The 48,056-nt window shown below is 66.0% G+C and carries 43 protein-coding genes and 1 tRNA gene (1 of these 44 only partly in view); 27 read left to right on the top strand and 17 right to left on the bottom strand.

Annotated elements, in window-relative coordinates; all coding sequences use genetic code 11:
• Positions 1 to 4: 4 nt before the first annotated feature.
• Positions 5 to 81: transfer RNA gene (locus tag BS38_RS0107430), tRNA-Met, on the top strand.
• A 342-nt stretch (positions 82 to 423) separates the two neighbouring features.
• Positions 424 to 1,362 carry a cytochrome b/b6 domain-containing protein gene (locus BS38_RS0107425; RefSeq protein ID WP_028270225.1) on the top strand — a complete coding sequence of 313 codons (939 nt, stop codon included), beginning with the start codon at positions 424 to 426 and terminating at the stop codon, positions 1,360 to 1,362.
• Positions 1,363 to 1,418: 56 nt separating this feature from the next.
• On the opposite strand, the gene BS38_RS0107420 is transcribed toward BS38_RS0107425, so the two are convergent.
• Positions 1,419 to 2,843: a cryptochrome/photolyase family protein gene (locus BS38_RS0107420; RefSeq protein WP_028270224.1), complete on the bottom strand. Its 1,425-nt coding sequence runs from the start codon at positions 2,841 to 2,843 to the stop codon at positions 1,419 to 1,421.
• A gap of 209 nt (positions 2,844 to 3,052) precedes the next feature.
• Here BS38_RS0107420 and BS38_RS0107410 point away from each other — a divergent pair, with 209 nt between their 5' ends.
• Positions 3,053 to 4,312 (top strand): hypothetical protein, encoded by a 1,260-nt coding sequence (locus tag BS38_RS0107410; protein ID WP_043437967.1) that lies wholly within the window; start codon positions 3,053 to 3,055, stop codon positions 4,310 to 4,312.
• Between the two features lie 91 nt (positions 4,313 to 4,403).
• Here the strand turns inward: BS38_RS0107410 and BS38_RS0107405 are convergent, their stop codons facing one another.
• Both BS38_RS0107405 and BS38_RS0107400 read right to left on the bottom strand, forming a co-directional pair.
• Entirely contained in the window at positions 4,404 to 5,195 is a 792-nt protein-coding gene (locus BS38_RS0107405) for a PspA/IM30 family protein (protein ID WP_028270221.1), read from the bottom strand.
• A 111-nt stretch (positions 5,196 to 5,306) separates the two neighbouring features.
• Positions 5,307 to 7,352: a TPM domain-containing protein gene (locus BS38_RS0107400; protein ID WP_028270220.1), complete on the bottom strand. Its 2,046-nt coding sequence runs from the start codon at positions 7,350 to 7,352 to the stop codon at positions 5,307 to 5,309.
• Positions 7,353 to 7,651: 299 nt separating this feature from the next.
• On the opposite strand from BS38_RS0107400, the gene BS38_RS24620 reads away from it, so the two are divergent.
• The 6 genes from BS38_RS24620 (at position 7,652) to BS38_RS0107370 (ending at position 14,271) form a co-directional block, all read left to right on the top strand.
• Positions 7,652 to 9,388 (top strand): trypsin-like peptidase domain-containing protein, encoded by a 1,737-nt coding sequence (locus BS38_RS24620; RefSeq protein WP_043437965.1) that lies wholly within the window; start codon positions 7,652 to 7,654, stop codon positions 9,386 to 9,388.
• A 285-nt stretch (positions 9,389 to 9,673) separates the two neighbouring features.
• Complete coding sequence (locus BS38_RS0107390; protein ID WP_028270219.1) at positions 9,674 to 10,474, top strand: electron transfer flavoprotein subunit beta/FixA family protein; 801 nt, start codon at positions 9,674 to 9,676, stop codon at positions 10,472 to 10,474.
• A 13-nt stretch (positions 10,475 to 10,487) separates the two neighbouring features.
• Positions 10,488 to 11,441, top strand: coding sequence for an electron transfer flavoprotein subunit alpha/FixB family protein (locus BS38_RS0107385; protein WP_028270218.1), 954 nt, complete (start codon positions 10,488 to 10,490; stop codon positions 11,439 to 11,441).
• Positions 11,442 to 11,445: 4 nt separating this feature from the next.
• Entirely contained in the window at positions 11,446 to 12,222 is a 777-nt protein-coding gene (locus BS38_RS0107380; RefSeq protein ID WP_028270217.1) for a PIG-L deacetylase family protein, read from the top strand.
• Between the two features lie 73 nt (positions 12,223 to 12,295).
• Positions 12,296 to 12,829 carry a gluconokinase gene (locus BS38_RS0107375; RefSeq protein WP_028270216.1) on the top strand — a complete coding sequence of 178 codons (534 nt, stop codon included), beginning with the start codon at positions 12,296 to 12,298 and terminating at the stop codon, positions 12,827 to 12,829.
• 47 nt (positions 12,830 to 12,876) lie between these two features.
• Positions 12,877 to 14,271 (top strand): GntT/GntP/DsdX family permease, encoded by a 1,395-nt coding sequence (locus BS38_RS0107370; protein ID WP_028270215.1) that lies wholly within the window; start codon positions 12,877 to 12,879, stop codon positions 14,269 to 14,271.
• 191 nt (positions 14,272 to 14,462) lie between these two features.
• Here the strand turns inward: BS38_RS0107370 and BS38_RS0107365 are convergent, their stop codons facing one another.
• The 4 genes from BS38_RS0107365 to BS38_RS0107350 form a co-directional block, all read right to left on the bottom strand.
• On the bottom strand, positions 14,463 to 15,323 hold the full coding sequence (locus BS38_RS0107365) for an anti-sigma factor (RefSeq protein WP_028270214.1): 861 nt from the start codon (positions 15,321 to 15,323) through the stop codon (positions 14,463 to 14,465).
• 1 nt (position 15,324) lies between these two features.
• Positions 15,325 to 15,930, bottom strand: coding sequence for a sigma-70 family RNA polymerase sigma factor (locus BS38_RS0107360; RefSeq protein ID WP_028270213.1), 606 nt, complete (start codon positions 15,928 to 15,930; stop codon positions 15,325 to 15,327).
• Between the two features lie 257 nt (positions 15,931 to 16,187).
• Entirely contained in the window at positions 16,188 to 16,655 is a 468-nt protein-coding gene (locus tag BS38_RS0107355) for a tRNA (cytidine(34)-2'-O)-methyltransferase (protein ID WP_028270212.1), read from the bottom strand.
• Positions 16,656 to 16,705: 50 nt separating this feature from the next.
• Positions 16,706 to 17,650, bottom strand: a complete 945-nt coding sequence (locus BS38_RS0107350) for a J domain-containing protein (RefSeq protein WP_028270211.1) — start codon at positions 17,648 to 17,650, stop codon at positions 16,706 to 16,708.
• A gap of 124 nt (positions 17,651 to 17,774) precedes the next feature.
• Between BS38_RS0107350 and BS38_RS27590 the strand changes: the two genes are divergently transcribed.
• The 3 genes from BS38_RS27590 to BS38_RS0107340 all read left to right on the top strand — a co-directional run bounded on the left by BS38_RS27590 (position 17,775) and on the right by BS38_RS0107340 (position 19,483).
• Positions 17,775 to 18,155 carry a diacylglycerol/lipid kinase family protein gene (locus BS38_RS27590; protein ID WP_231511113.1) on the top strand — a complete coding sequence of 127 codons (381 nt, stop codon included), beginning with the start codon at positions 17,775 to 17,777 and terminating at the stop codon, positions 18,153 to 18,155.
• Positions 18,156 to 18,205: 50 nt separating this feature from the next.
• Complete coding sequence (locus BS38_RS27585; RefSeq protein WP_231511112.1) at positions 18,206 to 18,682, top strand: hypothetical protein; 477 nt, start codon at positions 18,206 to 18,208, stop codon at positions 18,680 to 18,682.
• Positions 18,683 to 18,772: 90 nt separating this feature from the next.
• Complete coding sequence (locus tag BS38_RS0107340; RefSeq protein WP_051628776.1) at positions 18,773 to 19,483, top strand: hypothetical protein; 711 nt, start codon at positions 18,773 to 18,775, stop codon at positions 19,481 to 19,483.
• 10 nt (positions 19,484 to 19,493) lie between these two features.
• Here BS38_RS0107340 and BS38_RS0107335 read toward each other — a convergent pair whose 3' ends face one another.
• The gene (locus BS38_RS0107335; protein ID WP_028270209.1) at positions 19,494 to 19,913 is read right to left on the bottom strand and encodes a DoxX family membrane protein; all 420 of its coding nucleotides are present in this window, start codon (positions 19,911 to 19,913) and stop codon (positions 19,494 to 19,496) included.
• An 89-nt stretch (positions 19,914 to 20,002) separates the two neighbouring features.
• Between BS38_RS0107335 and BS38_RS0107330 the strand changes: the two genes are divergently transcribed.
• Positions 20,003 to 20,665, top strand: coding sequence for a helix-turn-helix transcriptional regulator (locus BS38_RS0107330; protein ID WP_028270208.1), 663 nt, complete (start codon positions 20,003 to 20,005; stop codon positions 20,663 to 20,665).
• Here BS38_RS0107330 and BS38_RS0107325 read toward each other — a convergent pair.
• On the bottom strand, positions 20,652 to 21,530 hold the full coding sequence (locus BS38_RS0107325) for a DMT family transporter (RefSeq protein ID WP_043437962.1): 879 nt from the start codon (positions 21,528 to 21,530) through the stop codon (positions 20,652 to 20,654). The genes BS38_RS0107330 and BS38_RS0107325 overlap by 14 nt on opposite strands.
• A 57-nt stretch (positions 21,531 to 21,587) precedes the next feature.
• Here BS38_RS0107325 and BS38_RS0107320 point away from each other — a divergent pair, with 57 nt between their 5' ends.
• Positions 21,588 to 22,817 (top strand): cysteine desulfurase family protein, encoded by a 1,230-nt coding sequence (locus BS38_RS0107320; RefSeq protein WP_028270206.1) that lies wholly within the window; start codon positions 21,588 to 21,590, stop codon positions 22,815 to 22,817.
• Here the strand turns inward: BS38_RS0107320 and BS38_RS0107315 are convergent.
• Positions 22,796 to 24,070: an NAD(P)/FAD-dependent oxidoreductase gene (locus BS38_RS0107315; protein WP_043437960.1), complete on the bottom strand. Its 1,275-nt coding sequence runs from the start codon at positions 24,068 to 24,070 to the stop codon at positions 22,796 to 22,798. The two genes, BS38_RS0107320 and BS38_RS0107315, sit on opposite strands and share 22 nt — an antisense overlap.
• A 234-nt stretch (positions 24,071 to 24,304) precedes the next feature.
• On the opposite strand from BS38_RS0107315, the gene mnmA reads away from it, so the two are divergent.
• Together mnmA and BS38_RS0107305 are read left to right on the top strand one after the other, a co-directional pair.
• Positions 24,305 to 25,447: a tRNA 2-thiouridine(34) synthase MnmA gene (mnmA, locus tag BS38_RS0107310; protein WP_028270204.1), complete on the top strand. Its 1,143-nt coding sequence runs from the start codon at positions 24,305 to 24,307 to the stop codon at positions 25,445 to 25,447.
• 129 nt (positions 25,448 to 25,576) lie between these two features.
• On the top strand, positions 25,577 to 27,217 hold the full coding sequence (locus tag BS38_RS0107305; protein ID WP_156037078.1) for a hypothetical protein: 1,641 nt from the start codon (positions 25,577 to 25,579) through the stop codon (positions 27,215 to 27,217).
• Between the two features lie 7 nt (positions 27,218 to 27,224).
• Here the strand turns inward: BS38_RS0107305 and BS38_RS0107300 are convergent, their stop codons facing one another.
• Positions 27,225 to 28,052, bottom strand: coding sequence for a caspase family protein (locus BS38_RS0107300; protein WP_028270202.1), 828 nt, complete (start codon positions 28,050 to 28,052; stop codon positions 27,225 to 27,227).
• A gap of 297 nt (positions 28,053 to 28,349) precedes the next feature.
• Here BS38_RS0107300 and BS38_RS0107295 point away from each other — a divergent pair, with 297 nt between their 5' ends.
• From BS38_RS0107295 to BS38_RS0107270, 6 genes are all read left to right on the top strand, one after another.
• Complete coding sequence (locus tag BS38_RS0107295) at positions 28,350 to 29,984, top strand: ABC transporter substrate-binding protein (RefSeq protein WP_028270201.1); 1,635 nt, start codon at positions 28,350 to 28,352, stop codon at positions 29,982 to 29,984.
• Between the two features lie 128 nt (positions 29,985 to 30,112).
• Positions 30,113 to 31,204, top strand: a complete 1,092-nt coding sequence (locus tag BS38_RS0107290; RefSeq protein WP_028270200.1) for an ABC transporter permease — start codon at positions 30,113 to 30,115, stop codon at positions 31,202 to 31,204.
• Position 31,205: 1 nt separating this feature from the next.
• Positions 31,206 to 32,231 (top strand): ABC transporter permease, encoded by a 1,026-nt coding sequence (locus BS38_RS0107285; protein WP_028270199.1) that lies wholly within the window; start codon positions 31,206 to 31,208, stop codon positions 32,229 to 32,231.
• On the top strand, positions 32,228 to 33,922 hold the full coding sequence (locus BS38_RS0107280; protein ID WP_028270198.1) for an ABC transporter ATP-binding protein: 1,695 nt from the start codon (positions 32,228 to 32,230) through the stop codon (positions 33,920 to 33,922). The genes BS38_RS0107285 and BS38_RS0107280 overlap by 4 nt, the downstream gene beginning before the upstream one ends.
• 134 nt (positions 33,923 to 34,056) lie before the next feature.
• A complete protein-coding gene (locus tag BS38_RS0107275; protein WP_028270197.1) occupies positions 34,057 to 34,485 on the top strand; it encodes a chorismate mutase in 429 nt (142 codons plus the stop codon).
• A gap of 3 nt (positions 34,486 to 34,488) precedes the next feature.
• On the top strand, positions 34,489 to 35,514 hold the full coding sequence (locus BS38_RS0107270) for a hypothetical protein (RefSeq protein ID WP_028270196.1): 1,026 nt from the start codon (positions 34,489 to 34,491) through the stop codon (positions 35,512 to 35,514).
• On the opposite strand, the gene BS38_RS0107265 is transcribed toward BS38_RS0107270, so the two are convergent.
• From BS38_RS0107265 to BS38_RS24605, 6 genes are all read right to left on the bottom strand, one after another.
• Positions 35,511 to 36,224 (bottom strand): DUF4166 domain-containing protein, encoded by a 714-nt coding sequence (locus BS38_RS0107265; protein WP_028270195.1) that lies wholly within the window; start codon positions 36,222 to 36,224, stop codon positions 35,511 to 35,513. The two genes, BS38_RS0107270 and BS38_RS0107265, sit on opposite strands and share 4 nt — an antisense overlap.
• 27 nt (positions 36,225 to 36,251) lie before the next feature.
• Positions 36,252 to 37,544 carry a DUF58 domain-containing protein gene (locus BS38_RS0107260; RefSeq protein WP_028270194.1) on the bottom strand — a complete coding sequence of 431 codons (1,293 nt, stop codon included), beginning with the start codon at positions 37,542 to 37,544 and terminating at the stop codon, positions 36,252 to 36,254.
• Positions 37,545 to 37,548: 4 nt separating this feature from the next.
• The gene (locus BS38_RS0107255; protein ID WP_028270193.1) at positions 37,549 to 38,577 is read right to left on the bottom strand and encodes an AAA family ATPase; all 1,029 of its coding nucleotides are present in this window, start codon (positions 38,575 to 38,577) and stop codon (positions 37,549 to 37,551) included.
• Positions 38,574 to 39,827, bottom strand: a complete 1,254-nt coding sequence (locus BS38_RS24610; RefSeq protein ID WP_081818840.1) for a DUF4350 domain-containing protein — start codon at positions 39,825 to 39,827, stop codon at positions 38,574 to 38,576. Before BS38_RS24610 ends, BS38_RS0107255 begins: the two co-directional genes overlap by 4 nt.
• Complete coding sequence (locus BS38_RS0107245; protein ID WP_231511111.1) at positions 39,824 to 40,462, bottom strand: DUF4129 domain-containing protein; 639 nt, start codon at positions 40,460 to 40,462, stop codon at positions 39,824 to 39,826. The genes BS38_RS24610 and BS38_RS0107245 overlap by 4 nt, the downstream gene beginning before the upstream one ends.
• 104 nt (positions 40,463 to 40,566) lie before the next feature.
• A complete protein-coding gene (locus BS38_RS24605) occupies positions 40,567 to 41,754 on the bottom strand; it encodes a glycerophosphoryl diester phosphodiesterase membrane domain-containing protein (protein WP_051628775.1) in 1,188 nt (395 codons plus the stop codon).
• A 513-nt stretch (positions 41,755 to 42,267) separates the two neighbouring features.
• On the opposite strand from BS38_RS24605, the gene mtrA reads away from it, so the two are divergent.
• The 5 genes from mtrA to hpf all read left to right on the top strand — a co-directional run.
• Positions 42,268 to 42,942, top strand: a complete 675-nt coding sequence (gene mtrA, locus BS38_RS0107235; protein WP_011692552.1) for an MtrAB system response regulator MtrA — start codon at positions 42,268 to 42,270, stop codon at positions 42,940 to 42,942.
• A gap of 97 nt (positions 42,943 to 43,039) precedes the next feature.
• A complete protein-coding gene (gene mtrB, locus BS38_RS24600) occupies positions 43,040 to 44,902 on the top strand; it encodes an MtrAB system histidine kinase MtrB (protein ID WP_231511114.1) in 1,863 nt (620 codons plus the stop codon).
• Entirely contained in the window at positions 44,899 to 46,620 is a 1,722-nt protein-coding gene (locus BS38_RS0107225; protein ID WP_051628774.1) for an LpqB family beta-propeller domain-containing protein, read from the top strand. The genes mtrB and BS38_RS0107225 overlap by 4 nt, the downstream gene beginning before the upstream one ends.
• 90 nt (positions 46,621 to 46,710) lie before the next feature.
• Entirely contained in the window at positions 46,711 to 47,631 is a 921-nt protein-coding gene (locus BS38_RS0107220; protein WP_043437958.1) for a ComF family protein, read from the top strand.
• A 177-nt stretch (positions 47,632 to 47,808) separates the two neighbouring features.
• Positions 47,809 to 48,056: the 5' end (the start) of a ribosome hibernation-promoting factor, HPF/YfiA family gene (gene hpf, locus BS38_RS0107215; protein WP_028270189.1), read on the top strand. It continues 478 nt past the right edge of the window; only the first 248 of its 726 coding nucleotides appear in the window; its start codon is at positions 47,809 to 47,811; the stop codon falls past the right edge of the window.

The following is a 48,056-nucleotide window of genomic DNA, read 5'->3' as shown; positions in this document are numbered from 1 at the left end:
GCGACGCGGGGTGGAGCAGTTCGGTAGCTCGCTGGGCTCATAACCCAGAGGTCACAGGTTCAAATCCTGTCCCCGCAACCATGGAAGAGGCCCTGACCGGCAGATATGCCGGTCAGGGCCTTTTTTCTTTGTCCCCGGGTCACCAACTACTAGCATTTCCTAGTATTCTCGTTCGCGGGGGCTACGTCCTACGGTGCCAGTGGCTGTTCAACGACGATCACCGCATTGGCAGGCCGGCGCCGCCAGGAAACGGATCCTATGTTGCGGGGGATGACCACCGGCCCGTCAGGGTTCGCTCTTCCGCTGTTCATGATTCAAGCTATTAAGGCGCACTTAACCCGGCCGGCGCTCCCGCTGGTGCACCCGGGAGGGGTGGATCCGCCTACGTCACTAGTCGATCATTCTCGAGAGGAATGCTGTTCGATGTCACTACCGACCAAGAAGAAGTCCGGAACTGCGAAGAGCAAATGGGCCAAGCTGTACTGGGCAGTGCCGGCCGCGCTCGTTGCCCTTCTTCTCGTGGTGCTTCTCGCGAAGTGGATCACCGGACTTGCCGGGGTCAAGGACTTCCTGGCGGCCTACCCGGGCCACTCAGAGCTCCCTGCGGGAACTCCTGAGGGCTTCCCGGCCTGGCTGGCGTGGCAACACTTCCTCAACGGCTTCTTCCTGCTGCTGATCATCCGCTCCGGCTGGCAGGTGCGCACGCAGACACGTCCGGCGGCCTACTGGACCCGGAACAACAAGGGCATGATCCGCACCAGGAATGCCCCGACGAAGATCAGCCTCGCGCTGTGGTTCCACCTCGTCCTGGACGCGCTGTGGATCCTCAACGGCATCGTGTTCGCCGTCCTGATTTTCGCAACCGGACAGTGGGCGCGCATCGTGCCCACCAGCTGGGATGTTTTCCCCAACGCGCTCTCGGCGGCGCTGCAGTACGCATCCCTGAACTGGCCCACGGAGAACGGCTGGGTCAACTACAACGCCCTGCAGCTGCTCACGTACTTCATCACGGTCTTTATCGCGGCGCCCCTGGCGTTCATCACGGGCCTCAGGATGTCCTCGGCCTGGCCCAAGAACGCCAAGGCGCTGAACAAGGCCTACCCGATCGAGGCAGCCCGGGCCGTGCACTTCCCGGTGATGATTTACTTTGCCGCTTTCATCGTGGTTCACGTGTTCCTGGTGCTCGCCACCGGTGCGCTCCGGAACCTCAACCACATGTATGGCGGCAGCGATGACGTCAGCTGGGTGGGCTTCGGCATCTTTGCCGCGTCAGTCGCCGTGATGGTCGCTGCGTGGTTCCTGGCCAGGCCGCTCTTCCTGAGTCCCATTGCGTCCCTGATGGGCAAGGTCAGCAGCCGCTGACCGGCCTGCCGGGGCTGGCGCTGGCCGCTGGCCGGGTACGCTATAGGCGGCCCGGCTCAGCTCTCCTTGAGCTTCTGGTAGGTCTCCAGGGCCCGCTCGCGTGACTCCGGCAGGCCCACCACCGGCTCCGGATACCCGGCGGCCTGTTCCGGAGACTTCCAGGGTTCGTGGATCGCCTTGTCATCCATCCCGGCGATTTCCGGAATGAACTCCCGCAGGTAGCGGCCCGCCGCGTCGAACTTCTTGCTTTGCGTCACCGGGTTGAAGATCCGGAAATACGGGGAAGCATCCGCTCCTGATCCGGCCACCCATTGCCAGTTGGCCGGATTGCTGGCTGAATCGGCGTCCACCAGGGTGTCCCAGAACCAGGCCTCGCCCAGCCGCCAGTCAGCGAGCAGGTTCTTCACCAGGAACGATGCGGCGGCCATGCGGACGCGGTTGTGCATCCAGCCCGTCTGCCACAGTTGCCGCATTCCGGCGTCCACCAACGGATAGCCCGTCCGGCCCTGCTGCCACGCTTCCAGCTCAGCGTCCGACGGCGTCTGCCACTCGAAACGGTCGAAATCGGGGCGGTAGTTCCGGGTGGCCAGCTCCGGGTTCTCATAGAGCAGCTGCCAGCAGAACTCGCGCCAGCCCAATTCGGACCGGAAGATCCCGACGTCGGCGGGTGCCTGGTGCGGGAAGCGCTCACGGAGCGCGTGCCAGACGCGGAAGGGACTGATTTCACCAAAACGAAGGTGGGGGGAGAGGCGGCTGGTGCCCTCGAGTCCCGGCCGGTCGCGGCCGGTTCCGTACTCCTCGACAGGGCCGTCAAGGAAATCGTGCAGGCGGCTGTGCGCGCCCGCTTCACCGGGCGTCCAAGCCTCCGCAAGTCCGGCGCTCCAGTCCGGTGACCGGGGGAGCAGCCCCCAGCTGTCCAGGTCGTCGCTGTGGGGGAGCTCCCCGTCGTCGTTCTGCGCCGGGTGAGGAAGCTTGCCGGGAGCGCCGGACGGCATCCGCGGCTCACCGCCGTCGAGGCAGGCGCGCCAGAAGGGCGTGAAAACCTTGTAGGGTCCGCCGGCGCCTGTGCGGATGGTCCAGGGCTCGAACATGAGGCTGGCCTGGAAGCTCGCGGCATCAAGGCCTTCGTCGCCGGCCCAGGCCTTAACGCCGGCATCGATGCTGCGTTCGGGCCCGCCGTACCTGCGGTTCCACCTCAGATGGGTGGCTCCGGTCTCTGCGGCCAGCTCCTGGATGATTCCCGCCGCCTTCCCTCGCCGAAGGACAAGCCGGGAGCCGGCGGCCTCCAGCCCGGCAGCCAGGGACGCCAGCGAATGGTGCAGCCACCACTTGGCTGCACCGCCGAGCGCGCGCACCCCGGGCGATTCTTCATCCAGGACGTAGACGACGGTTACTGGGTGGCCCAGGGCTGCCGCGTCGGCCAGCGCCGGATTGTCATCCAGGCGAAGGTCATCACGAAGCCAGACAATGGTGGAAGGCATGCTTCCACGGTACACGCCGCTCGGTGCTATTTACTGGCCGGTAACTTGGCCGTAGACTCGCTCCTGCCGTCCGTTGCGTTCATTCTCCGCAGGGACGGTTCCGTTCGGATCGGGCCTTTTCCTGTTGACAACGGTATACGGCTGGAGGCGGCCGGATGCCGGCCACCTGTTCGCCGCAAAGATGCCGCGCGCAGGAAAAAGGATGACCAATGAAGCTATTCCTTGCAGCGGCCAAAGATTCAAAAGAGGCCAGGGCGGCCCGAACAGCACGCCGCCGTCTGCCCGCCGCCCGGACACTCCTGGCAGGGCTGGCCGCCGCCGTCTCGGTTTCCGGGTTGATTGCCCCCGTCGCCCATGCTGCGCCCCCGGGCGGCGATGCGTGGGTGGTGAGTGTCGGAGACTCCTACATTTCGGGGGAGGCAGGCCGCTGGGCGGGCAACTCGAGCGACCCGGCCCAGGCGGACGCCCTGGGCGACGCCGCCTACCTTGATGCCGGCCAGTCGGAGCGCACGGGCGGCTGCCACCGTTCCTCGTCAGCGGAAATCAGCATCGGTCAGGCGCAGGCGCTCAACCTGGCCTGTTCCGGCGCCAAAACGGCCACGTCCTGGAACTCGTCAGGGGAGTTCAAACCGGGCCTCGACTTCTACAACGACGCAGCAGGGAACACCGGCCAGGCCCTTGAACTTCAGCGCTTCGCATCATCCCACCGGGTCAGGATGGTAGTGGTCTCGATCGGCGGCAATGACCTGGGTTTTGCCGGCATCATCGCCACGTGTGTCTCCAAGTTCATGACCAGCCCCTGGTGGGCGCCGAGTTACTGCAAGGACTCCACCACGGTGGCCACGAACTTCTCGGCCGCCAACAGGGCGGCTGTGGCGGCCCGGATCGGCACGTCGCTGGCCAACGTTGCCAAGGCAATGGGCAACGCGGGCTACGCGCCCGGTGAGTACAGCCTGGTGGTGCAGAACTACGTCTCGCCCCTGCCGCGGAGTTCCCGCATCGCCTATTCAGAATCAGGTTTCAGCCGGCAGAGCACCTACGGCTGCGGATTCTGGAACGCGGACCTGGACTGGGCGGCGGGGACCGCCGTGCCTGCCATCAACTCCACAATTTCAGCCGGAATCGCTGCTTCCGGTGTGACCGGTGTTCGCACGCTCAACGTGTCCGCGCTCTTCAGCGGCCATGAACTGTGCGCCGATACGACGAAGAAGCTGAACAACACCGCGCTGGCGGACTGGCGGAGCGCGGGCGCAGCGGACCTCAGCGAGTGGATCAACGAGATCCGGACGGCGAGCACTGCCTTCAGCGACTACTACATCCAGGAATCACTGCATCCGAACTACTGGGGCCAGCTGGCCCTGCGCAATTGCCTGCGCCAGGCCTACAACGGCGGCGATGTCCGTTCCGGGAGCTGTACGGCGGGTACCGGGCTGACGTCGGGAGGCGAACCGGCGGTGACCTTGAGCTAGCTGCGGGCGCTGTCGACGAAAACCGAAAGGCCGGGGTTCCCGTCAGGGAACCCCGGCCTTTCCGGTGTCCGGTCCGGAACCGGATCAGCTACTAGAGCTTGTCGAAATCAGCCTCTTCAACCGTGGAATCGGCAGCCGACGAATTGGCCGACGACCCAATGGCAGGCTTCGCGCCGCCGGACTTCAGGGCCGCGAGTCGAGCTTCGATCTCAGTCTGCTCGCCAAGGTCTTCGAGCTGGTTGAACTGTGCGTCGAGGCTGGACGCGGCGAGCTCCTGCTGTCCGCGGACCTTCGCCTCTTCGCGGCGGATCTTCTCTTCGAAGCGGCCCACCTCGCTGGTGGGATCCATGAAATCGATGCTCTTGAGGGCGTCGTGGACCTGGGACTGTGCTGCGGCGGTCTTGGAACGGGCCACCAGCTCATTGCGCTTGCTGGTCAGCTCGTTCAGCTTGCTCTTCATCTGGTCAAGGCCGGTCTTGAGCTTGTCCACAACCTCGGTCTGCGAGGCGATGCTGGGTTCTGCTGCCTTGGCCTCGTTCTCGGCTGCCATCTGGCGCTGGATGGCAACCTTGGCCAGGTTGTCGAACTTCTGGGCGTCCACGGCGTCGCCGCTGCTCCGGTACTCGTCGGCCTTGCGGGACGCTGCCAGGGCCTTGTTGCCCCAGTCCTGGGCATTCTTGACGTCCTCGTTGTAGTCGTCCTGGAGCATCCGCAGATTGCCGATGGTCTGCGCCACAGCAGATTCAGCTTCGGCAATGTTGTTCGTGTAATCCCGGACCATCTGGTCCAGCATCTTCTGCGGATCTTCGGCCTGGTCCAGCAAGGAGTTGATGTTCGCCTTTGCCAGCTGCGCCATACGGCCGAAAATGGACTGCTTAACCATGGTGTTGCCTTTCATCCTGCTCAGTGGTCGCCACTGATTTCAGTGAACAGTTGATATACCGCTTCTATCCGGCGGCCGGGGAAACCGGCCGCCGCCTAGTCTGTGGATCGGCTAGAAGTCGCCGCCGCCTCCGGAGTCGCCGCCCCAGCCACCGCCGGAATCTCCGCCGCCGCCGAAATCGCCGCCGCCCCAGCCGCCGCCGTCACTGTGGCCGCCGCCCCAACCGCCGCCGCTGCCGCCGTTGAGGATGGAGTTGATGAGGATGCCGCCAAGGATGGCACCGCCGAGGCCACCTCCGCCGCCTCCGCCGCCGAACATGCCGCCACGGCCATAGCCCTGGTTTGCGTAGCCGAAGCTGTCCACATCGCCCTGGGCGAGCTGCGCGGCCTGTGCGGCCAGTGCGTGGGCCTGCTGGGCGTACGTCAGTGCCGTGACCGGATCATTGCGGGAGATGGACAAGGCATAATCCAGGTTCCGCTGGGCTTCGGCCAGGCGCGTACGCGCTTCGGTCCCCACTCCGCCGCGGCGCGCCGTGATGTAGTCCGAGGTGGCGCTGATCTGCGCCTGCGCCGACATGATGGTCTGCTGCAGCGACGCCTGCGCGCGGCGGGCCTGTTCCTGCTGGTCCCGGATGCCCGTCAGGGACTGGTCCAGCGACTGATGGGCAGTTTCCACCCGCTCCAGGGTGGCGATCGGATCGATCTTGCCGCCCTGGATTTCCGCCTTGACCTGGGCCAGTGCGGCTTCCACTCCGGCCACCGGCCCGGCAAGTTCAGGATGGGCTCCGGACTGGATCATTGCCTTGGCCTGCGCGAGATCCTGGGATGTGTCCACCACAGCGGCCTCAAGGCTGTTACGGGCCTCGTCCAGGTTCCCGGAGACCTTCGTGATGGCTTCGAGCAGAACCTTCGTCTGGTGCAGGCTTTCCTCCGCGGCACGGACAGCCACGGCAGCCAGGCTGCCTTCTCCGGCTGCCAGCTTGTCCCGGGCCGTTGATGACGCGTTCTGCACGAACGCGAGCCGCTCCTTGGCCTGGCCGATGTTGTCCGAGACCTGGACAAGGGCGCTGTCCGCGTACTTCTCCCGCAGGGTGGTCAGGGTCTGTTCAGCCGTGGCGATCCTGGCGTCAGCTTCCTGGGCCCCGGCGTTCACCGCGGCAAGGGCCTGCGGGGCGTTCTTCTCAAGTTCACGGAGCGAATCAAAGTCGGCCTTTTGTTCCTGGAGTGAGGCCAGGGCAGCCTCGGAACGGCGGATAATTTCGCCAAGCCAGCTCCGTTGCTGTTCCTCGGTGTCCGGGATGTGGTCGTCCAGCTGCTGCTGCAGTTTGAACGATTCGGACATGTGACCCTTGGCTTCCTGCAGGGCCTTGGTGAAATTCCCGACGGCGGCATCGCCGTACTGTGCCTGGGCGAAGCCCAGTTCCTGCTCGCTGGAGTTGATGGCGTTATCGGCTTCAATGAGCAGCGAACCGCTCTTTTTGCGCAGCTCGTCCACGCTCAGGGAGGCCAGCGGGTCAAGCTCTGCGCCTTGCGGTCCGTAGCTGGCGCTGGAAGCGATGGCAGCCTTCTTCCGGCGGTTTCTGAGGTAGAGGTAGGCGCCGACACCGCCGGCAGCCACCACTCCGGTTCCAACCAGGACGGCCGTTCCTGCTCCATCACCTGGCACATTGCCCTGACCGCCGCCGGCGGCATCGCCGATGGCAGCGGCAGCGTCGATGGCGGCTTGCGCGTAGTCTCCATTTCGAAGCTGGGGATCAACGGCCTTGTCGCGGATATTGTCGCGCTGGGCGTTCGTTATTTTGCTGTTTGACGGCTTGCTCAACTGGTACTGACGGGTTTCAGTTGCAACGGTCAGAAGCATGGCGTTGGCGCCCAAACTTGCCTTGTCGGCTACTGCTTTTGCCCAAGCAACCCTGTCGGTGGGGTTCTCGAACTTCTTCACGTAGACAACGTGGAATGTCATGGCGTGATCCGTGCCGAGCTTCTTGATGGCAGCTTCGACGTCGGACTTCTTACCGCCCAAAACGCCAGCGGAGTCGACGATCTTGGTCGTTGGGTCGAGGGTCACCGGATCTTCTGCCCAGGCGGCAGTGGCGGGAACCGCCAGCAGCCCGGCAAGGCCGATCACGGCGAGGAGGCGTTTGAACTTAGACCGCATGTGCAACCCTTCAGCACTTCTGCGACTGATTCGGGCCGAGCCAGTCGTCACAGAATGCAGCAGCGCCCCCACGCATGTGTAAAGCCGCAGGTCGCTGTGGCAATTCCATTTGATTCTATGGTGCACCAAAATACCCGTCCACATCGGGGAATATGCCACCAGCGAAAAGCGCTGCAAGCACTTGCCGGACCCGCCAAAAACGGACTCCGGCGGCGTTCAGCAACCTCCCAGCCAACGGACGCCTTAGCTCCAGTCTGAGGGTCCATAGTTAAAGGCAGACGAGGATGAAAGGAAGTCTAATGACTGAGAACCCAGCACAGGGTGGATCGCCTGAGAACAGGGGTCCGGAAAAGCCCCGCGAGGGCTGGCCGGCGCAGCCTGCTCACGCGGACACGCAACCGCTGGATGCAGGGCACCAGCAGCAGCCCGCGCTGCAGCCGCAGGCTCCGGCGCAACCGGCCGGAGACTCAGTCCAAGGAAACTCCGATACCCAGGGAACCCCAGGCGCCCAAGGGAACCCAGGCGCCCAGGACAACCCGACCGTCCGGCTCGACCGTGCACCGTCCGACGATGGAAGTGCGCCCTTCCGCAACGGTCAGCCACATCCTCACGGAGACGGTGCACCGCAGCCCGTCTATCCGCAGCACCAGCCCTTCTACGGCCAGCAGGCCGGCCCGTCCGCCCAGCATTCCGGCCAGCCTGACGCCCACCAGGGTCACAGCAACTACTCCGGTGCCGGCGCCCCGCAGGGCAGCGGCCCCTATCAGGCCGGCCACCAGCACCCGGGCAGCATGTACGCCTCCGATCCGGCCAGCACCCCGAAGCGGAAAGCGGCCTTTGGCGTGGGAACCCTGGTCGCAAGCATTCTTGCCGCCGGCCTGGTGGGCGGCGGAGTGGTGGCGGCCAGCGACGCCTTCATCAGCAATGGCTCCACGTCAGCCGTGAGCAGCGCCGGCGGACAGCCCAGCACCGTGATCGTCAACAACAAAGATGACGTGAACGTCATTACCGCCGCTTCGTTGAAGGCGTCCCCGAGTGTGGTGACCATCAAAGCGACGAGCGGCAGCGACGGCGGCACCGGTTCAGGAATCATCCTCGACGAGGACGGCCACATCCTGACCAATACCCACGTTGTGACCCTTGACGGCAAGACGGCCAACGCCACCATCGAAATCCGGACGAGTGACGGCCGGGTGCTCACCGCGAAAATCGTTGGCACCGACCCCCTGAGCGACCTTGCCGTGATCAAGGTGGACAACCCGTCCGGGTTGACGCCGGCAACCCTTGGGGACTCCGGCAAGCTGAACGTTGGTGACACCGCCATCGCCATCGGCTCGCCCCTTGGCCTGACGGGAACGGTCACCGACGGTATCGTCTCCACGCTCAACCGGACCATCAGCGTGGCCTCATCGGCAGCGCCCAAGGAAGGCGCGGATGATTCCCAAAGCGACGGCGAAGGCGGCTTCCAGTTTGCTCCGCCGGACGGCGGCCAGACCCAGAACTCCGCGAACCAGGGATCCATCTCCCTTAACGTGATCCAGACGGATGCCGCCATCAACCCTGGCAACTCCGGCGGTGCCCTGGTCAACAGCAAGGGTGAAGTGATCGGTGTGAACGTGGCCATTGCCTCGGCCGGCGGCGAGTCAAGCTCAAGCACCAGCGGCAACATCGGCGTGGGCTTCAGCGTTCCCATCAACAACGCCAAGCGTGTGGCGCAGGAGATCATCGATAACGGCAAGGCCACGCACGGCCAGTTCGGCGTCAGCGTGAAGCCGAAGTCGTCCACGTCCTCAAGCTCGTCCTTCTCGGTGGGCGCGGAAGTGGCCACCGTGGAGTCAGGCTCCGCCGCCGCCAAGGCAGGCCTGAAGGTGGGCGATGTCGTGACGAAATTCAACGACCTCGTCATCAGCGATCCCAACCAGTTGACCGCAGCGGTTCGAGAGCAGCCGGCCGGTGCGACCGTGAAGGTCACATTCCAGCGCGGCGGCCAGCAACAGCAGGTGGACGTGACACTCGGAGCGGCAGCGGAGCAGTAACTGCCGGAGCCGCCTCCGGCGGCGCGGCTAGCACGAATCTACCCGTCAGCGGAGGCGGGGCCGCCGGCATGGTGGCCCCGCCTCCGCTGCTTCGCTGCCGTGGTCCGGCGCCGGCCGGGTGTAAGCCCCGCCTGCCTGACACAGGCCTTAACGGGACGGCGCGGGCACCCCGCTATATGGTTAGCTTGGTTCTACCCGCACCCCGGGGGAGATCCGCGGCCATAACCTCACCCGGCTGGCTATCCACAAGCATGGAAGGCTGCTGTACAGAAAGTGGAAGAGACATTGAAGATCATCGTTCTGGTCAAGCATGTACCAGACGCGCAATTGGACCGTCACCTCAGCGCCGAGGACAACACCACGGACCGCGCCGATAGCATCCTGTCCGAGCTGGACGAATACGCCCTGGAAGCCGCGCTGCAGCTGGTAGAAGCCCGCGGCGGAGCAAAGGCCGGCAACCAGGTCATCGCTCTGAGCATGGGTCCCGCCGGTGCCGTCAATGCCATCAAGAAGTCCCTCCAGATCGGCGCCACCGAAGGCGTCCACCTCCGCGACGACGCGCTGGCCGGATCCGATGCCGCCGCGACGTCCCTGGCGCTGGCTGCAGCCGTCCGCCACCTGGGATCAGACAGCCCCGTTGACCTGGTCCTGACCGGCATGGCGTCCACCGACGGCGAGACCTCCCTCGTTCCTGCGCAACTGGCCGAACGGCTCGGGCTCCCGCAGGTCACGTTCGCCTCCGAACTGGAAGTGGACGGCGGCCGCGTCATCGCCCGCCGCGACAGTGACACGCACTACGACACCATCGAGGCGCCGCTGCCTGCCGTGGTGTCCGTAACCGACCAGATCAACGAGCCGCGCTTCCCGAACTTCAAGGGAATCATCGCTGCCAAGCGCAAGACCATCACCACGCTCTCGCTCGCGGAGATCGGCGTCGACCCCGCACAGGTGGGCAAAGCCGGTTCCTGGACCGCCGTGCAGACGGCAGCCCCCCGCCCGCCGCGCACCGCCGGCACCATCATCACCGACGAAGGCGACGCCGGCATCAAGCTGGTCGAGTTCCTGGCCGCCCAGAAGCTGCTCTAAGAGGATTCCAGACATGGCAAAAGTACTTGTATTCATTGACAACCCCGGGCAGGCCCTCAAGAAGAGCGGCCTCGAACTGCTGACGATCGCCCGTGCGCTCGGTGACACAGCCGTAGCCGTCAACGGACCGCTGAACGACGACGTCGCCGCCGCCTTGGGTGCCCATGGCGCCGCCGCCATCTTCCGGCCCTCGTCCGACGACCTTGACGCATACCTGGTCGGCCCAAAGGCCGCATTCCTGGCCGGGGTCGTGGCGGCCTCGGGTGCCACGACGGTGCTCCTGGAGAACTCGTTTGACGGCAAGGAGATCGCAGCCCGGCTGGGCATCAAGCTTGGCGCCGGCGTCATCACCGACGTCGTGGGAGTGGACCCGGACGGCACGGCCCACAAGTCGGTGCTGGCTGGCTCCTACACCACCACGGCCAGGGCAACCACGGCCGTGTCCGTGCTGACGGTCAAGCCGAACAGCGTCACGCCGGAACCCGCGGGAGCGGCGGCAAGCCCCGAGGTACTCACCGTCGACGTCCCGGAATCCGCCTCGGCCGGCGCTGCCCGGATCACCGGCCGCACGGACAAGCCGGCCAGCGGCCGTCCGGACCTCACCGAGGCGCGGATCGTGGTGGCAGGCGGACGCGGCGTCGACGGCGATTTTGGTCCCGTTGAGGAACTTGCCGATGCCCTCGGTGCCGCCGTTGGTGCGTCCCGCGCGGCAACCGATGCCGGCTGGATCGGCCACGACGCGCAGGTGGGCCAGACCGGCAAGACGGTGTCCCCGCAGCTGTACATTTCCGCCGGCATTTCCGGCGCCATCCAGCAGAAAGCCGGCATGCAGACCGCCAAGGTCATTGTTGCCGTCAACAAGGACGCCGAATCACCGGTGTTCGAGATCGCCGATTTCGGCATCATCGGCGACCTCTTCCAGGTCCTTCCGCAGGCCACCGAAGAGATCAAGAAGCGCAAAGGCTGATGAATTGAGCATCAACGCTACGGCGCAGAGCCCGTTCAACCCGGAGCACCACCGGGTTGAGCGGGTCCTTTGTTTTACCGCCCACCCGGACGACATCGACTTCGGCGCCGCCGGGACGATCGCTGCCTGGACCGCGGCAGGAGTCGAGGTCAGTTACTGCATCATGACCGACGGCGACGCCGGCGGCTTCGACCCGGCGCAGCGCGACGAGATCGTGGCCATGCGGGCGGAGGAACAACGCCGGGCCGCTGCGCTGGTCGGGGTGACCGACATCCACTATCTCCACGAGCGGGACGGCTACCTGGAACCGACGCACGAGGTGATGAGGGGAGTGGTGAAGCTGATCCGGGAGATCCGGCCCGACGTCGTGCTTTCCATGCATCCCGAACGCAACTGGAACCGTATTCAGAAGAGCCACCCGGACCACCTCGCCGTGGGGGAGGCCGTAACGCGCGCTGTCTATCCGGCCCTGGAAAACCCCTTCGCATACCCGGACCTGGCCGAGGCGGGCCTTGAAGCCTACAAGCTTCCGTGGCTCTGGCTGTTTGCCGGGCCCGAGGAACGGGACAACCACTTTGTGGACGTCACGGCACACGTCGAGGAGAAGCTGGCGGCGATCCATGTCCATGCCAGCCAGCACCCGGACCTGGAGGCCATGGACCGCACAGTCCGAGCGCTCACGCTGGATACCGGCGCGCGGGCCGGTCTGGCCGACGGGCGCAGTGCCGAGGCGTTTCATGTCGTCACAATCAACGGTTCCGGAACCATCGCCGGGTTCTAGGGTTGCCCGGGTGTAACCCGTGTCATATGCTGGCCTCTGTTTAAATCATATTTATTCAGGAAGGCAGACTTTGATGGCGAAGACTGCGCAGCAGCCGGTACTGGTGATCATGGGTGTCTCAGGATCCGGTAAATCAACTGTGGCCGGCCTCTTGGCCGGCAGGCTCGGATGGGACCTGGCGGAAGGCGACGACCTGCACCCGGCGTCGAACGTCGCAAAAATGCAGGCCGGTGAGCCGCTGACCGACGAGGACAGATGGCCGTGGCTGGAATCCATCGCCGAATGGATCCGCGCGCACACGCAGGACGGAACCCCCGGCGTCGTCACCTGTTCCGCGCTGAAGAAGCGCTACCGGGACGCCCTGCGCGGTGAAGGCGTGGTGTTCGTCTTCCTGCAGGGAAGCAAGGAAAAGATCTCCGACCGCCTGGCATCGCGCCACGGGCACTTCATGCCCCCCGCGCTGCTCGAATCGCAGTTTGATGCGCTGGAAGAGCCGACGGCGGACGAAGAGCACATTTCCCTGTGCGTATCGGCCACGCCGTCGGAAGAAGCCCAGGAAATCATCGAGCGGCTCAACCTGGGCGCGGCAGACGCCGCGACCCCATAAACCAGCGTTACGCACTTAGGAACCATATTTTGAATTCTCAAATAGCAATGCAGCTGCCTGCTGCCGTCGAGGGCTGGACCGGCCACGACACGCAGCTTCTGGTGGTCGCTGCAATCGGCATCGCGCTCATTGTGGTGCTGATCGCCAAACTCAAGCTGCACCCCTTCCTGGCGCTCGTCCTCGGTTCCGCATTCGTGGGCCTGGCCTCAGGCGTTGAACTTGCCAAGGTCATCTCCAACTTCGAAGACGGCGTGGGCGGCGTCCTGAAGGAGGTCGGCCTGCTGATCGCCCTTGGCGCGATGCTGGGCAAGCTCCTGGCCGATTCCGGCGGTGCCAACCGGGTGGTGGACACCCTGATGGACAAGGCAAGCGGCAACAAGGTTGTCTGGTCCGTCACCCTGGTGGCAGTCATCATCGGCCTGCCGATGTTCTTCGAAATCGGACTTGTGCTGCTGCTCCCGGTGATCGTCCTGGTCACGCAGCGTTCCAGGATGCCACTGATGCGCATCGCCATTCCCGCGCTGGCCGGGCTCTCGGTGCTGCACGGACTGGTGCCGCCGCACCCCGGACCCCTGATTGCGATCAGCGCGGTCAAGGCAGAGCTCGGCACCACCCTGGCCCTGGGCATCCTCGTTGCCATCCCCACGGTCATCATCTGCGGACCGCTGTTCTCGCGCCTCGCCGCAAAATGGGTTCCGGTGGGTGCGCCCGCCGTGGCCGGAGGCATCGATACCCAGCATGGCGCGGACATGGAAGGCGTCAAGCGCCAGCCCACGTTCCTTGTCACCCTGCTGACCATCATCTTCCCGGTGGTGCTGATGCTGCTCAAAGCCGTGGTGGACATCATCTGGCCGGATCCCAAAACCGCACCGCCGGTCCGGATCTTCTTTGACTTCGTTGGCCAGCCCCTGGTTGCCATGACCCTGGCCGTGCTGCTGGCGATCATCACCTTCGGTTACGCCGTGGGATTCACCGGCAGCCGCATCACGTCCAAGGTCGGCGCCAGCCTGGGCCCCATCGCGGCCATTCTGCTGATCGTGGGTGCCGGCGGCGGCTTCAAGCAGACCCTGATCGGGGCCGGCGTCGGTGACGCCGTGAAGAAGTGGGCCGAAGGAACCAACATGTCGGTCCTGGTGCTGGGCTTCATCGTGGCCGTCGCGCTGCGGCTGGCCACCGGCTCCGCCACGGTAGCGACGGTGACGGCAGCAGGCATCGTGGCTCCGCTGGCCAGCTCACTGACCCCGACCCATGCCGCATTGCTGGCACTGGCCATCGGCGCGGGATCGCTTTTCCTCTCCCACGTCAACGACGCCGGCTTCTGGCTGGTCAAGGAGCTCTTCGGACTGACCGTCGGGCAGACGTTCAAGACGTGGTCCGTGATGGAAACGCTGATCTCCGTGGTGGGCTTCGGCTTCGTGATGCTGCTGTCGCTGATAATTTAGCGGCGCGATTGATCGGCCCCCGGCTCAGGTGAGCCGCGCCGCCGCGCAGGCCCTGCTCCCCTCGACATGAAAGGGAGCAGGGCCTGCGCGGTTCTTGCCATTAAGGGCTTTGTCGTTAAAGTGCCGCGGCCTGCCGGTGCACGCTGGAAGGCGGGCACCAGCAGGCCGGTGAGGACGACGGCGGTGGCCGGCTAAGCGCCGAGAGGGGCCGCGGCGACTGTCGGCAGCGTGGGCGAAGCGGAGCCGCCCACCGGTTCAACGGTGATGCCCAGCGCGGCCGCCGAATGAATGCCCTTCACCACGGCGGGCTTGGACAGTGCTTCTGCGTCCATGAGCCCCTGGGAAACCGGAGCAGAGCCGTCCTTGGGGATCAGCCACATCTGGTAGACCTTGCCGGCCGGAGGAGCAGGCACGCCGTTCATCTTCACCACCACTGCGTCCCGGGACGACGAGATGGAGACCGTGGCCGTTCCTCCGCCACTGACGTCCACGGTGGCCTGCCGGACATCCTGGGCCTGGAGCACCTGGTTCAGCGGATCGTTCTGGTTGGCCACATAGGCGCCCACGCCGACGCCGCCCAACGCGATGACCGCGGCAGCGGCCACCCCGATGAACCAGTTACGGAGCCCCGGCGCGCGGCGTCGTTCTTCACGGCGCTGGCGGGCTGCGCCGAGCTCGTCAGTGCCCGGCGCCTGGCCGGGTTCCTGCGCATGCCCGTGGATTACAGGGGTGGAAACCGGAACGGCGCCGGGTTGGGCCGGAAGCTGGGCCACAATGCGGTCGAACAGTCCTGCGGGCGGTTCCTCCTCCGCAGTGAAGGTGAAGGCCAGCGTTTCGCGCGATTGCCGGACGCGCTCGTCGAAGGCCTCCCGTTCCGGCCTCGGCGCGGCGGAGATATATTCCTCGATGGCAGCGCGCTCGGCGGGGGTCACAGCGTCCAGCGCATACACTTCGGCGAGCTCCACGGCACGGCCGGAAGCCAGGTCCGTGGCGATGTCGTGGGCAAACATCCCGGACGGACGGCTGCTGTTCGGCTGGTTCATGTCGGTCATCTCAACTCACCCCCAGACAGGTCTTCAAGCGGATCAGTCCATCGCGGATGCGGGACTTGATGGTGGGTACGGCGGCATTGAGTTTCTCCGCGACTTCGCGATACGTTAGCCCGCCGTAGTAGGCCAGCCGGACGGATTGCTGCTGTGTCTCGGTGAGGGTATCCAGACATCTGACAACGGCTTCGGCTTCCAGCCTGCTGCCGACCTCATCGGACACGGAGTCGTGGTCGATGTCCTGGCTGCTCGCGCCATATTTGGCTTCCCTGTCAGTGGACGACTGGGAGGAGCGGACCTTGTCCACGGCGCGCCGGTGCGAGATCGTCATCAGCCATGCCAACGGACTGCCCGCCTCCGGGTTGAATTTCGCCGCGTTCTGCCAGACCTGCAGGAAGACTTCCTGCGTGGTGTCCTCGCTGAGCTCGGGATCAATCAGGACGCGGCGTGCCATGCCGAAGACGCGCCGGGAAGTCAGTTCATAGAATTCCGCGAACGCCCCCTGGTCACCGTTGGCGATCAGTGCCAGCAGATCACCGAGCCGCCGGTTCACTTCGGCGGGAGTGCCCGGGGAAGCAGTGGCTTCGGGGTTTGGGGCGTTGGGAGTTTCCATTACCCCCAAGCATAAGTCGGTTTCGGGCGAACGCTTGGCACCGGGAGCGCTCGGAACGTCGCTGTGGGCGGTGCGACTGTTCCGGGCCGGGGACCTGCGGACCTGCACTGTAGTCACCTGCCGCTCCTCGATCCTGTTGGGGGCCCGGGTTGGCCTTCACAGGTTATTCGGAGTGCAGTGGTGGATGGATGGGCCGGGGAACTCCACTAGTTGCAGGCCTGCCGGGCAAACGCAGCGGCAGTGCCCGGGGCGCCGGGCTAGAGCTTGGCGCCGGCGAAGCCGTTCTGGCGCCAGGCTTCAAATACCGCAATCGACGCCGCGTTGGCGAGGTTCAGGGACCGCAGGGAGGGAAGCATCGGCAGCCGCACCCGGGACGTCACATGCGGGTCATGCTTGACATCCTCCGGCAGCCCCACGGATTCCTGACCGAAGAGGAGCACGTCACCGGGCAGGTAGCTGATGTCCGTGTAGGAGGTTTCGCCGTCGGACGTGAACGCGTAGACGCGCTCGGGCTGCAAAGCCTCCCACGCCGCGTCGAGGCTCTTATGCACCGTCACGACGGCGAGGTCGTGGTAATCCAGGCCTGCCCGGCGGAGCTTGGCGTCGGAAAAATCGAAGCCCAGGGGCTCCACCAAATGCAGCTCGGCGCCGGTGATAGCGGCCAACCGGATGGCATTGCCGGTGTTGCCGGGAATTTCGGGGGAGTGGAAGAGGATGCGAAACACCGTCCCATCCTAGCGACCGCCCGGGCAGCCCGCTGCCTGCGGGCCGGCCGTCAGTGCATTCCGCGGAGCAGCCTGGCGAGGGCGGGGACGTTGACGGTGTTCGGGGCGGGCCCGGAGCTCAGGAACTCCTTGAGTCCCCGGACCAGTCCGGCCCCGTTGACCACCTGTACCGCTTCATGCCCGCGGGGTGACCGCCGGTGGTGGTCGATCACAGGTTCATGGAGGTTGCCGTCGGGACTGTGGATGACGGTCCATCCCGTCACGTTGAGCTCCGGGAAGATGTCCTGCATGCGCCGGACGATGTGCGCCAGTTGAGGCGGAGCGATGGCCCGGCCGCCGTGCGTCAGCGTGCTTCCGTTCCAGGCATACGCACCCTTGGGCAACAGCATGGATCCGATCAGCGCGAGCCGGTAGCCGGAGAGCACGGCATGGTCGATGTGGCTGTTGTCCGCCGGTGACTGCAGCCCGTTGATCAGCCGCGCAGCGGGAATCGCCGGGAGGATCTGCCTGCTGATCAGCTGAACGGTCCGCATTTCGCGCTGGATGCGGGCTTCCGCGCCGAAGATGCCACGTTTCCGCGGCATGCCATGGACCTGCCGGGCGGCAAGCTCCGCCGGGATCAGCGGAACGCTGCCTGACTCCGGGTCCTCGAACGGCGGGACGTACACCGGAGGGTCGCCTGCCGTGTTGCGCGGCGTGTTGGGCCGGTGCACGGTTGCGGAGGCCCGGCTCCCGGCTGCGGGGGCGTCGAAATGGGCGCCGTCCGTCGTCGTCGCGCCCGTTCCATGTGCGTACGAGCGGTCGTAGGCGGCGCGCCGCTTCGGATCAATCAGCGTCTCGTAGGCAAGCGTCACCTGCCGGAAAACGGCGGCATCGCCGCCGTGGTCGGGATGCGCCCGCCTGGCGGCCTTGCGGTAAGCCACCTTGATCTCTTTGTCCGTCGCCGTCACGGGAAGGCGAAGGACCTGGTAATGGGAGCTGCTGCCCTGGGTCAAGCACTGATCCTTATCTTGTCGGTTCCAGTCCACTCAGGCAGTCCGGTCCGCCCAGTTTAACCGTGTACAGGCTCAACGTCCGCGCCCGAGGCTCTGGTTCCCGGCCGCTGGCATAATTCAGCGCATGATCATCGCCGTTGCCATTAACCCGCGCGCTTCGTTCGGCGGTGCCCGGCACACGGGCGACGCCGTGGTGGCTTTCTTTCGCGCCGCCGGGGCACGTGTCATCGTGCTGAGGAAGGCCAGCTATGACCGGCTCGCCGCTGCGGTGGGTGAGGCGCTGGACTCGGGCTGTGACGCGCTGGTTGTGGTAGGCGGCGACGGCATGGTCCATCTGGGAATTAACGCCCTCGCGGGACTCGGCGTGCCCTACGGAACGGTGCCGCTGGGTATCGTTCCCAGCGGCACGGGCAACGACATGGCCCGCGCCCTGGGCCTCCCCTTGAACGCGCAACGGCCGCCTGTGAACGGATCCTGGCGGCACTGCACGATGGCGGGCGCCTGATTGACGCTGGGCGCGTCACGGGGAATGGTGCAACCAGCTGGTTTGCCGGAGTGGTTTCCGCCGGCTTCGACGCCGCCGTGAACGAACGCGCCAATGCCTGGCGTTGGCCCCGCGGCAGGAGCAGGTACAACCTGGCAATGCTCCGTGAACTCGCCACATTCAAAGCCGTGGACTACACAGTGACAGCCGACGGTGAAACCTGGCGGCAGGGGGCCATGCTCATTTCGGTGGCGAACGGCCAGTCCATCGGGGGCGGCATGAAGGTGACCCCCGACGCCGTGCTCGACGACGGGTTCCTCGATCTGTTCATCGTGAAGCCGCTGTCCCGGGTGCGCTTCCTGGCAGTCTTCCCGAAAGTCTTTTCCGGCCGCCATACCGGCCACCGGGCAGTGCACATCAGGCAAGTGCGCCGGGTTGAGCTGTCCGCCGCGAACGTTGTTGCGTACGCCGACGGCGAGCGGCTTGGCCCGTTGCCACTGACCATCGAGGTGGTGCCCGGGGCCGTCCGGGTACTTGCCGTGCCGTAACGGTGTACCGGCCGGAGCGTCTAAACTCTTGCGGAGGACCGGCCGGAACAGCGCCGCCGGCAGAGCGGATATGGGGGCCGTGTGCAAACGATGGGCAGGGGGCACGCGGCGGACCGCTCGTCCACGCTGACCGGCGTGATCCGGCGGCTTGCGCGGCCGCTGACTTTGGCAGTGCTGCTGGCCGGCGCGGGCGGCTGCAGTGTGGGCGTCCCGGATCCAGAGGCCCCGAGCGTTGCCAAGACCACGCCCGCGCCGGCAACGCCCACCATTACGCCGGGCCACGATGCGGCGGCGGTGGCCGCGAAGGACCTTCCGTTTACTGCCGGTGACTCACTGGCCCCAGGTGTCAGCGTCGGCCTTTCGGACGGGCTCCGTGAGGCGCCGGGCTGGAAACCGGTCAGGGAGAACGCGGCAGGGGAGAACCGCTACGTCAAAGCCGACGGATGCGTTGTGTCGGCCCGGGTCCGCGTGAATCAGGGCGCACTGGCTGTTACCGGCGACGACAAGGCCTCCACCGTTGAACTGTTTCGGTACCTGGATCCCACCCTGGTTCCCGGTTACCTGAAGACCGACACCCTGCGCTGGGGCGGTGAACCGGGCAAACCCGGGCCAGCGGTTGAGGTGCTGGCTTACGACGGCGTATCGGCGCCAGGCGGAAAGTCGGCAGCGGTGCTGGCCAGGCTGTTCAGCAAAGCCGCCTCGTCCGTTTACATTTCACTCGTGTGCCCGGACTCCGCTGCGCTCGCAGCGGCCCGGGCGGACGTGGCGGAACGCCTGGTGGTCGTTCCGCCAACGGACTGAGCCGTTCCCGCTAGGCCTTGCGGGAACCCCGGGGCGATAGCCGGTTGAGGGCCAGGGCGGCCACGAGCAGGCCGAAGTCGCGGAGGGCGACGTCGAAGAAGCTGCCCAGGAGCAGCAGATTGATGATGATGCCCAGCAGCCACACGGCCACCAGCATGGATCCGAAGCGTGGCCGGAGCGCCACCGCGATACCGGCAACAATCTCCACCACACCAACGATGTACATGATGGTCTGGGCCGGCAGCGGAACCACTGATGTGGCCACGGGGGCCAGATACACGGTCCAGTCGGCGAGCAGGTTGGTGAACTTGTCGAGGCCGAAAATAATCGGGGCGACCGTGAAGACCGTGCGAAGCAGCAGGAAGGCCTGCCGGCCCGGTTCGGCGGCCAGGCTGCGGCCGGGCGTGGTCAGCACCGAGGATGATTTCATGGCTTGCTCCTTCTAAAAGTAGGTAACATAATTTTAGAAAGAGATTCTGAATTAAGCAATGAATCTTGTTTTTAGAGTTAGGGTGTTCCATGCGCAGACTTCCCTGGGCCCGCCGGATCGCGGCCGTGGCATCACTTGGTGATGAGAACCGCAGGAAACTCTTCGGATTCGTATCGTCCTCCGCCGGCCCGGTGGGACGTGACGAAGCGGCCGCCGCCCTGGAGATCCCGCGAAGTACAGCATCGTTCCAGCTGGACAGGCTGGTGCAGGACGGTGTGCTCACCGTCGAGTTCCGAAAGCTCGGCGGGAAGGCCGGCCCGGGCTCGGGCCGGCCGGCGAAGCTGTACCGGCCCGCCCAGCCGGAGCTGGGCGCTTCCGTACCGGACCGCAACTATGACCTGGCCGGTGAACTCATGGCGGCGGCGATTGAACGGTCCAGTGCCGCCGGCGAGCCTGTCCGCGACGCGCTGCTGGCCACGTCCTACGCGAAGGGCCTGGAGATGGCGGAGGGGAGCCACAGCCTCGAGGACTTCCTCTCGGCGGAGGGCTACCTGCCGGATCCGGACGGTGCGGGCGGCTTCGCGCTGCGCAACTGTCCGTTCCACCGGCTCGCGGACGGCCACGCCGACGTGGTCTGCGCCATGAACGGCGCATTCCTCACCGGCGCGGCCGCCGGCTGCGGAGTTGCCGAGGACCGCATCGTGGGGAACAAAGCGGCCGGCCAGTGCTGCGCCAGGGTTACGCCGCCCTGATTTCCGCGGGTTTCCGAGGCCGGCCTGCCAGCAGCACACCGGCAATGACAAGCATGCCCCCGAAGATCTGGGGCAGGCTGACCGGAATGCCCATCATCACCGTGATGGCCGCCGTGAACACAACAATCAGGTTCAGGTAATTGCCGGCGGTGGCGGGTGCTGTTGTTTTGAGTGCGAGGTTCCAGCACAGGTACGCCCCCAGCGACGGGAACGCGGCGATGTATGCGATCGACCAACCTTCGGCTGCGGTAGCGGGGAAACCTGCGCCCGCGGCGAGTGCCACCGGACCCAGCAGGACTGTGGCCATCACCACCTGGACGGCTGTGGCCGCGATGGCCGGCAGGCCCAGCCGGCGGGAAATAATGGTGTAGAAGCCCCACACGACGATCGCCCCGATCATCAGCAGTTCACCGAAATTGAAGGTAATGCTGAACACGCGGAGCAGTTCGCCCCGGGTCAGGACCAGGAGCACCCCGGTGAGACCCAGGGCGATGCCCAGCCAGCCGAAGAGGCCGGGCTTTTCACCGAGCATGAAAATGGCCATCACCACGATGAGCGCCGGATTGGCAGCCGTGATCAGCGAAGCGTTGAGAGCGGACGTGTGCTGGAGGGCGGTGTAGAGCAGCAGGGTGTAGCAGCCCATCCCGAGAACGCTCAGGAGCAGCAGTACCCGCCAGCGGCCAAGGACTGCACGCCAGTCGGGGCGTTCCACAAAGTGGGCCAGCGCCACAAGCGGAAGGGCGGCCAGCGCCCATCTCCAGAACGTGAGTTCCAGGGGCGTCATGGTGTCCACGGCTGCCTGCCCCACCGCAAGGTTGCCGGACCAGAAGAGGGTGGCCAGCACCAGGTAAATCGAGGCTTTCACCGCTCGAATCTACACCGGTGCCGGGGCGGGCCGGGTTGCCGCGGCTAGAATTGGCTTGTGTCCGTCTACCTCGATCATGCCGCCACCACGCCCATCGCCGCCGAGGCCCTGGCGGCGCTCACCCGCGAACTGGCCAGGACCGGCAACCCGTCGTCACTGCACGGTTCCGGCCGCCGGGCCCGCCGTTCGGTGGAAGACGCCCGGGAGGCAATAGCCGCAGCTGCCGGGGCCCACCCGTCGGAAGTCATCTTCACCTCCGGCGGCACGGAGGCTGACAACCTGGCTGTCAAGGGCCTGTACTGGGCCCGCCGCGCCGAGAAACCGGAGCGCACGCGGATCCTGTGCTCCGCCGTCGAACATCATGCCGTCCTGGACACAGTGGAGTGGCTGGAGCGGCACGAGGGCGCCGAGGTCACGTGGCTGCCGGTGGATTCCGACGGCGTGGTGGACCTGGCGGCGCTGGGGTCGGCGCTCTCGCGGAACCCGGAGACCATCGCCCTCGTCTCGGTGATGTGGGCAAACAACGAGGTCGGCACCATCCAGCCGGTGCGTGAGGTGGTTGCGGCGGCCCATGCTGTTGGCGTTCCGGTTCATTCGGACGCAGTCCAGGCCTTTGGGTCATTGCCGGTGGACTTCCGGGCCAGCGGGCTGGATGCCATGTCCATCTCCGGCCACAAGATCGGCGGCCCGGTGGGGGTCGGTGCCCTGCTGCTGGGCCGTGCCGTCAAGCTGACGCCGGTGATGCACGGCGGAGGGCAGGAACGCGACGTGCGGTCCGGGACCCTGGACACGGCGTCGATCGCCGCCTTCGCCGCGGCTGCCGAAGCCGTGACCAAAGACCTCCCCGGCGAAGCGGCCCGGATCGCCGCGCTGCGGGACAACCTGATCGCCGGCGTGCGGGCTGCCGTCCCCGATGCCGTCCTCCGTGGAGCGCCGGGCGATGGACGCCTGCCCGGCAACGCGCACTTCACCTTTCCGGGCTGCGAGGGTGACTCCCTGCTCTTCCTGCTGGACCTTGCCGGCGTGGAATCGTCCACGGGTTCGGCCTGCACCGCCGGCGTGCCACGGCCCTCGCACGTCCTGCTGGCCATGGGTCTCGATGAGGACACCGCGCGTGGAGCACAGCGTTTTTCCCTGGGGCACGCGTCCACGGAGTCCGACGTCGACGCCCTCCTGGCAGCACTGCCGGGCGCCTACGAGCGGGCCCGCCAGGCGGGTATGGCCGGGCACGAATCGACCATCCAGACCGCTGCCACGGTGGCCCGTCAGTCGTCTGCCAGGAGCTGATCCAGGGGCACGCCGGGATCGGCCAGGCGGCCCGGCCCGATGGCCGCCCGGCTGGAGATCAGTGCCTTGATGGCTTTCTGCGTGCGGGGAACGTTGACGTTCATTCCTGCCACCACGCGGCCCTCATGCTGCCAGAACGCGATGAATTCCCTGCTCTCCAGGGACCCGCGGATCACCGGTTCGGCGGCCGCGGCCAGCGTGGGGAAGCCCGAATACTCCATGCTGAGCCCGTACTGGTCGGTGTAAAAGTACGGAATGGTGTCCAGTGCCGCATCCTGGCCGAGCATCGATTTGGCCGCGATTTTTCCGCCATTGAGTGCGTTGTGCCAATGCTCGCTGCGGTGGTGCTGCCCCGTGAACGGGTGCAGGGCGTTGGCCACGTCCCCCGCGGCGAAGATGTCCGGGGCGCTTGTCCGCAGGGAGGCGTCTGTCAGTATCCCGTTGCTGAGGACCAGTCCGGCCTGCTCCGCGAGCCGGGTGTCCGGGGCCACACCCACGGCAATCACCACGATGTCGGCGGGCAGCACCTCGCCCGAGCCGGTGACCACAGCGGTGACGCGGCCGGCGTCGCCCCGGAGTTCGGAGGCGGTCGCGCGCAGGCGGAACCGGACACCGTGTGCTTCGTGAACGGAGCGGAAGAACGCGCCCAGTTCAGGTCCGATGGCGGCGGCCAGCGGGATGTCCTCGAGTCCGAGCAGCGTCACGTGGTTGCCATAGCCGACGGCAGCAGCCGCCAGTTCCATCCCGATCCAGCCCGAGCCCACCATCACCACGTTCTGTCCGCCCGGCGATAACTGTTCCCGGAGGCGGCGGCTGTCGTCCAGGGTCCGGAACATGGTGACGCCGTCGAGCCCGCTCCCCGGCAGGGGAATGCGCCGGGGGAGTGCGCCCGTAGCCAGCAGGAGTGCATCGTAGTCGAGGGACTCGCCGTTGCTGAGTTGTACTGTGTGCGTGCCCGGGTCGACGGCGGCGACGGTCACGCCCAGGCGGAGGTCGACGTCGTTCTCTGTGTACCAGGTCTCGGGAGCGACGTGGACTGCGTCCTCGCCGGCTTTGCCCAGCAGGTACTCCTTGGACAGCGGGGGACGAAGGTACGGGTGGTGGCGTTCGGTACCAATGAGGCTGATCCTGCCGGCGAACCCCTCGCTGCGCAGGGTGCGGGCGGCGGTGGCCCCGGCCAGGCCTGCGCCGGCCACGACGATGCTTTCGATGGGGTGCCCGACGATGCGTTCGACAGACCGTTCGACAGACATGGTGCCGCTCGATTCCTGCGAAGGCCGGTCTTGTCGGCCGGCCGCTTCTAAAAATACTAATCCTGACAATAGAAGCCGCGGCTCAGTCCGTCAAGGGCCCGCGCAGGCGATTTCGGGTCCCCCTTGGGTGAGGCAGTAGAATGGTGGGGCATGCAGTGTATCCGGCCGCGTCCAGTACGCCGGCCCGGTACGGGCTGCACCGCACCACCACACCCTCCCCTAGAGAAAGCCAGCATGCGAGTTCTTGCAGCCATGAGCGGCGGAGTCGATTCCGCCGTTGCCGCCGCCCGCGCCGTCGAGGCGGGACACGACGTCGTCGGTGTCCACCTGGCGCTGTCCAGGATGCCCGGAACGCTCCGTACCGGAAGCCGCGGGTGCTGCACGATCGAAGACTCCCGCGACGCCTGGCGTGCCTGCGACGTGCTGGGCATTCCCTACTACGTCTGGGACTTTTCCGAGCGGTTCAAGGAAGACGTGGTCCAGGACTTCATCGACGAATATGCTGCCGGACGCACCCCGAACCCCTGCATGCGCTGCAATGAACGCATCAAGTTTGCGGCGCTGCTGGAAAAGGCCATCGCACTGGGCTTCGACGCCGTCTGCACCGGCCACTATGCCAAGGTGATCACCGACGCCGACGGAAACCCGGAACTCCACCGCGCCGCCGACTGGGCCAAGGACCAGAGCTACGTGCTCGGCGTCCTCACCCACGAACAGCTCAAGCACTCCATGTTCCCGCTGGCGGACACCCCCTCGAAGGCCGAAGTGCGCGCCGAGGCCGAGCGCCGCGGGCTGTCGGTGGCCAACAAGCCGGACAGCCACGACATCTGCTTCATTCCGGACGGCGACACCGCCGGGTGGCTTGCCGAAAAGATCGACATGACCACGGGCGAAATCGTGGATGAAACCGGGTCCAAGGTGGGAGAACACCCCGGCGCCAACGCGTTCACCGTGGGCCAGCGCCGTGGCCTCAAGCTCGGCACCCCGGCCGCCGACGGCAAGCCCCGCTTCGTCCTGGAGATCCGGCCCAAGGAAAACAAGGTAGTGGTGGGCCCCGAAGCGCTCCTGGCCATCGACGAGATCCGCGGCATCAAAGTATCGTGGGCCGGCCTGCCGATTGCGGAAATCGCCACCGGCGAAGAGTTCGACTGCCACGCCCAGGTCAGGGCACACGGCGATCCTGTTCCCGCAACGGCGCATACGGAACTGCTGACGGACGACGACGGCGCCGAGCGGACGAATCTTGTGGTCACCCTTGCCACCCCGCTGCGCGGAGTGGCCCCCGGACAGACCGTGGTGCTCTACCAGGGAAGCCGGGTCCTGGGACAGGCCACCATTGACGCCGCGCGCTCGCTGCAGCGCGCGGAACTCCACTAGGGGTCCCGCCGCGGCTGGCCGTAGTCAATTACGCCTGCGACCGCAATAATTGAGGCCTGGGGAACCAGGCTTGAAGCAGGCCGCCACCTCATCCGGTGCGGCTGCTCAGTTGAGGAAAGCAGGCCCGCAATGGTCTCTGCAGCGCTTGGAATAGGGCATGGCCTCGAGATGGTGGCGCTGACCGCCCTTGCCGAGGGCCCCTTCACCCGCAAGTCAGGAAAGCCCCTCACCACCAGCATCCGGGTACCGGTGGAGAGGGTGGTCAACGGCCCGGCCGGCGCACGTCTGGCCCTGCGGGTGCGGGCTCCCGGGGCTGACGGTCCCCGGCCCATTTCCCTGTCCGTGGACCGCAACGAATGGTGCATCGACGACCAGGACGCACCCGCCGGGCTGGAAGAGCTGCTGACCGACAGCCGGTTCCTCGCACAGCATGTCTATGCGGTGGCGACCGCAACCCTACAGGCATTTGAAGTCACCCTGGGGCGCCGGATGGGCTGGGCCTCGGGCCACCGGCTGCTCATCAGTGTGTATGACAAGATCCCCTACGCCTCCACCGGCTACGACCGCGAACGCGGCCTGATCCGTTTCGGGCACCGGACCGACGACCGTTCCACGCATTCTGTCCCGTTGGCGCTCTATCACGACCTGGTCGCCCATGAGGTGACGCACGCGATCCTGGACGGTTACCGGCGCCAGTGGACAGACAGCGATGCCTTGCTGGACGGCTACGCGCTGCACGAATGCATTGCCGACCTGGTGGCCATGCTGAGCGTGTTTTCCTCGCCTGAGCGGGTGGAACAACAGCTGTCAGTGGCTGTTCCGGGCCCGGACGGGAAGTCCGGAACCGTGCCCGCCCGGAACATGGAGAAGGAAGTCCTGGCCTCCGGGCTGTTCGGGCTGGCCGACGGGCTGTTCTCGCGGGGCGCGGCCAGGCGGCCGCTCGACGTGGACGTGCCCTTCGAGTGGCGGCTGGATCCCGAACCCCACCGGCGCGGCGAGATTGCCGTGAAGGGGGTGCTGGACGCCGTCGTACGGCTGTGGCTGCAGCGGCTGGACCGGCCGGGCGGCCGGTCCAGCCGCTACCAGGTGGCCGAAGCCGGGGCGCATCTTGGACATCAGATGCTGGGCATGGTGCTGCGGGGGCTCGCCTACATGCCGCCGGTGGACCCGGGCTGGGAGGACCTGCTGCGGGGAATCCTCGCAGCAGATGCCGTACTGGTGCCGACGGACATGATGGGGTACCGGCAGGCCGTGCGCGACGCCTTCTGGGACATTGACCTTTCCACGGAGCCCGATGAACTGCTGGACGGACTCAAGCACCTTCGCGATCTGCGCTACCCGGTCCGGTTGTCTGCCCTGGCCGCCGATCCTGAGGAGGTCAACCGCTTCATGTGGGAGAACCCGCGGCTGATCGAGGCTGCCGGCATCGACCAGGACACGAGTATCGTCGTGAACCGCGTACGTCCCAGTACCCGGGTGGGGCCGGACGGTTTCGTTGTTTCCGAAATCGGCGCCTCCTTCGTCCAGTCCGTGACGATGTCAAAAAGCGAGGCCAGGAACAAGCTCGGTCTCCGCGTGGACAGCGACTACTACACCGTCCGTGGCGGAGGCCTGTTGCGGTTTGATGAGGGCGGCAGGCTGTGTTTCGCGGCGCTCAAGCCGGTCATGGACGCGGAATGGCAGCAGGCCAAACTAGAAACCATCAAAAGGGAAGCCGGGACAAAAATGCCCGTGGCCACCTTCCACCCGGAGGAAGAGCGCCAGGAGTGAGCCGCGGTCAGCTTCCCCAGGGGGCCTTCCGTGCCGGCGTCGAGCCTTCCAGCTGCGCCACCTGGTCGAAGCCGCCGGCCCTGAGGCCTTTGCTGACCAGTTTGAGGATGTCCGCCCGGCCCAGGGCGCCGTCGCCGGTGACCGCCTTGATGAAGTTGTACGTGAAGGCTCCGTTGTAGCGGCCGTCCAGGAAGGCGTCGGCAGCGGTCTGGTCAGCCCGGCAGGCGGCCAAAAGCACGGGCTTGACTCCCGGGCCGGCTTTCACCAGGTCACGCAGTGCCCTGGTGTCGTTGAACTCCGTGGCAGCAACGCCGCGGGGAGTCGGTGCCGGCAGGAAGCGGGGCCGGCGCCCGGGCAGCAGATCCAAAGATTTCAGGCCCGTGCCGCTGTGGCAGGTATCCAGCACCACGTCCATCAGCACGCCGTCCGGCAAGCGGGCAAAGAGGGTGAACAGTTCGTCATCCGAAATGACGGTGGCAGGATCCCACGAGTCGCCGGTGTTGTTGATGTCGTAGCAGGCGAAGGCTTCATCCAGCCGGTCCGCTTCGTCGTTGCTTGTGTCCGGAATCTGCGTTCCGTGGCTGGAGAAGGTGAAGACGATGTGCTGGAGTTCGCCCGCGGCGGCGCGGTCCATCATCGCATCCAGCTGCGCCATCACCCGCTCTTTCGTGGCCCGGGAATCCAGCAGCAGCGAGATGTCCGACTCGGCGAAACCGTATCCGGTCTGCAGCAGTGCCGCGAGGTCGCGGGCGTCATTGACGCAACCCTGCAGCCAGCTGGATTTCGGCAGGTGTTCAAATTCGTTGATCCCCACACAGAGGGCGGCTTTGCCCATGGTCAGTTCCCTTCAGCCGGGTAGGGCAACTCTATTCCCGGGAAGGAGACTCTTCAATGGCGATTCCCTAAGGCACTCACTCGTCGTTCTGTCGGAGGCTGATACGGCCGGAACGCTGAAGAAAACGATAGTTTTGACCCAATCAGGTAAATTTTGTGTCTCAACTCACAGGTTGTAACGATTCACCGCTCTCGGGTCTGATTGAATCGTGTGATCAGGACAACGTCCCGCCCACCGAGTCCAACTGATCCAGTTGCGTGGCGGCACGCGTGTACTCATCGAACAGAAAGTCCACAGATGGCAATGAACAAAAAGGCCCTGCACAGCGCTATCGCGCTCGCGGGTGTTTCCGCGTTTGCACTGACAGCCTGCACAGGTCCGTCCGGCGGCGGCGGAACTTCCACCGGCGGTGCCGGAGGCGGAACCATTACCTACGGCACCACCGACAAGGTCGTTACCCTCGATCCTGCGGGGTCCTATGATGCCGGTTCCTTCATGGTGATGAACCAGATCTACCCGTTCCTCCTGAACGCCAAGCCGGGCACCGCCGACGCTACGCCTGACATCGCGGAGTCCGCGGAATTCACCAGCCCCACGGAATACACCGTGAAGCTCAAGTCGGACCTCAAATTTGCCAACGGTCACGCACTCACATCCTCGGACGTGAAGTTCTCCATCGACCGCGTGGTCAAGATCGCGGATCCGAACGGTCCCGCCTCGCTGCTGGGCAACCTTGAGTCTGTCGCCGCCAAGGATGACACCACGGTGGTCTTCACCCTCAAGGCCGGCAACGACCAGGTCTTCCCCGGCGTTCTTGCAGCCAACTCCGGACCGATCATCGACGAAGAGGTCTTCCCGGCGGACAAGCTGATGACCGACGACGAAATCGTCAAGGGCAAACCGTTCGCCGGCCCCTATACGATCGACAGCTACAAGAAGAACGAGCTCGTCAGCCTGAAGGTCAACCCGGATTACAAGGGCCTGCTCGGCAAGCCCGCAAATGACGGCGCCACCATCAAGTACTACGCCGACTCAAACAACCTCAAGCTGGACGTCCAGCAGGGGAACATTGACGTCGCCGGCCGCAGCCTGACGGCAACCGACGCCGCCGACCTGGAGAAGGACTCCAAGGTGAAGGTCCACAAGGGCCCCGGCGGTGAGCTGCGCTACATCGTGTTCAACTTCGACACCATGCCGTTCGGTGCCAAGGCTGCCGACGCCGACCCCGCCAAGGCACTCGCCGTCCGCCAGGCCATGGCCAACGTCGTTGACCGCGACGCCATCGCAACCCAGGTCTACAAGGGCACCTACCTGCCGGCGTACTCCGTGGTGCCCGACGGATTCGTTGGCGCGATCCAGCCCCTCAAGGAGATGTACGGCGACGGGAACGGCAAGCCCAGCCTGGACAAGGCCAAGAAAGCCTTCGCCGATGCAGGAGTCACCGCACCGGTGAACATCAAGCTGCAGTACAACCCGGACCACTACGGCAAGTCCTCCGGCGACGAATACGCCATGATCAAGGAACAGCTCGAAAAGTCCGGACTGTTCAAGGTTGACCTGCAGTCCACCGAGTGGGTCACCTACTCCAAGGACCGCACTGCTGACGCCTACCCGGTGTACCAGCTCGGTTGGTTCCCCGACTACTCGGACGCGGACAACTACCTGACCCCGTTCTTCGTTCCGGGTAACTTCCTCAAGAACCACTACGAAAATGCATCCGTCACCGAGCTGATCAAGTCCCAGCTCACCACCGTTGACAAGGCAGAGCGCGAAAAGGTGCTGGGCGAAGCCCAGACGGCCGTGGCCAAGGATCTTTCCACGCTGCCGCTGCTGCAGGGCGCCCAGCTTATGGTCGCCGGAAAGGATGTCAAGGGTGTCGAAAAGACCCTGGACGCATCCTTCAAGACCCGGCTTGGCGTAATTTCCAAGTAGGTCCAGTTCTCCATCCGGTCCAGGCCAGCCGAAAAGGCGGGGCGCCACGGCGTCCCGCCTTTCGTGCTGAGCCAGGGCAACAGATTCCGGGGCCCACGAAGCCGCCGGAAGCACACATTTAGGTACCAATGACAACACTGATTGAGGCGCCGCCAACCGACGCCGACGGCCTGCTGCCGTCAAAGAAGAAGTCGTCCGGCGGGGGACTGGGCCAATACATCCTGATCAGGTTCCTGCTGATCTTTCCTACAATTTTCATCCTCGTGACGCTGGTATTCTTCCTGATGCGCATCACCGGCGATCCCATCACGGCGGCCATGGGCGGCAGGCTGCCGCCAGAGCAGCTGGCAGAGCGGATCACCGCGGCAGGCTATGACCGTCCGATCCTCGTGCAGTACTTCGAGTACCTGGGACAACTGGCCACAGGCAACTTCGGCACCACCCTCTCGGACAACCGCCAGGTCACGGAAATGCTGGCCACCTACGGCTCAGCCACTCTGGAACTGACCATCAACGCGCTGCTCGTGGCCCGGCTGGTCGGCATTCCGCTGGGCATGGTCGCCGCCTACCGGAGGGACCACGCACCCGACGCCGTCCTGCGCGTTTTCGCCATCGTCTGCTACGGCACACCCGTGTTCTTCGCCGGCATGCTCCTGAAACTCACGTTCGCCGTATGGCTCGGATGGCTCCCCGTGGCCGGCCGCGCCAAGACCTCCAGCGAACTGGAGCTCACCTCGCTGCAGTCGCCCACCGGCATCTACTGGCTGGATGCCATCCGCAGCGGCAACATGGCAGCCCTGGGCGACGTCATGGCGCACGCGGTCCTGCCGGCCGTCGCCCTGGGCCTGCTGACTGCAGGCATCTTCCTGCGGCTGGTCCGCACCAACGTCATCGGAACCCTGGGCCGGGACTACGTGGAGGCCGGGCGCTCCCGCGGCGTCAGCGAATTCCGGCTGGTCACCAAGCACGCCTACAAGCCCGCACTGATCCCCATCATCACGGTGATGGGCCTGCAAATTGCCGTGATGCTCGGCGGTGCCGTACTGACGGAAACCACCTTTGAATGGAAAGGCCTTGGCTTCCAGCTGGCCACCTATCTCACGGCCCGCGACTTCGTGGCGGTCCAGGGCATTGTGGTCCTTCTCGCTGTCATCGTGGCCGTGACCAACTTCATCGTGGACATTGTTGCTGCGCTGATCGACCCCCGCGTGAGGTACTGATATGAGCACTCCTACAACTGTTGAACCTGCTGCGGATCCCCGGGCTCCGCTGTTCCGCCGGCTGCCGGTCATCTCGCACTTCAACAAGAGCGTGGGCCTGCAGCGCGGAATGCTGGTGGCAGGACTCATCCTGACCACCGCCTTTGTGCTGACAGCCATTTTCGCGCCACTCCTGGCTCCCTACGGGTACGCCCAGCTCTCGGACGCGGACGGCAGTTTCCCCGCACAGCAGGCACCCGGTGGAAAGCACCTGCTGGGGACCACGGTGGGCGGCTACGACGTACTGTCCAGGGTCATCTGGGGTACGCAAACGGCCATCATGGTGATCGTCGTCGCCGTCCTGATGTCGATCTTCATCGGCGTCATCCTCGGACTCGTCAGCGGCTACATCGGCGGCTGGCTCGACCGGATCCTCGTCGTCGTCGCGGATGCCATCTACGCTTTCCCCTCCCTGCTGGTGGCCATTGTCATGGCCATCGTCATCAGTGGCGGGCAATCCAGCCTGCTGGGCGGCATCATGGCCGCGGCAATCTCCATCACCGTGGTCTTCATCCCGCAGTACTTCCGGGTGATCAGGGCAGAAACCATCCGCCTCAAGGCCGAACCCTTCGTGGAAGCGGCCAAAGTAGTCGGGGCGTCCGACATCCGCATCATGAGCCGGCACATCTACAAGAACGCCACCCGCACCCTGCCGCTGATTTTCACGCTCAACGCCTCCGAAGCCATCCTGACCATGGCCGGACTCGGATTCCTGGGCTTCGGCATCGAACCGAGCTCGGCGGCCGAGTGGGGCTTCGACCTCAAGCAGGCGCTGGCCGACACCACGTCCGGCATCTGGTGGACCGGCGTCTTCCCGGGCCTCGCCATCGTGCTGACCGTCGTGGGCCTCACCCTTATGGGTGAGAGCATCAACGATCTTAACGATCCGCGTCTGCGCGGACGCAAGAAGGCCGCTTCCGGCAAGGGCGGGCCCGATTCGAACGCAGCCGCGAAGGCAGGAATCCAAGCAGAAGTGAGCAGTTCATGACTACCAACATCGACAAGCGCGGCACCGGCCCGGTCCTGGATATTGACCACCTCAAGGTCACTTTCGCCACCGATGCCGGGGACGTCTATGCAGTCAAGGACGTCAGCCTCGAGGTCAGGCCGGGCGAAGTGGTGGCGATCGTCGGCGAGTCCGGCTCCGGCAAGACCGTCACCGCCAAAACCATCCTCGGCCTCCTCCCGGAGACCGCCATCAGCTCCGGTGCGGTGCTGATCAACGGGAACAACGTCATCAGCGTCAGCGCGGCCAAGCTGCGGCAGATCCGCGGCCGGGACGTTGCCATGGTCTTCCAGGAACCGTCCACTGCGCTGAACCCCGTCTTCACCGTGGGGTGGCAGATCGCTGAAGGCATCCGTGCCCATGCGCACGGCAAGGGCGGCAAGGTGTCCGCCAAGGAAGCCAAATCCCGGGCCATCGAAGCCCTCCGGAAAGTGGGCATCCCGGACCCCGAAAACCGCGTGGACTACTATCCCCACCAGTTTTCCGGAGGCCAGAAACAGCGTGTCGTCATTGCGGCCGCGCTGGCACTCAATCCGGGGCTGATCGTCGCCGATGAACCCACAACAGCCCTGGACGTCACCGTCCAGGCTGAAATCCTCCAGCTGCTTAGGGACCTGCGGGACAAGTACGGCACCTCGATCGTGCTCATCACCCACAACATGGGGGTAGTGGCCGATCTCGCCGACCGGGTGGTGGTGATGTACCAGGGCGACGTGGTGGAGGAGGCAACCGCCAAGGTGCTGTTCGCTGAGCCGAAGCAGGAGTACACGCGGAAGCTTTTGGCGGCGGTGCCGCACCTGGGCAGGAACTCCGCGTCGGAGGGACTGACGGCGCGGGCCCACCAGGGCGGCAAAGTCCTGGTCGAAGCCAAGGGCCTGACCATCGAATACCCCGGCCGGCTGGGCAGCCCCGGCTTCAAAGCCGTGGACGGCGTGAGCTTTACGCTGTCCGAGGGTGAGGTCTTCGGCCTGGTCGGTGAATCGGGATCGGGCAAGACCACTATCGGACGCGCGATCGCGGGCCTCAACCGCACCACGGGCGGCAGCCTGAAGGTGCTGGGCTACGAGATGCTGAACCTCAAAGAGCGGACGTTCAAGCCCCTCCGCAAGGAAATCGGTTTCGTGTTCCAGGACCCGGCGGCATCCTTCAACCCGCAACTGACCATCGGTGACTGCGTTGCCGAGCCGCTCATCATCCACAGCAATCCCTCGCCGGCGCAGGCGAGGAAACGCGTGGGTGAGCTGCTCGAATCGGTGCAGCTGCCGGCGTCGTACGCTGACCGGTTCCCGCACGAACTGTCCGGCGGACAGCGGCAGCGGGCATCACTGGCCAGGGCACTGATCCTGAACCCGAAGCTGCTGATTGCCGACGAACCCACTTCGGCGCTGGATGTTTCCGTCCAGGCTGTGGTGCTGGAACTGTTCAAGGACATCCAGGCGGAGTTCGGGTTCGCCGCGCTGTTCATCAGCCACGACCTCGCGGTAGTCGACATCCTGTCCCACTGGGTCGGTGTGCTCTACAAGGGCAAGCTCGTGGAGCAGGGGCTGGGCACCCAGGTGATGGGCGCACCCCAGCACGACTACACGCGCCGGCTGATCGCCTCGCTGCCCGTCCCTGATCCGGACGAACAGGCCAAGCGCCGGGAAGCCAACCGCGCGCTGCTGGCCGGTTAGTTCCGCTTCGCAGGAAATGCCCGCCGTCCGTTCCGGACGGCGGGCATTTTCGTCCCCGGGCAACCTTCCGCTGGAACGTTGCGGGGACGCTTAACAGCCACAGGGAATTGGCGGGGTGCCCATAGACTGGGAGCATGACCGAGCAGAACCAAGATCTTCCAGGCGCCGAATCCTACGACCCCTCAGCCAGCTCATTGGCCGGACAAGTGGACCAATCGGTCATGGCGGAACTGCTGTCCATCCGGTCCAGTATCGACAACATCGACGCGACGCTCGTCTTCCTCCTTGCCGAACGGTTCAAGGCCACGCAGAAGGTCGGGTTCCTCAAGGCAACGCACAGGCTGCCTGCCGGGGACCCGGGCCGGGAGACCGCCCAGATTGCGCGGCTGCGCCGCCTCGCGGAGGAAGCCCACCTCGATCCGGCATTTGCGGAGAAATTCCTGAACTTCATCATCGGTGAGGTCATCCGGCACCACGAAGCCATCGCCGAAGACCACCAGGCCGCCGAGAACAACGGGTCCGCCGCCAGCCGGCCGGCGCCGTCCACCGCCGTCGACGCCTAGGCCATGCCGGAATCGCAAGTAACTGCCACCGCCCTGGGCCCGTGGCCCGGTGACGATCCGTTGGAGGCGACGCGGATTGTCCGCGGCGAACTCGGGAACCCGCACCTGCCGTTCCTCGTCGAGCTTCCGGACCGCGGCGTCGGCTCCGATGCACTCGGCCGGACCGCGTCACTGCTGGTGGACCTGGCCGTCGACGTTCAGCCCCACGGATGGCGGATTGTGGATCGTCCGGGGAAAGACCTCATGCGGGCGAAGTCGGCGCTGTCAACGGACATCAACGTCCTGGCCGACGTTGCCGGGACGGAAGACAGCCCGGCCCGCGACTTCAAGGTCCACCTGCGCGGACCGTTGAGCCTGGCCGCGGGCCTCCACCTCCACAGCGGTGAACGTGCCCTGCTCGACTACGGCGCCCGACGCGATATCGCCGCATCACTGGCCGCCGGCATCGGTGATCTGCTGGCCCGCGTCGGTACGGCTGTGCCCGGGGCGCGGCTGGTGGTCCAGATCGATGAACCTGATATTGCGGCGGTCCTCGCAGGAACCATTCCCACATCCAGCGGCTACCGGACCCTGCGGGCCGTCCCGGGGCAGGAAGTGACCGAGGCGTGGCGCCTCGTCATCGATGCGGCCAGGGCAGCCGGTGCCGTCGAAACGGTGATCGCGGTTGACGAAATAGAGGCGCCCTTCGACCGTATTCTCTCATCGGGCGCGGACGGGATAGCCGTCCCGCTCAAGGCGCTCACCTCCCGCCAGTGGGAACAGCTAGCCGGCGCGGTCGAAGCTGGCAAGAGCCTGTGGGCCGGGGTCGTGGCCGCGGGCAACCCGTCAGCCGCACTGCCCCGGGTACAGGAAGCAGTGGAGAACGTCTGGCGGCCCTGGCGCCAGCTGGGGCTGCCCGCCTCGTCACTCGGCTCCATCCGGGTGACGCCGTCGGAGGGGCTGGCCGGGCACACGCCGTCGTCCGCCACTGCGGTGCTGACCCGGCTCACCCAGGTGGCGGACGGGCTCAACCAGCTGGCACTCGGCTAGACGCGGCTCTCCCACCGGTCCGGCCGGGCGTAGCCCGGGAGGTGGCCCTGCCCTGCGGTTTGGCCGGGGTAGGAGCGAAGGCGGTAGTCGAAGCTGCCCGCATACACCAGGACGAGTCCCAGCTGCGGCTGGATCACCTTCACCTGGATCCGGTGCTTGCCGTTTTCGCCCTCCGCCGGTTCCCACCACTGCTCCGCATACGCCTTGGCATCCAGGGCCGCCGGCAGCGGAATGCGCAGGGCACCCAGGAACAGCCGGGACGATTCGGAGACGCCGCGGAGCCTGCCTTCGGCGGTCACGCTCAGGTTGAGGTCGGTGACCAGGCGCCGGTAGCGGCCAACGTAGTCCACCAGCCCCGGCTTGCTCCGGGAGTCGTCAAAGCTGGTGGTGTCATGGAACAACCGGGTGCGGCCGGGAAACTGGATCTCGCGCCTGGCGGTGAGGCTTGACCGGCCGAACGGATCGAGGTGTGCGTGGTTTTCGATCCGGAAGGGAATACGTTCCCCGTATTCCGGAAAGAATGCTTCTTCCCCGGCGGTCAGCCGCAGCAGCGGACGGAGCCACTGCTGCCGGCACCCCACAACGTCGAAGACCCCTTCTCCGACGCCGTAGCGGCCTGAGCCGGGAGCAAGCGAAAAGTACTCCTGGAGCTCGGGCTGCAGCCGGGCGAAGTCACTGCCCAGAGCGCGTTCATAGATAGGCGTTGTCACGTTGGCCTCCTGGTTTCGACACGTCGTTCATAGTCTGCCCGCGGCCTTGAGCCGGATATAGGCGTCCGCCAGTGCGGGCGGCAGCTGGTGGGGTTCGGCGTCCACCACTTCCACCCCCATCTGGCGCAGCTGGATGGCGACTGCTTCGCGTTCCAGCAGTGCCCGTTCGGCGGCCGCCGCGCGGAACACCTGTGCCGCCGTCGTACGTTCCTTCTGCATCGTACCGAGCATGGGGTCCCGGACGGAGGCAACCACCACAACATGCTGCTGCGCCAGCTGGGCGGCCATCGGCAGCAGTCCCTCTTCCGGTGCGCCGCTGTCCAGCGGCGTCAGCAGCACCACCAGCGAACGGTGCGCCGATATCTGCCGGATCTGGCCAGGGACCTGGCTCCAGTCCAGCTCAATGAGTTCCGGTTCCAACGGGGCCATGGCCTGCACGAGCTGTCCCAGCAGGTTTCCTTTCGACGCGGAGCCTGCCCGGCCGCGCGTCCGGCGGTCGAATGCGAAGAAATCCACACGGTCGCCGCCGCGTTCGGCAAGGACGGCCAGCAGCAGGGCAGCCTCGATTCCGGTATCGAGCCGGGGTTCATCGTCGATCCTCGCCGCCGCCGTCCGGGAGGTGTCCAGCATGATGACCACGCGCCGGTCCCGTTCGGGACGCCAGGTACGGACGACGACGGCGGACCGCCTCGCCGTAGCGCGCCAGTCTATCGAGCGCACGTCGTCACCGCGGACATAGTCGCGCAGGGAATCGAATTCGGTGCCGGCACCCCGGATCTGGACCGCCGCCTTGCCGTCGAGCTCGCGCAGTTTTCGGAGCTTGGACGGCAGGTGGCGCCGTGAGTGGAACGGCGGGAGCACCCGCACGGCGCCGGGACACGGGAGGGTCCGCTGGCGTGCGGCCAGCCACAGCGGGCCGAAAGCCCGGAGGGTCACATGCGGTGCCTTGAGGTCGCCCCGCCGGGCAGGTTCCAGCCGCACCTTCATCCGGCGCCGTTCGCCGGCCGGAACGTCGATGAACTGGCGCGGATCCTTTGCACCGGCGGACGGCTGCCAGGCGTCCCGCACCAGGGCGCGGAGCCGGCGCGGACCGGTGTTCCCGATGGTCAGGACGGATTCGCAGCTGCCTGTCAGCGTGACGTTCCCGGGAAGCGTGCGGTCCAGGGTGATCTTCCGCAGCGGCGCCGCCAGGGCAAGGTCCAGCAGCAGCAGTGCGCCCAGGACCAGGCAGACCACCAGGACCGTACCCCAGCCGGGAAGCAGCAGCACGGGCACCAGCCCTGCCAGGGCCAGAAGTACGAACCGTCCGGAAATGGCCATGGCGTCAGCGGGGCACGGGCACAGTTGCCAGGATGCTCGCGAGCACCCCGTCAACATGCACGCCGTCCATCTGTGCTTCCGGCTGCAGGGCAACACGGTGCCGCAGGCAGGGGAGGGCCAGGGCCTTCACATCATCGGGGGTCACGAACTGCCGCCCGGACAGCCAGGCCCACGCACGGGCGGCACTGAGCAGGGCGGTGGCGCCGCGCGGCGACACCCCGAGCTGGAAGGAAGGGGCGGCACGGGTGGCCCTCGCGATGTCCACGATGTAGGCGGTGACTTCGGGCGCCACCACCACGGCAGCCACTGCTTCGCGCGCCTCCTCCAGCTCTGCCGCACCCGCGACCGCGCGCACCCCGGCGGCGGCCAGGTTCCTGGAGTCGAAGCCGGCCGCGTGCCGGCGGATGACCTCGATTTCATCGGCACGCCCCGGCAACGGCATGGCAAGTTTCAGCAGGAAGCGGTCCAGCTGGGCTTCCGGGAGGGGATAGGTGCCTTCATACTCCACCGGGTTCTGCGTGGCTGCCACGATGAACGGTACGGGAAGCTGCCGGGAGACGCCGTCTGCCGAAACCTGGCGTTCCTCCATGGCCTCCAGCAGGGACGCCTGCGTTTTCGGCGGTGTCCTGTTGATCTCATCGGCGAGCAGGATATTGGTGAACACGGGGCCTTCGCGGAAACTGAACTCCGATGTCCGGGAGTCAAAAACCAGTGAGCCGGTGATGTCGCCCGGCATGAGGTCGGGCGTGAACTGCACGCGCTTGGTGTCCAGGCTCAGGGCGGCGGAAAGCGTCCGGACGAGCAGGGTCTTGGCCACACCCGGAACGCCCTCCAGCAGGACATGCCCGCGGCACAGCAATGCGATCAGCATTCCGGTGACGGTGGCGTCCTGGCCGACGACCGCCTTGGCCACCTCGTGCCGCACGTTGAGGAGGGCCTGGCGGACGGGATCGCTGCCGGGTGCTGCCTCCGCCGTTGCCAGGGCCGGACCGCCGGGGCCGCCCTGGGTGAATCCGTTGGTCTGCTCACTCATTGGGCGGTTACCTCTTTCTCTAGTGATTCCAGCTGCTGGGCCCAGTGGACCAGCTCGCTTTCCGTGTGGGGGCGGCCTTCGAGGACGCGGGCGGTCTCCTCGCGGGTTCGCCCAAGGTGCCGTGCGGCGGCGTCGACAATTGCCGATGACTCAGCCTCCGGTCCCAACCGGAGGAGCCGGGAGAGGCGGACCAGCGTACCGGCCCTGAGGTTGTCAGCAGCCCTGTCCACGGCGTGGGCGTCGTGGTAGAGCCGGGCGCGGCCCTCGGCAGTCTCCACGGCCTTGACCACCACCGGCAGCGGCTCGAAGACCAGCGGTCCCAGCCGCCGGCCCCGCCAGGCCATGGCCAGCACGGCTACCAGGGCTAGCCAGGGGCCGAGGAAGGAGACCCACGGCGCGGCGAGCTGGTCAAGGGTCTTGGGTGTGTCCTCAGCGACCACGTCAGCGAGCCCGGGAAGGTACCAGACCAGGGTGTCCGAGGCCCCCAACGTCCTCAGCGTCAACGCCGCATTGCCGTGTTCATCGAGCCGGCGGTTGCTGAGTACTTGGGTGCTGCCCAGCACCACCAGACTGCCATCGTCACTGGCGGCATACAGTCCGCCCAGACCCTCGGTAGGCTCATAGCAGGCGAGGTCGGCCTTGTACAGGTACGCGGACTCCGCCGTGACGGCCCCGGCTGCTGCGGGATCGTCGAGCCCACAGCCGGGATCCAGGATTGGCACTCCGGACGGCACCACTCCGGCAGGACTGATATCGCGGTCAAGAGCGCTGAGCGTGCTGAGCCGGGGAGTGACCACCACCAGCCGGTCCGTCGCCTGCCGCAACTCCTGCAGCTGCACGGGGTCCAGGTAGCCGTTGCGATCGTAGAGGAACAAGGTGGTGCCGGTGCCGTCGCCTGCTTCAAAGGCGCCGGATTCGGCGGCGTCATCCAGTGCGGACATTGTCGCTCCGAAGTTATCGGTCTGGCGAACGTCAACCCCCCGGCTCCGCAGAATCTCGGCCGCTGCCCGTGCCCCGTCGGGAGCTGCGTTGCGTGTGGACAGGGGAAAGCTGTCGCCGCGGGGCGAGAGCTGGGCCATGATCGTCAGCCCCACGCCAAGGGAAAAGACCAGGATGAGCACCGTCCACGTCCGGTGACGGCGGATCCATGCGGCGAGGGGGCGGACCGGGCGAGCGCCGTTGGCGGCGTCTCCGTCGGCCGCTCCTCCGTCGTTTACCGGCCGGTTCGCTGATTCGAGGACGGGCGTCATCGTGGCAGCACCAGCCGGTCTGCGGCAGGCTGTCCGAAGTCGGGCTTTGCTGCGTCCAGGCGCTGATCCAGCGCAACCAGCACGGCATGGTCGCTGGCCGTGGCGTCGGCACTGCCGTACCGGGCAGCGTCGAAGATGCCGGCAGCGTGACGGAGTTCGGCGGCATGGCTGCCGAAGGCCCCGGCCAGCTGGCCGGCCACCTCGTCCGCCGTCCGGCCGGGCAGGGGATCGATGACCGTGCGGTCCTCCGCGGACCGGACCATGGCGCGGAACTGTTCGACGACGGCGGTACGCCACTCGGAGCGCGCCGCGGCTGCCGCAGCGCGCCGCCGGTATTCGGCCGGGCTGACGGAAGGATCGGCGTCCACGTCGTCCCCGGCGGGGCGCCGGCGCCGGGCGTTCAACCGGGGGCGCGCGAGAAGGACAGCGACGGCGATGAGGACCAGGATTGTCACTCCGATGGCCGGTACCGCAACTCCGCTGTCCATGGCAGGGTCGCCGCTGCCGAGGGATCGCAGCCAGTCAGTGAACTGCCGCCAGAGGTCGGTGAGCCAGTCGGGCTGCGCGTCCTGGTAGACGGGTTTGGAGAGCTCTTCGGCGGCCCACCTGCGGGCCTCCTCGCTGCCGGGTTCCACTGGTGGAGCGGGAGGCACAACCTGCGCGCGGTCCAACGTCGACTGCAGAACCACCCAGGCCGGAGACGCCATTTCGGATGCCGACTCGTATGGGCCTGGCCGGCTCATCCGGCGCCCGGCGGCGGATTGGTTTGGTGCGGCCCGTAGCTCGGCGGCGGGTTGTAGCCGGGCGGGTTGTAGCCCGGCGGCGGGTTGTACGGGGGCTGCGGCCCGTAGCCCGGCGGCGGGTTATACGGTGGCTGCGCGTACGGCGAGTTGTAAGGCGAGTGTCCGTAAGGCGGCTGGGGCCAGTTGCCGGTGGGAGGTCGTCCCGCGAAGTTCACTTCCGGGGCCACACCGCGTCCGGGAACGCCGTCGGCCTCGTTGCCCGATTCGAGCTGCCGCTGGAGGGCGAGGTCAAGGCCCTCCTTGCGCATCCGGAGATCAAAATAGAGGAGCCCCATCACCGAAGTCTGGAAAGCGTAGCCGACAGCCCCGATCACTGCGGTGACGATGATCGCAGCGATCCCGAGACCCGCGTCGAGGGCGCGCTGGCCGGCGTCGTCGCCGTGCGGGGCGATGACGGAGGAGAGCCCGCCGGAGGCGAGCCCGAGGGGGATCAGCACAATCTGGCTGATGATGCCGATCAGGAGGGAAATGACCAACAGGATGCCGAAGATGCGCCACCAGCTGTGACGGGTGAGCTGCCAGGACCTCCGCAGGCCGTCAAGGACGTCCAGCTGCTCGACGACGATCGCCGTCGGCGCCAGGAGGAGCCGGATGGAGAGCCACACCACGATCAGCATGGAACCGAGGAACAGCGGGACGAGGATCAATGCCGACGATCCGCGCATGCCGTCAACCAGGAGCACCACTGCGCCGACCAGCACGACGCCCAGGGTGATGCCCGCCAGGAGCTGCAGCCCGCCATAAGCCAGCAGCGATCCGATTTTGGATCGCGACAGCTTCCACATCTCCTTGAATCCCGTGCGCCAGTTCAGGACAGACCGGGCCACGGGAACGGCCATCACACCCTGCAGCACGATGGAGATGAAGAAGGACAGGAGTCCTAGGATGGCGGCGCCGATGAGGAGGCCAAAGCCCAGTCCGATCATTTCGGGGGGAGCCATGCCGGACACCCACGTTGCGATCGACTGTCCGCGCGATTCGGTCTCCGCTGTAACGACTGCGCTGACAACGGTTGCCAGGGTTTGGGCAAGAAGTGCCGCCCCCAGCATCGCCCCGGCGTTCCGCCTGATGGTCTGAAACGACCCGTCCAGGATTTCGCCGAACAACAGGGGCCGCAGGGGCACGACGCCGGGCTTTGGCGGGGCGACATATCCGGGTTGAACGTATCCCGGCTGACCGTACGGCTGCTGAACGTATCCTGGCTGACCGTACGGCTGCTGAGGAGCCGGCTGCGTTCCGGGATGGGGGGAGCCCCACTGGGGCTGGCCGCCATAGGCGGGCGGCGGTGCGTTCCACTGCGCGGGTGCGTCCCAGGGGAGTGGCTGCACCGGCTGCGGCTTGCCCTCCCCGGGCCACGCGTTCGGATCCTGCTCTGACAACCTGTTCCTCCCCAAAAGACGCTGTCCGCGAGCCGCCCGGCCACAACTTCCGCCCGGCGCTCCGGACCGGCGGTGAACTGCACCGTCCGGCCCGCTCCCAGCCTATAGTTTTGCCTGCATGCCTCATAGCTTCCGGCTGATTCTTCCCGCTGTGGCGGGGACCCGCCGTCGGAAGCGCGCCCCGTACGGCGGGTCCCCGCGCCATGCCGTGTCGGCCCTCAACGGGACAAAGCCCATTCAATAGGCGAATATATAACTATGAAGGCACGCATTCTGGTAGTGGACGATGACGAAGCGCTGGCCGAGATGATCGGTATTGTCCTGCGCAATGACGGATTTGAGCCCGTCTTTTGCGCGGACGGCGGGCAGGCGCTGGAAGTCTTCCGCTCCTCGAAGCCTGATCTCGTGCTGCTTGACCTGATGCTTCCGGGCATGGACGGGATCGAAGTGTGCCGGCAGATCCGCGCCGAGTCGGATTCGCCCATCGTCATGCTGACCGCCAAGTCGGATACCTCGGACGTGGTCCGCGGCCTGGAATCGGGGGCGGACGATTACGTTCCCAAACCGTTCAAGCCGGCGGAATTGGTGGCCCGTGTCCGCGCCCGGCTCCGCCCCGGTGACCAGAAGGCCCCCGAAACGCTTCGCATCGCCGACATCACCATTGATGTGGCCGGCCACCTGGTGAGCCGGAACGACGAACGCATTTCGCTGACGCCCCTCGAGTTCGATCTGCTTGTTGCGCTTGCCCGTAAACCGTGGCAGGTCTTCACCCGCGAACTGCTGCTGGAGCAGGTCTGGGGATACCGGCACGCGGCAGACACCCGCCTTGTGAACGTCCACGTCCAGCGGCTGAGGTCAAAGATCGAGCGCGACCCCGAAGCCCCCGAAGTAGTTTTGACGGTCCGTGGTGTCGGCTACAAAGCAGGTTCCTGAACCGTCCAGCGGCGACGCCGGCAATGAGCCGGAGATAGCCCGACCGCCAAAAACGGAACACCCCCACGTCCACAGCGCTCCGGAACACACCGACGCCATCGCAGGTGTGCTCTCCGGGTTGCCGTTCCGTGCCCGGATCTGGGTCCGCCGGGCCCGGATCGTGGGCCTGCGGGTCTCGCGGCTCGTCCGGACCGGGCTGATCAGGCTCCTGCCGGGCGTCCGTTTCCTGCTGCGGGCACTGCACAGGCGCTGGCGCCGGTCCTTGCAGTTCCGGACGGTCCTCACCACGCTGCTGCTGTCGATCGGTTCTTTCGCAGTGGTTGGCGCCTACCTGTCGAACCAGATCGCCAACAACCTGTTCCAGGAGCGGTTGACGCAGGCGGAGTCGGAGACGCTCTATAACGTCAAACAGGTCCAGGACACGTTCGACGGCGCCCAGGTCACCGACCAGTCAAGCGTCATTACGCTGGTCTACGACACCTTGAATGCCGTGGAGGGGCGCGGAAACGTGATCCAGCGGCGCTACGTGTTCGAGGCCATGCCCGAACAGACCAAGCCCCGAAACCGCTGGGTGGAATCGCGGGCCTCGGACCAGCTGACCATTAGCGTGATTCCGCCGGAGCTGCGGAAGGCCGTCCAGGAGTCCGGAAAGGACCAGTTCTGGGCATCCACGGAGTTCCCCGTGGGAACCGAGGACCGGCCGGGCATCGCCGTGGGCAACAAGGTCACCTTCAACGGCACCGTGTACGAGCTGTACCTTATTTACGACCTCAACACTGCACAGAAGACCCTCGACGAGATACAGAATGTCCTCCTGGCCGGCGGCGCGGTACTTGTGCTGATCATCGGTGCCATTGCCTGGTATGTGACGCGCAACGTGGTCAGCCCGGTCAGCCACGCCGCGGTGGTGTCGGAAAAGCTGGCGGCCGGGCAGCTCCAGGAACGAATGGTGGTCAAGGGCGAGGACGAAGTGGCGCGGCTGGGCGCATCGTTCAATCACATGGCCGCCAGCCTGCAGGAACAGATCACGCAGCTGGCTACCTTGTCGCAGATGCAGCAGCGCTTCGTCTCGGACGTGTCCCACGAGCTTCGCACGCCGCTGACCACAGTGCGGATGGCCGCCGAGGTTCTGTACGACGCACGGCACGATTTCGACCCCATCAACAAGCGCTCCGCGGAACTGCTCTACAACCAGGTGGAACGGTTCCAGTCGCTCCTGGCTGACCTGCTTGAGATTTCACGCTTCGATGCCGGCGTGGCGGTACTCGACGCCGAACCCACCGATATCCTTCAGCTCGTGGCCAATGTCGTGGAGGACGCAGGGCCGGTCGCGGCCGAGTACGGTTCCGAGGTCACCATCAATTCGCGGGAAGAGAGCATCGTGGTGGAGATGGATGACCGGCGCATCGAGCGGATTCTCCGCAACCTGGTGCTGAACGCGCTCGAGCACAGCGAAGGCAAACCGGTCAGCATTTCCGTCGCAGCGAACGAAACCGCCGTGGCGGTGGCCGTCCGCGACCACGGCATCGGCATGACGCAGGCGGAAGCCGCCAGGGTGTTTGACCGTTTCTGGCGTGCGGACCCCGCCCGGGCGCGGACCACGGGCGGCAGCGGGCTGGGCCTGTCCATCGCCGCGGAGGACACCAAACTTCATAACGGGTGGCTCCAGGCCTGGGGCAGCAAGGGGACTGGATCGAACTTCCGGCTGACGCTGCCCCTGCGGCAGGGCGAAGCGATCACCAAATCGCCGCTCCAGCTGGAACCGGCCGACGTCGAATTGCCGGGCGGATCGGGCCAGGGCACCATGCTGCTGTTTGGAACCGTAGCCCTACCGGAGGAAGCAGGAGCCGACGGCGGTCCTGCCGGGCCGCCCACAGGGCAGGCAGAGCCCCAGCCGGCCGTGCCGTCAGCAGTTGCTCCGGGGTCGAAGCACGGCGAGGGCCGGGAAGAAGCAAAATGACCGGTATCACACGGCGGTTTGGCACGGCGGCCGCGGCCTTGATGACTGTATTGCTCCTGCTGCTCACCTCCTGCGCCCAGATTCCGCGCTCGGGGCCCGTGGGGAAAAGTACCGACGAGAGCGCGGGCAAGCCAAACAATGCGCCCGTCTTCTTCCCCGTTGCACCGCGTGAAGGCGCCGGCCCCGAATCCGTCATTGAAGACTTCTACCTCGCTGGCAGTGGCTACGAGGACGACTACGCCGTGGCGAGGGAATACCTCACTCAAGCAGCATCTGTTGCGTGGAAACCGGACCAGCGGACCCTGGTCTTCCGCTCAACCAAAGTGGTCCGCACCGGGGTGGAAAACGTCTACAACTACGAACTGGACGTCGCCTACTCCGTTGACGCGGACGGGATTGCCACACAGTTCCCCGAAGGCACCAAGGAGAAAATTCCGGTCACGCTGACGCAGGTGGACGGCCAGTGGCGCATCTCCGCCATTCCCGACGGGATCGCCATCCCGGAGCAGACATTCAAGGTGATTTACGGCGCCTACCCCATCTATTTTTACGATCCCGGCTTCACGTATGCCGTGCCCGACGTCCGATGGTTCAACAAGAAGAAAACGGTCAAGGCGATGACCAGCGCCTTGCTGAGCGGACCCGCCCCGTACCTCAAAGGAGCCGTGGTCAGTGCCTTCCCGTCCGGGATGAAACTGACACGGGAATCCGTCCCGGTCGTCTCCGGCGCAGCGCAGGTTGATCTGTCAGCCAAGGAACTCGTGGAGGCCTCCAATGAGGATCGGCTGAGGATGCAGACCCAACTGGCCCTTTCCTTCCGCGGCCAGCCGGATGTGGTCAACGTCGAACTGCGCGCGAACCAGGACCTTGTCCGGGTCGAGGACAACGGGTCCGTGCTGCCCCCTGTCCGGGACAAGAACGTGCCGGCCCGCCAGATCGCGGTTAACGACGGCCAACTGGTCCGATACGAAAACAACCGGATCTCGCCGCTCCCGGACATTCAGCCGGTGGGGGCCCTTGGCCCGGCTTCCCCTGCCGAATCGCCGATATCGCAGTCGGCGGCGTTCCTGAACGGCAGCCGGACCACCTTGTACTCCATCGTGCCGGGACAGCCGGCACGGGCGCTGACCACCCGCAGCACCCTCACCCGCCCGTCGTTCGGCCAGCAGGATTGGGTCTGGACGGCCGGACCCGGCGCCAACGGGGCCACGGAAGTGCTTGCCTACCGGCCCACCGGAATTCCGGAGGGCGCCAACATCCCCACCGTCACGCTGGCCCCTGCCTGGCTGGCCGGTCGTACCGTCAAGGAATTCCGCATATCGCGTGAAGGCGTTCGTGCACTCGTGATTTCTGAGCAAAACGGAAAAACCCGGGTGCAGGTGACGGGAATCGTCCGCACGGCAGACGGCACTCCCCGCGACCTCACGGCCCCGACCACCCTCCTGACCGACCGCGATCCGGACCGAGGTGTGTGGGTCAGTGACACCACCGTCGCGGTCATGAAAGCATCGGCAACTGACAACGTGACGCCCGAACTGCTGTCCTTGGCGGCGTCACAGCCCCAGCAGCTGGCGCCCTGGCCCGGGCTTACGGCCATCAGCGCCGGCAACGGCCCGGAGGAAATTTTCGGGCAGTCCGCCGACGGCATCTTCCAGCGCCTTGGAAACGGCTGGTCGCCCCAGCTGAAGGGGCCTGTGGACCCGTCCTTCCCCGGCTAGGGACGGCGGTACCTTTTCCCCATAGGCGCCGAATCCACATAGGCGGACACGCCACTTCCGGCGGAGCCGCCCGCCCTGGAGGCTTGGCATGTGGAGAGAAGCCCGGACCCGGACCTTGAACCGCCCGCACCCACTGCGGCAAAGCACCGCAGTGACTACTCACAATGGTGGCCGCGGGCTGCGGACCGTGCAGCCATGGCGGGCCGCGAGCTACTGGCGCTGGCGGCGCCGGTTGAATGCGTCTGTTGCGGGACGGAGGACTTCGCGCTGTGCGGACCCTGCGAGCGGGCGGTGCGTATCCTCACGAGGACTCCGTTCCGCGCTGAGGGGCAGGCTCCTGCCCTCATGGACGTGAACGGTTCGGTGATCCTCCCCGTCGTCGCAGCAGGCATGTATCGCGAGGAACTCGCGCAGGCTGTGTTGTCGTTTAAGAAACATGGCCAGGGGCAGCTCGGAGCGGTGTTGTCCAAGGCGCTGGGACGGGCCATCAGCGGCGCGGCCGGAACTTTGCAGGGATACTGCCTGATACCCGTTCCCACCACCAACAGCGCATTCAGGAAGCGAGGCTTCAGCCCCGTGCACCTCCTGCTGCGGAATTTGGACCGCCGCGGGGGCCTCGGCGCCGGGAACCTCACCAACGCACTCCGCAAGGGAAGTGCCCTTACCGAAGGGGCAGCTTCCAATCATGACCTGTCCGGACGCCTCCGGGCGCTGGTTCCAGCGCACCCGCTGGCCGGAGGTCAAAAGGGACTCGGGCGGGGTGCCCGCGCCAAACGTGTCCGGGGGTCCATGCAGGCACGATTGTCGCCGCTCGCGCCGGACATCCGCGGACGCCCGTGCATCATCGTTGATGATGTCCTCACCACCGGTGCCACCCTGGCGGAAGCAGCGCGTGCCGTCCACCGGGCGGGAGGCGTTGTGATGGGTGCCGTAGTGCTGGCGGCGACACGCCCGCCCGACGCCGCCGACCCACCGGCCGTTCACGGTGCCACAGCAGGGACTGGCGGCTGACATTGAAAAAAATAAATGAAGAAAAGGTGAATAACGGGTACCGATGAACTAACGTCGGTTGTGGGTACCAAGATCAGTTGTACCTGTCGATAGCGGCTCGGAAAGGGGCTCGACTGTCAGTCAGATCGGCCCCGGGAAGTGCCGCCGTCGTGTCACCGAAGTCATTTGGAGGGCACCATGGAGTTCATGATCAGCGGACGGAATTTGACGGTTTCAGACCGCTTCCGCGAATACGCCGACGAGAAGATCTCAAAGATCGCATCGCTGGGAGACAAGGTCCAACGGGTGGACGCGAAGGTCTCCAAGGAGACCAAGGCCCGCCAGACCGCAGACTTGCTCACGGTTGAGCTGACCGTCTTGGGCCGCGGCCCCGTCATTCGTGCAGAGGCAAGCGCCGCCGACAAGTTCGCCGCGTTCGATCTCGC

The organism is Arthrobacter sp. UNC362MFTsu5.1, from assembly GCF_000685965.1.
Lineage (GTDB): Bacteria > Actinomycetota > Actinomycetes > Actinomycetales > Micrococcaceae > Arthrobacter.
This window is presented reverse-complemented; position numbering and strand designations above follow the sequence as displayed.

Coding starts and splice junctions, on each gene's coding strand:
- BS38_RS0107360 (WP_028270213.1), bottom strand. CDS start 15,930: ATGGAAACTCCCAACGCCCCAAACCCCGAAGCCACTGCTTCCCCGGGC.
- BS38_RS0107300 (WP_028270202.1), bottom strand. CDS start 28,052: ATGGGCAAAGCCGCCCTCTGTGTGGGGATCAACGAATTTGAACACCTG.
- BS38_RS0107425 (WP_028270225.1), top strand. CDS start 424: ATGTCACTACCGACCAAGAAGAAGTCCGGAACTGCGAAGAGCAAATGG.
- BS38_RS0107285 (WP_028270199.1), top strand. CDS start 31,206: ATGAGCACTCCTACAACTGTTGAACCTGCTGCGGATCCCCGGGCTCCG.
- mtrA (WP_011692552.1), top strand. CDS start 42,268: ATGAAGGCACGCATTCTGGTAGTGGACGATGACGAAGCGCTGGCCGAG.
- BS38_RS0107400 (WP_028270220.1), bottom strand. CDS start 7,352: ATGCGGTCTAAGTTCAAACGCCTCCTCGCCGTGATCGGCCTTGCCGGG.
- BS38_RS0107290 (WP_028270200.1), top strand. CDS start 30,113: ATGACAACACTGATTGAGGCGCCGCCAACCGACGCCGACGGCCTGCTG.
- BS38_RS0107385 (WP_028270218.1), top strand. CDS start 10,488: ATGGCAAAAGTACTTGTATTCATTGACAACCCCGGGCAGGCCCTCAAG.
- BS38_RS0107340 (WP_051628776.1), top strand. CDS start 18,773: ATGGGCAGGGGGCACGCGGCGGACCGCTCGTCCACGCTGACCGGCGTG.
- BS38_RS0107420 (WP_028270224.1), bottom strand. CDS start 2,843: ATGCCTTCCACCATTGTCTGGCTTCGTGATGACCTTCGCCTGGATGAC.
- BS38_RS27590 (WP_231511113.1), top strand. CDS start 17,775: ATGATCATCGCCGTTGCCATTAACCCGCGCGCTTCGTTCGGCGGTGCC.
- BS38_RS0107275 (WP_028270197.1), top strand. CDS start 34,057: ATGACCGAGCAGAACCAAGATCTTCCAGGCGCCGAATCCTACGACCCC.
- BS38_RS0107405 (WP_028270221.1), bottom strand. CDS start 5,195: ATGGTTAAGCAGTCCATTTTCGGCCGTATGGCGCAGCTGGCAAAGGCG.
- BS38_RS24620 (WP_043437965.1), top strand. CDS start 7,652: ATGACTGAGAACCCAGCACAGGGTGGATCGCCTGAGAACAGGGGTCCG.
- BS38_RS0107365 (WP_028270214.1), bottom strand. CDS start 15,323: ATGACCGACATGAACCAGCCGAACAGCAGCCGTCCGTCCGGGATGTTT.
- BS38_RS0107295 (WP_028270201.1), top strand. CDS start 28,350: ATGGCAATGAACAAAAAGGCCCTGCACAGCGCTATCGCGCTCGCGGGT.
- BS38_RS0107225 (WP_051628774.1), top strand. CDS start 44,899: ATGACCGGTATCACACGGCGGTTTGGCACGGCGGCCGCGGCCTTGATG.
- BS38_RS0107260 (WP_028270194.1), bottom strand. CDS start 37,544: ATGGCCATTTCCGGACGGTTCGTACTTCTGGCCCTGGCAGGGCTGGTG.
- mnmA (WP_028270204.1), top strand. CDS start 24,305: ATGCGAGTTCTTGCAGCCATGAGCGGCGGAGTCGATTCCGCCGTTGCC.
- BS38_RS0107375 (WP_028270216.1), top strand. CDS start 12,296: ATGGCGAAGACTGCGCAGCAGCCGGTACTGGTGATCATGGGTGTCTCA.
- BS38_RS0107370 (WP_028270215.1), top strand. CDS start 12,877: ATGCAGCTGCCTGCTGCCGTCGAGGGCTGGACCGGCCACGACACGCAG.
- BS38_RS0107305 (WP_156037078.1), top strand. CDS start 25,577: ATGGTCTCTGCAGCGCTTGGAATAGGGCATGGCCTCGAGATGGTGGCG.
- BS38_RS0107255 (WP_028270193.1), bottom strand. CDS start 38,577: ATGAGTGAGCAGACCAACGGATTCACCCAGGGCGGCCCCGGCGGTCCG.
- BS38_RS0107270 (WP_028270196.1), top strand. CDS start 34,489: ATGCCGGAATCGCAAGTAACTGCCACCGCCCTGGGCCCGTGGCCCGGT.
- BS38_RS0107330 (WP_028270208.1), top strand. CDS start 20,003: ATGCGCAGACTTCCCTGGGCCCGCCGGATCGCGGCCGTGGCATCACTT.
- BS38_RS0107280 (WP_028270198.1), top strand. CDS start 32,228: ATGACTACCAACATCGACAAGCGCGGCACCGGCCCGGTCCTGGATATT.
- BS38_RS0107315 (WP_043437960.1), bottom strand. CDS start 24,070: ATGTCTGTCGAACGGTCTGTCGAACGCATCGTCGGGCACCCCATCGAA.
- BS38_RS24610 (WP_081818840.1), bottom strand. CDS start 39,827: ATGACGCCCGTCCTCGAATCAGCGAACCGGCCGGTAAACGACGGAGGA.
- BS38_RS0107410 (WP_043437967.1), top strand. CDS start 3,053: ATGAAGCTATTCCTTGCAGCGGCCAAAGATTCAAAAGAGGCCAGGGCG.
- BS38_RS0107335 (WP_028270209.1), bottom strand. CDS start 19,913: ATGAAATCATCCTCGGTGCTGACCACGCCCGGCCGCAGCCTGGCCGCC.